Annotated in this window: 48 protein-coding genes (2 of these 48 cut by a window edge); 24 read left to right on the top strand and 24 right to left on the bottom strand. The window is 44.9% G+C overall.

The features are described 5' to 3' along the window. From VJL_RS00605 to VJL_RS00575, 7 genes are all read right to left on the bottom strand, one after another. On the bottom strand, positions 1-146 hold the 5' portion of the coding sequence (locus tag VJL_RS00605) for a RidA family protein (protein WP_038874716.1). Its footprint begins 235 nt before the window's first position; only the first 146 of its 381 coding nucleotides appear in the window; the start codon lies at positions 144-146; the stop codon falls past the left edge of the window. A gap of 306 nt (positions 147-452) precedes the next feature. Next, positions 453-713: a nucleoside triphosphate pyrophosphohydrolase family protein gene (locus VJL_RS00600; RefSeq protein ID WP_227741108.1), complete on the bottom strand. Its 261-nt coding sequence runs from the start codon at positions 711-713 to the stop codon at positions 453-455. Positions 714-1,054: 341 nt separating this feature from the next. Then, on the bottom strand, positions 1,055-1,408 hold the full coding sequence (rplT, locus tag VJL_RS00595) for a 50S ribosomal protein L20 (protein WP_004727974.1): 354 nt from the start codon (positions 1,406-1,408) through the stop codon (positions 1,055-1,057). Between the two features lie 40 nt (positions 1,409-1,448). Next, positions 1,449-1,643, bottom strand: coding sequence for a 50S ribosomal protein L35 (gene rpmI / locus VJL_RS00590; protein WP_009705876.1), 195 nt, complete (start codon positions 1,641-1,643; stop codon positions 1,449-1,451). 117 nt (positions 1,644-1,760) lie between these two features. After that, positions 1,761-2,312 (bottom strand): translation initiation factor IF-3, encoded by a 552-nt coding sequence (gene infC, locus VJL_RS00585; protein ID WP_080774336.1) that lies wholly within the window; start codon positions 2,310-2,312, stop codon positions 1,761-1,763. A gap of 3 nt (positions 2,313-2,315) precedes the next feature. Then, positions 2,316-4,244 (bottom strand): threonine--tRNA ligase, encoded by a 1,929-nt coding sequence (gene thrS, locus VJL_RS00580; protein ID WP_038868651.1) that lies wholly within the window; start codon positions 4,242-4,244, stop codon positions 2,316-2,318. A gap of 304 nt (positions 4,245-4,548) precedes the next feature. Next, positions 4,549-5,292 carry a sporulation protein gene (locus VJL_RS00575; protein WP_038874713.1) on the bottom strand — a complete coding sequence of 248 codons (744 nt, stop codon included), beginning with the start codon at positions 5,290-5,292 and terminating at the stop codon, positions 4,549-4,551. A 198-nt stretch (positions 5,293-5,490) separates the two neighbouring features. Between VJL_RS00575 and hutC the strand changes: the two genes are divergently transcribed. The 5 genes from hutC (at position 5,491) to hutH (ending at position 11,924) form a co-directional block, all read left to right on the top strand. Then, complete coding sequence (hutC, locus tag VJL_RS00570; RefSeq protein WP_038874710.1) at positions 5,491-6,198, top strand: histidine utilization transcriptional repressor HutC; 708 nt, start codon at positions 5,491-5,493, stop codon at positions 6,196-6,198. A 119-nt stretch (positions 6,199-6,317) separates the two neighbouring features. Then, positions 6,318-7,568: an imidazolonepropionase gene (hutI, locus tag VJL_RS00565; protein ID WP_038874707.1), complete on the top strand. Its 1,251-nt coding sequence runs from the start codon at positions 6,318-6,320 to the stop codon at positions 7,566-7,568. A 1-nt stretch (position 7,569) separates the two neighbouring features. Beyond that, positions 7,570-8,583: a formimidoylglutamase gene (gene hutG, locus VJL_RS00560; protein ID WP_038874704.1), complete on the top strand. Its 1,014-nt coding sequence runs from the start codon at positions 7,570-7,572 to the stop codon at positions 8,581-8,583. Between the two features lie 96 nt (positions 8,584-8,679). Then, positions 8,680-10,377 carry a urocanate hydratase gene (gene hutU / locus VJL_RS00555; protein WP_038874701.1) on the top strand — a complete coding sequence of 566 codons (1,698 nt, stop codon included), beginning with the start codon at positions 8,680-8,682 and terminating at the stop codon, positions 10,375-10,377. A gap of 11 nt (positions 10,378-10,388) precedes the next feature. Then, positions 10,389-11,924 carry a histidine ammonia-lyase gene (gene hutH / locus VJL_RS00550; protein WP_038874698.1) on the top strand — a complete coding sequence of 512 codons (1,536 nt, stop codon included), beginning with the start codon at positions 10,389-10,391 and terminating at the stop codon, positions 11,922-11,924. Positions 11,925-12,021: 97 nt separating this feature from the next. Here the strand turns inward: hutH and VJL_RS00545 are convergent, their stop codons facing one another. From VJL_RS00545 to VJL_RS00520, 6 genes are all read right to left on the bottom strand, one after another. After that, positions 12,022-13,638, bottom strand: a complete 1,617-nt coding sequence (locus VJL_RS00545) for a M91 family zinc metallopeptidase (protein ID WP_038874695.1) — start codon at positions 13,636-13,638, stop codon at positions 12,022-12,024. Between the two features lie 4 nt (positions 13,639-13,642). Further along, positions 13,643-15,931 carry a hypothetical protein gene (locus tag VJL_RS00540; RefSeq protein WP_038874692.1) on the bottom strand — a complete coding sequence of 763 codons (2,289 nt, stop codon included), beginning with the start codon at positions 15,929-15,931 and terminating at the stop codon, positions 13,643-13,645. 57 nt (positions 15,932-15,988) lie between these two features. Next, a complete protein-coding gene (locus VJL_RS00535) occupies positions 15,989-16,729 on the bottom strand; it encodes an ADP-ribosyltransferase (protein ID WP_038874690.1) in 741 nt (246 codons plus the stop codon). A gap of 110 nt (positions 16,730-16,839) precedes the next feature. Beyond that, a complete protein-coding gene (locus VJL_RS00530; protein WP_038874687.1) occupies positions 16,840-17,613 on the bottom strand; it encodes an ADP-ribosyltransferase in 774 nt (257 codons plus the stop codon). A 14-nt stretch (positions 17,614-17,627) separates the two neighbouring features. Continuing rightward, positions 17,628-18,377, bottom strand: a complete 750-nt coding sequence (locus tag VJL_RS00525) for an ADP-ribosyltransferase (RefSeq protein ID WP_038874684.1) — start codon at positions 18,375-18,377, stop codon at positions 17,628-17,630. A 15-nt stretch (positions 18,378-18,392) separates the two neighbouring features. Continuing rightward, complete coding sequence (locus VJL_RS00520; RefSeq protein ID WP_038874681.1) at positions 18,393-21,035, bottom strand: hypothetical protein; 2,643 nt, start codon at positions 21,033-21,035, stop codon at positions 18,393-18,395. Positions 21,036-21,960: 925 nt separating this feature from the next. Between VJL_RS00520 and VJL_RS00515 the strand changes: the two genes are divergently transcribed. Further along, positions 21,961-22,686, top strand: a complete 726-nt coding sequence (locus tag VJL_RS00515; RefSeq protein WP_038868665.1) for a DUF3581 domain-containing protein — start codon at positions 21,961-21,963, stop codon at positions 22,684-22,686. Between the two features lie 124 nt (positions 22,687-22,810). Here the strand turns inward: VJL_RS00515 and VJL_RS00510 are convergent, their stop codons facing one another. Both VJL_RS00510 and ydiJ read right to left on the bottom strand, forming a co-directional pair. Next, entirely contained in the window at positions 22,811-23,272 is a 462-nt protein-coding gene (locus tag VJL_RS00510) for a methyltransferase family protein (protein WP_038874678.1), read from the bottom strand. 92 nt (positions 23,273-23,364) lie between these two features. Continuing rightward, positions 23,365-26,400, bottom strand: coding sequence for a D-2-hydroxyglutarate dehydrogenase YdiJ (gene ydiJ / locus VJL_RS00505; RefSeq protein WP_038874675.1), 3,036 nt, complete (start codon positions 26,398-26,400; stop codon positions 23,365-23,367). A gap of 259 nt (positions 26,401-26,659) precedes the next feature. On the opposite strand from ydiJ, the gene VJL_RS00500 reads away from it, so the two are divergent. From VJL_RS00500 to VJL_RS00465, 8 genes are all read left to right on the top strand, one after another. Further along, positions 26,660-27,343: a DUF3334 family protein gene (locus VJL_RS00500; RefSeq protein ID WP_038868668.1), complete on the top strand. Its 684-nt coding sequence runs from the start codon at positions 26,660-26,662 to the stop codon at positions 27,341-27,343. 142 nt (positions 27,344-27,485) lie between these two features. After that, on the top strand, positions 27,486-28,181 hold the full coding sequence (locus VJL_RS00495; RefSeq protein ID WP_038868669.1) for a DUF2786 domain-containing protein: 696 nt from the start codon (positions 27,486-27,488) through the stop codon (positions 28,179-28,181). 156 nt (positions 28,182-28,337) lie between these two features. Continuing rightward, entirely contained in the window at positions 28,338-29,006 is a 669-nt protein-coding gene (locus tag VJL_RS00490; protein ID WP_038874672.1) for a YiaD family glycine zipper/OmpA-like lipoprotein, read from the top strand. Between the two features lie 76 nt (positions 29,007-29,082). Continuing rightward, positions 29,083-30,063 (top strand): J domain-containing protein, encoded by a 981-nt coding sequence (locus VJL_RS00485; protein ID WP_038874669.1) that lies wholly within the window; start codon positions 29,083-29,085, stop codon positions 30,061-30,063. A gap of 178 nt (positions 30,064-30,241) precedes the next feature. After that, positions 30,242-30,427: a hypothetical protein gene (locus tag VJL_RS00480; protein ID WP_038874667.1), complete on the top strand. Its 186-nt coding sequence runs from the start codon at positions 30,242-30,244 to the stop codon at positions 30,425-30,427. Between the two features lie 266 nt (positions 30,428-30,693). Beyond that, positions 30,694-30,981, top strand: a complete 288-nt coding sequence (locus VJL_RS00475) for a hypothetical protein (RefSeq protein WP_038868673.1) — start codon at positions 30,694-30,696, stop codon at positions 30,979-30,981. A gap of 458 nt (positions 30,982-31,439) precedes the next feature. Continuing rightward, positions 31,440-31,832, top strand: a complete 393-nt coding sequence (locus tag VJL_RS00470) for a SulA-like leucine-rich domain-containing protein (protein ID WP_038874664.1) — start codon at positions 31,440-31,442, stop codon at positions 31,830-31,832. A 204-nt stretch (positions 31,833-32,036) separates the two neighbouring features. Beyond that, on the top strand, positions 32,037-33,140 hold the full coding sequence (locus VJL_RS00465; RefSeq protein WP_038874662.1) for a phosphoribosylaminoimidazolesuccinocarboxamide synthase: 1,104 nt from the start codon (positions 32,037-32,039) through the stop codon (positions 33,138-33,140). Between the two features lie 148 nt (positions 33,141-33,288). Here the strand turns inward: VJL_RS00465 and VJL_RS00460 are convergent, their stop codons facing one another. From VJL_RS00460 to VJL_RS00450, 3 genes are all read right to left on the bottom strand, one after another. Continuing rightward, complete coding sequence (locus tag VJL_RS00460) at positions 33,289-33,666, bottom strand: hypothetical protein (RefSeq protein WP_038868678.1); 378 nt, start codon at positions 33,664-33,666, stop codon at positions 33,289-33,291. 235 nt (positions 33,667-33,901) lie between these two features. Then, complete coding sequence (locus VJL_RS00455; RefSeq protein ID WP_038874660.1) at positions 33,902-34,660, bottom strand: phospholipase A; 759 nt, start codon at positions 34,658-34,660, stop codon at positions 33,902-33,904. 111 nt (positions 34,661-34,771) lie between these two features. After that, positions 34,772-37,126 carry a helicase-related protein gene (locus tag VJL_RS00450; protein ID WP_038874657.1) on the bottom strand — a complete coding sequence of 785 codons (2,355 nt, stop codon included), beginning with the start codon at positions 37,124-37,126 and terminating at the stop codon, positions 34,772-34,774. 237 nt (positions 37,127-37,363) lie between these two features. On the opposite strand from VJL_RS00450, the gene VJL_RS00445 reads away from it, so the two are divergent. The 3 genes from VJL_RS00445 to VJL_RS00435 all read left to right on the top strand — a co-directional run bounded on the left by VJL_RS00445 (position 37,364) and on the right by VJL_RS00435 (position 41,581). Then, positions 37,364-39,052: an NAD-dependent malic enzyme gene (locus VJL_RS00445; protein ID WP_038868682.1), complete on the top strand. Its 1,689-nt coding sequence runs from the start codon at positions 37,364-37,366 to the stop codon at positions 39,050-39,052. 166 nt (positions 39,053-39,218) lie between these two features. Continuing rightward, the gene (locus VJL_RS00440) at positions 39,219-39,965 is read left to right on the top strand and encodes a SanA/YdcF family protein (protein WP_038874654.1); all 747 of its coding nucleotides are present in this window, start codon (positions 39,219-39,221) and stop codon (positions 39,963-39,965) included. Between the two features lie 245 nt (positions 39,966-40,210). Continuing rightward, positions 40,211-41,581 carry an SLC13 family permease gene (locus VJL_RS00435; protein WP_005443284.1) on the top strand — a complete coding sequence of 457 codons (1,371 nt, stop codon included), beginning with the start codon at positions 40,211-40,213 and terminating at the stop codon, positions 41,579-41,581. A 243-nt stretch (positions 41,582-41,824) separates the two neighbouring features. On the opposite strand, the gene VJL_RS00430 is transcribed toward VJL_RS00435, so the two are convergent. Further along, complete coding sequence (locus VJL_RS00430) at positions 41,825-43,162, bottom strand: GGDEF domain-containing protein (protein ID WP_038874651.1); 1,338 nt, start codon at positions 43,160-43,162, stop codon at positions 41,825-41,827. Positions 43,163-43,502: 340 nt separating this feature from the next. Between VJL_RS00430 and VJL_RS00425 the strand changes: the two genes are divergently transcribed. Then, positions 43,503-44,327, top strand: a complete 825-nt coding sequence (locus VJL_RS00425) for a DUF2797 domain-containing protein (RefSeq protein WP_009705854.1) — start codon at positions 43,503-43,505, stop codon at positions 44,325-44,327. Positions 44,328-44,409: 82 nt separating this feature from the next. Here VJL_RS00425 and VJL_RS00420 read toward each other — a convergent pair whose 3' ends face one another. Together VJL_RS00420 and VJL_RS00415 are read right to left on the bottom strand one after the other, a co-directional pair. After that, complete coding sequence (locus tag VJL_RS00420; protein WP_038874648.1) at positions 44,410-45,645, bottom strand: cysteine desulfurase-like protein; 1,236 nt, start codon at positions 45,643-45,645, stop codon at positions 44,410-44,412. After that, entirely contained in the window at positions 45,629-46,285 is a 657-nt protein-coding gene (locus VJL_RS00415) for a 2OG-Fe dioxygenase family protein (protein WP_009705852.1), read from the bottom strand. The genes VJL_RS00420 and VJL_RS00415 overlap by 17 nt, the downstream gene beginning before the upstream one ends. Before the next feature lie 371 nt (positions 46,286-46,656). Between VJL_RS00415 and trxB the strand changes: the two genes are divergently transcribed. The 3 genes from trxB (at position 46,657) to cydC (ending at position 51,224) form a co-directional block, all read left to right on the top strand. Beyond that, on the top strand, positions 46,657-47,616 hold the full coding sequence (trxB, locus tag VJL_RS00410; protein WP_009705851.1) for a thioredoxin-disulfide reductase: 960 nt from the start codon (positions 46,657-46,659) through the stop codon (positions 47,614-47,616). A 103-nt stretch (positions 47,617-47,719) separates the two neighbouring features. Beyond that, on the top strand, positions 47,720-49,507 hold the full coding sequence (gene cydD / locus VJL_RS00405) for a heme ABC transporter permease/ATP-binding protein CydD (protein ID WP_038874645.1): 1,788 nt from the start codon (positions 47,720-47,722) through the stop codon (positions 49,505-49,507). Beyond that, the gene (cydC, locus tag VJL_RS00400) at positions 49,500-51,224 is read left to right on the top strand and encodes a heme ABC transporter ATP-binding protein/permease CydC (protein ID WP_038874643.1); all 1,725 of its coding nucleotides are present in this window, start codon (positions 49,500-49,502) and stop codon (positions 51,222-51,224) included. The genes cydD and cydC overlap by 8 nt, the downstream gene beginning before the upstream one ends. 87 nt (positions 51,225-51,311) lie before the next feature. Here the strand turns inward: cydC and dsdA are convergent, their stop codons facing one another. Further along, positions 51,312-52,643: a D-serine ammonia-lyase gene (gene dsdA / locus VJL_RS00395; RefSeq protein WP_038874641.1), complete on the bottom strand. Its 1,332-nt coding sequence runs from the start codon at positions 52,641-52,643 to the stop codon at positions 51,312-51,314. A 15-nt stretch (positions 52,644-52,658) separates the two neighbouring features. Continuing rightward, entirely contained in the window at positions 52,659-53,996 is a 1,338-nt protein-coding gene (gene dsdX / locus VJL_RS00390) for a D-serine transporter DsdX (protein ID WP_038874639.1), read from the bottom strand. A 208-nt stretch (positions 53,997-54,204) separates the two neighbouring features. On the opposite strand from dsdX, the gene dsdC reads away from it, so the two are divergent. After that, positions 54,205-55,146 (top strand): DNA-binding transcriptional regulator DsdC, encoded by a 942-nt coding sequence (dsdC, locus tag VJL_RS00385; RefSeq protein WP_038875071.1) that lies wholly within the window; start codon positions 54,205-54,207, stop codon positions 55,144-55,146. 4 nt (positions 55,147-55,150) lie between these two features. On the opposite strand, the gene VJL_RS00380 is transcribed toward dsdC, so the two are convergent. Next, on the bottom strand, positions 55,151-55,954 hold the full coding sequence (locus tag VJL_RS00380; RefSeq protein WP_042604558.1) for an EAL domain-containing protein: 804 nt from the start codon (positions 55,952-55,954) through the stop codon (positions 55,151-55,153). Positions 55,955-56,117: 163 nt separating this feature from the next. Here VJL_RS00380 and VJL_RS00375 point away from each other — a divergent pair, with 163 nt between their 5' ends. Together VJL_RS00375 and VJL_RS00370 are read left to right on the top strand one after the other, a co-directional pair. Continuing rightward, positions 56,118-57,038 carry a helix-turn-helix domain-containing protein gene (locus tag VJL_RS00375; protein ID WP_038874637.1) on the top strand — a complete coding sequence of 307 codons (921 nt, stop codon included), beginning with the start codon at positions 56,118-56,120 and terminating at the stop codon, positions 57,036-57,038. A gap of 170 nt (positions 57,039-57,208) precedes the next feature. Further along, a protein-coding gene (locus VJL_RS00370; RefSeq protein ID WP_038874634.1) for a helix-turn-helix domain-containing protein crosses the window boundary here: on the top strand, positions 57,209-57,671 show its beginning. 470 nt of this gene lie beyond the right edge of the window; only the first 463 of its 933 coding nucleotides appear in the window; its start codon is at positions 57,209-57,211; the stop codon falls past the right edge of the window.

Below are 57,671 nucleotides of genomic sequence, written 5' to 3'. Positions count from 1 at the left end.
TTTGTTTGCTCGATTAGATTTTCACTTTGGCTCGGTGAACCCATGGCTGTCAATCCGGAAACATACAAGGTCTCACAATGTCTTGCCGCATGGACATAAGGACCAGCAATTTGCGGCAAAAATTCGTAACTGATGCGTTGAACCATTTTGACTCCCCTTCCCTAGCGGTTGTATTTCCGTTTACTCAATATCTCTTTCACTTCGTGCGTTTTTTCTAAATCTACTTCATAAACATTGGCTAATGCACAAACATATTATACCCAAACGTCTTCAATGAGCAGGATTCAGAGCGTTGTCACTGACTCTAGTTCAAAGTCAAACAACTTGAGGAATAGTCTTTCTATTTCCATTTTGTTTGGCAAAGAAATAGTGTTAGTGACACGCTCCCAAAGGGCGAGTTGCCTTGGCTTGTATACTTTGTTGTCGATTTTCGATTTAGAACCACTAGATCTTTAAATCGCCGCCGCGTCTACAAACCAATGCAATCTCGCTGAACCTAGCGCATTGAGGATATTTGGGTATACGCGTACGTCGTAGAGTTCTTCCGCGATTGTTCCTTTAATTGTGTCCTCTGTCGGTTGTCCTGTGGCGTCTTTCCTAATCGATTCAGACAACTCACCCACTTCTTCAATCAGTTTGAGGAAATAATGCTGTTTCTGTTCCGGGTCGTGATCAAACTCTTTTATATGCGCTTGTAGTTGTCGAATGTCCATTTCTAATCCTTTTTTGTTTGTAATCCTAATAAACCCTACCATAAGTAGATAACAGAATGATTTAACGCGATATTCCCAATAGCTCGGTAACACAGATGCTCCTTATCCATGACTTGATGAGTTGAGGCAAAATAACAAATCAGCCATTGGAGCAACTTATTTGGTAAGAGTTGGGATATAAACGGGAAACGGGAAACGGGAAACGGGAAACGGGAAACGGGAAACGGGAAACGGGAAACGGGAAACGGGAAACGGGAAACGGGAAAGTCTATGGTAGGGGAAACAGAAAGCAATAAAAAAGGAGAGCTAATGCTCTCCTTTTCTTAATCCTAAACTGCTAATTAAAGAGCAGCTTTCGCTTTTTCAACTAGAACAGCAAATGCTGCTTTATCGAATACTGCGATGTCCGCTAGGATCTTACGGTCGATCTCGATAGATGCTTTCTTAAGACCGTTGATGAAACGGCTGTAAGATAGACCATTTTGACGAGATGCTGCGTTGATACGTGCAATCCATAGTTGACGGAATTGACGTTTCTTAGCGCGACGGTCACGGTAAGCGTATTGACCAGCTTTAGTAACTGCTTGGAAAGCTACGCGGTAAACACGTGAACGTGCACCGTAGTAACCTTTAGCTTGTTTTAGAACTTTCTTATGACGTGCACGAGCTTGTACACCACGTTTTACGCGAGGCATTATGCTTCTCCTAAACTAAACGATTGATAACTATAAAGAATTAAGCGTATGGCAACATACGAACAACTGCAGCAACTTCACAACGTGGAAGAATTGCATTTGGACGTAGCTGACGCTTGTTCTTAGTAGTACGCTTAGTCAGGATGTGACGTTTTGTAGCGTGCTTGTACTTAATACCACCAGCAGTTTTCTTAAAACGCTTAGCAGCACCTTTGTTGGTTTTCATCTTAGGCATGATGAATAACTCCGCATTGAGTAGGTTTAATAAACAACGTAATTAGGGCGAACAAAACCCAACCGCTTACCTTTAAAAGGGAAACGGCTAGGTCTTAATTACTTGATGAGCCGTTAATTACTTCTTTTTAGGGGCTAGAACCATGATCATCTGACGACCTTCGATTCGACTTGGGAAAGATTCCACTACAGCAAAGTCTACAGTGTCTTCTTTTAAGCGATGAAGAACGTCAACACCGATGTCTTGGTGCGCCATTTCTCGGCCACGGAAGCGAATTGTTACCTTCACTTTGTTGCCTTCTTCAAGGAAACGCGTCAGGTTGCGTAGTTTTACCTGATAGTCTCCAATATCAGTTCCAGGACGGAATTTTACTTCCTTAATCTGAACCTGTTTTTGCTTTTTCTTCTGCTCTTTAGCAGATTTGCTCTTCTCAAAGAGGAATTTGCCGTAGTCCATAACACGACAGACTGGCGGCTCAGCGTTAGGACTGATCTCCACAAGATCCATGCCTGCTTCTTCAGCAGCTGCGATCGCTTCTTGAATCGATACAACACCAACTGATTCACCGTCAGCGCCAGTTAGTCGAACTTCACGAACGCCACGAATTTCACCGTTCATACGGTGTGGGTTTTGTTTTACCGGCTGTTGGCCGCGTCTTCCGCCTTTAATAGCTTATTCCTCCAGATTGAGCTTACGGCTTGAAATCTCGTCTTGGATGTATGCAATGAAATCATCCACTTTAAATTTGCCGAGATCTTTACCTTTACGAGTACGTACTGCGATTTCGCCAGCTTCCATTTCTTGGTCACCGACAACAAGCATATACGGTACACGCTTCAAAGTGTGTTCGCGGATTTTAAAGCCAATCTTCTCATTTCTCAAGTCCGCTTTAGCTCTAATTCCACTTTTTTGTAGTTTTTGTACTACTTCCTGAACATAATCTGACTGTTTATCAGTAATGTTCATAAGAATTGCCTGTTCTGGCGCCAACCAAGTTGGGAAGAAACCAGCATATTCTTCGATAAGAATACCAATGAAACGCTCTAGTGAACCTAGAATTGCACGGTGAATCATCACCGGAACAAGACGTTCATTGTTTTCACCTACGTAAGTTGCACCTAAGCGACCTGGTAGGTTGAAGTCTAACTGAACAGTACCACACTGCCATGCACGGTCTAGACAGTCGTATAGCGTGAATTCAATCTTAGGACCGTAGAATGCACCCTCGCCTTCTTGAATCTCGTATGGAATTTCCATTGATTCTAGAGACTGTTTCAATGCTTCTTCAGATTGATCCCAGATTTCATCTGAACCTACACGTTTCTCTGGACGAGTAGACAGTTTCACTACGATGTTGTCGAAACCAAATGTTTGGTACGTATCGTACACCATCTTGATACAATTTGTTACTTCTTCTTGAATTTGGCTCTCAGTACAGAAAATGTGAGCGTCATCCTGAGTAAAACCACGTACACGCATAATGCCGTGTAGTGCACCAGATGGTTCGTTACGGTGACATGAGCCGAACTCAGCCATACGTAACGGTAGATCACGGTACGATTTTAGACCTTGGTTAAAGATCTGCACGTGACCTGGACAGTTCATTGGTTTCAGTGCGTATTCACGGTTTTCAGAAGAAGTGGTGAACATCGCATCAGCGTACTTGTCCCAGTGACCAGAACGTTCCCAAAGAACACGGTCCATAATAAGTGGACCTTTTACTTCCTGGTAACCGTATTCGTCTAGCTTAGAGCGTACAAATACTTCAAGATCACGGAAGATAGACCAACCATTGTGATGCCAGAACACCATACCTGGTGCTTCTTGTTGCATGTGGAATAGGTCTAGTTGCTTACCAAGTTTACGGTGGTCACGCTTCGCTGCTTCTTCAAGGCGAGTAAGGTGCGCTTTCAATGCTTTCTTATCGTGGAAAGCCGTACCGTAGATACGTTGAAGCATTTTGTTGTCGCTGTTACCACGCCAGTAAGCACCCGCAACATTCAATAGAGTGAAATGTTGACAGAAACTCATGTTAGGAACGTGAGGACCGCGACACATGTCGATGTATTCTTCATGGTGGTAAAGACCTGGACGATCATCACGAGATACGTTTTCGTCTAGGATTTCCACTTTGTATGGTTCGCCACGTGATTCAAATGTATCACGTGCTTCCTGCCAGCTAACCTTTTTCTTAACAACTTCGTACTTGGTCTTCGCTAGTTCTTTCATACGCTTTTCAATCTTTTCAAGATCGTCTTGCGTTAGAGATTCTTCTAGGTCGATGTCGTAGTAGAAGCCATTGTCGATGGTTGGACCGATCGCCATTTTAGCTTGCGGGTAAAGTTGCTTTAGAGCGTGACCAAGAAGGTGAGCACATGAGTGGCGAACGATTTCTAAACCGTCGACTTCATCTTTAACTGTGATGATCTCAAGGCTTGCGTCTTCTTCAATTAAGTCACACGCATCAACGCGGTTACCATTTACACGACCAGCGATAGTTGCTTTTGCAAGACCAGGACCGATCGATTGCGCAACTTCCATAGTAGAAACTGGGTTGTCAAATTGACGCTGACTGCCGTCAGGAAGAGTAATAATAGGCATGCTATATCCTTTACAGTGGTGTTGCACACCAAGCAACACATGTTATTCAAATTAGAAGATTTTTCGAGAATCGGTAAAGGCCGCTCGGTAACACGAATACCGGACCAATATCGAGAAGGGGATTGTACCTAGCTCACATTTAGAATGCAAAGAGCGATTTCAATTTGTCACTGAAACTTCATTGTTCAACGAATGAGAGCCTCAATAATTTTGAAAAAAAATCGACGCGATCTAAAAATGAAAATAGCTCTGATAGTGAGCGTTCCTCTTCCATCAGAGCTTATGAGAACCGTAGAGTAAGCGATTACAGGTTAAGAGTCGGAGCGATTGCTGCTGCAACCTGTGAATCTGTCGCATCAACAGGTAAAGAGAATGAACGATACTGATCACCAGACATGCTAAATGAGCGGTCGATCTCCGCTAAGCAATGGAGCGTTGCCCCATCCAATATAAATGACAATTCGATTTCTTTAGTGGAAACGAAGCCGTTATTACGGAACTCTAGCTCTTGGTAAATACCCGAACGTGACGAGAATGTGTTACCACGTAAGAAGCCCTTCTCTACATCGGCTTTAACCATAGTAAAACCAGCTTGCTCAATGGCGCCAATTACTCGTGATGCTGAGGGTAATGGCTTTACTTCAATGTAGTCACGATCGCGTGGGTCAATCGCAAAACCGATGTCTAATGTGGTTTCTACCCAAACGTGGCACTGGTTTTTCATTGCGCTTACTGCCGTAATTGGCGTTTCATCGTGCAGTTTTAACTCGAACGGCACTTGTTTTTCTTCATTCGGTTGGATGATGAAAGGTTCAACCGCCTTCAATTGATCGATCGTGAATGTCTGGTAACTAACGCTGTCATCTGCTTCTACTTTCATTTCCGTGTTCAGTTTGATGGTGATGGCATCAATTTGTTGTTCAACATCACCACCTTTGATTTGGACGTGACCACGTAATATTGAACCTTGATAAACGCTCATCTCATCTAAAATCGTATCTACCTTTGCCGAGCCGATACCAAGCGATGCTTTTAGTTTTTTAAACATGGAATTCCTTTGTGACTGCCTGTTTTATTAATTTTGTTGTGGAGAACCTTTGTTTACACAACTGATGAAAGTACTGCAAGCAATAGACCTCAAGAATGCGGACTAATTCCTTTTATCTATTCACAGAATAGGTTTAGGTATTTGCAATTTGTACATAGATTACGCACTATTTGTATAGTCAATTAAAAGGAAGTCATTATGTCTGCGCCACTTTATAAGCAAATCAAACAGTTTATCCTCGATAAAATTGATTCGGGAGAGTGGATGGTTGGACACCGCATCGCGACAGAATTTGAGCTGACCGAACAATTCGGAGTCAGTCGAATGACGGTAAATAAAGCCATTAGAGACTTAGTTAACGAAGGCAAACTGCAACGCCGCCCTCGCCTCGGCACCTTTGTTTGTGATCCGGCTGAGAAGTCTGAATCTCCCCTATTAGACATTCGTAACATTGCTGATGAGATCAGCAATCGTGGTCGAGAGCATCATAGTGAAGTTCTCCGACAAATTGCAATCAAAGCGGACGATGATATCGCAACCAAACTGGGCGTCATGCTTGGCACTACCGTATTCTACAGCGAGATCATTCATTTTGAAGATAGCACACCAATACAGCTAGAACTTCGTTGGGTGAACAGTCAATATGCACCAAGTTACCTCAATCAAGACTTCACGTGCATGACACCAAACCAATACCTTTCTAATAACTGCCCTCTTAGCGCCATCGAACATACCGTAGAAGCCATTGTCCCAGATGGACGCGTGAAGCAAGATCTTAAAATGCAAGCTGATGAACCATGCTTACTGCTCAACCGACGCACATGGAGTCAAGACAAACTGGTCAGCACCGCGTTACTTTATCACCCAGGCAATAAGTACAAATTAAGCTCTAAGATCTTATTGTAAACTAGGCATTACTTCTTCGTTTTGATCACATTTCAGCAACATTAGCCTTGTCAGTGATGCTTTTTTCTCCTATTTATTTGTATATACATTTAATCAAGCAAGTATTGGGACGAATGGAAATGGATTTGTTGATTGAAAATGCACGACTGGTAACCATGCAAGAAAGAGAACAAGGATACTTGCCAACTCCAATTGCTCGTGTGGGAATTCGATCAGGAAAAATTGTCGCCATCAGCACGAAAGAACAAGGTAACGATAGCGAACATACCGAATCCATTTTGAATCCAGACCACTACGAACAAACCATTGATCTTCAAAGCAAGCTTTTGTTGCCAGGTTTGATTGATTGCCACACTCATCTTGTGTACGCCGGAAATCGAGCCAACGAGTTTGAAATGCGCCTCAATGGTGTGCCTTATGAAGAAATCGCCAAGCAAGGCGGCGGTATTCTCTCTACCGTCCATGCCACTCGTGCCGCCACTGTAGAACAACTTATCGAACTCGCTTTACCACGTTTAGATGGATTGCTCGCAAGCGGAGTTACCTCTATCGAAGTTAAGTCTGGTTACGGTCTCACGCTAGCTGATGAAATCAAGATGCTGCGAGCAGCGAAAGCCTTAGAGCAAGAGCGCAAAGTCAAAATCACCACAACCCTGCTCGCCGCTCATGCACTTCCACCAGAATTTAAAGACCGTGCTGACGATTATATCCAACATATTTGTGATGACATTATTCCGCTCGTGGCAGAAGAAAAGCTCGCCACCAGCGTCGATGTGTTTTGTGAATCGATTGGTTTTAACTTAGTCCAAACAGAGCGTGTCTTTGAAGCGGCAAAAAAACATGGCTTGCATGTGAAAGGTCATACTGAGCAGCTCTCTGATTTGGGTGGTACGGCTTTAACCGCCCAATACAATGGCCTTTCTGCCGATCATATTGAATATCTGGATGAAATTGGCGTACGTGCCCTTGCCAACTCTTCTACCGTCGCAACCTTGCTCCCTGGTGCATTTTACTTCTTACGTGAAACCCAATTGCCTCCTATCGAATTACTTAGAGCGCACAAGGTGCCAATGGCGATAGCGACAGACATCAACCCGGGGACATCGCCATTTTCTGATTTAACCTTGATGCTTAACATGGCTTGCACTCTGTTCCGTTTAACACCTCAAGAAGCACTGCGTGGCGTCACTCAAAACGCAGCAAAAGCGTTGGGTTATGGGGAATCTCGTGGCGTGATTGAAGTCGGTTATGATGCTGACTTCTCAATTTGGGATATCGAACACCCAGCAGACCTCAGTTATCAAGTCGGCGCAAAACGTTTGGTAGGTCGTATAGTCAATGGTGAATATGTCTCTCACGGAGGACTGTGACATGGCTCAATCAGATCTGAATACCGCTCCATTTCACTGGCAAGGTCGTCATGATGCTGAAGATGGAGAACTGGGTAAACGCGTTCACCACGTGATTAAAAATATTTCTGTCGAAGAGTTGCCGAGCAAAAGCGAAGGCGTCTCGATCCTTGGTTTTGCTACCGATGCGGGTGTTGCCAGAAATAAAGGCCGTATTGGCGCGAAAAAGTCACCAGATTTAATCCGTCGTGCCCTAGCCAATCTCGCTTGGCACCAAGATGCGCCGCTTTATGACCTCGGTACTGTCGTTTGCGAAGACGACTTACTAGAGAGCAGCCAATCGCAATGCGCGGCCACAGTTGCTCAGGCACTACCCCATTCACCTGTCGTCGTCCTAGGTGGCGGGCATGAGATCGCATGGGCGTCATTTTCTGGGTTGGCCGAATACTTCAAAACTCATCACCCAGAAAAGCGGCCAAAGATTGGCATAATCAACTTCGACGCACATTTTGACCTACGCGCTTTTGAAAGTTCGCTGGCAGATGTAAAACCAAGCTCAGGCACACCGTTTAATCAAATTCATCACTTCTGCCAACGCAATGATTGGAAGTTTCATTACGCTTGCATTGGCGTCAGTCGCAGCAGCAATACCAAAGCGCTATTCCAGAAAGCGGACGAGCTCAACGTTTGGTATGTGGAAGACAAACAGCTTTGCTACATGAACCACAGTTACCATTTAACGCAGCTACAGCACTTTATCGATGACTGCGATTACCTCTATCTAACGATTGATTTGGACGTATTCCCTGCGGCAACAGCACCGGGTGTTAGCGCCCCAGCAGCGAGAGGAGTCAGCTACGACATCATTTCGCCGTTTTTAGACCGAATCCTACATTACAAAAACAAACTCATGCTTGCGGACATTGCCGAGTACAACCCCACGTATGACGTCGATAGTCAAACCGCTCGATTGGCAGCCCGCCTATGTTGGGACATCGCCAATGCTATGGCAGAGAAAGACCACAAGCCTAAATAAGCAAACCCAATAACGATTAACTCGAACAGCACTTTACTCGAGTAGAAATAGCCAAGCACAGACTTGGTACACACGTGAAACTAAAGGAGTCTTAAAATGACACAGCGCCAAGGACAAGATCCACGACTTGATACCAGCAGAACAATTCGTGCTCCACGCGGTACCGACCTGCGCGCCAAATCTTGGCTGACGGAAGCCCCACTTCGTATGCTGATGAACAACCTTGACCCAGACGTAGCCGAGCACCCTCACTCGCTCGTTGTATACGGTGGTATCGGTCGAGCAGCACGAAATTGGGAATGCTTCGATAAGATTGTTGAAGTGTTAGAAAGACTCGACGATGACCAAACTCTTCTCGTTCAATCAGGCAAACCAGTTGGCGTTTTCCCGACTCACAAAAATGCGCCACGCGTTCTGATTGCGAACTCAAACCTAGTACCACATTGGGCCAACTGGGAGCACTTCAATGAGCTCGATAAAGAAGGCCTGATGATGTACGGACAAATGACTGCAGGTAGCTGGATTTACATCGGCTCACAAGGCATTGTTCAAGGCACTTACGAGACGTTTGTCTCGGTCGCTAAAAAGCACTTTAACGGCGAGGCAAAAGGTCGTTGGATTTTAACTGGCGGTCTAGGTGGTATGGGTGGCGCGCAAACCTTAGCAGGTACCATGGCAGGCTTCTCTATGATAGCCGTCGAGTGCGATGAATCACGTATCGATTACCGTCTACGCACAGGCTACGTCGACAAGAAAGCCACATCGTTGGATGAAGCGCTAGCGATGATCAAAGAATCCGACACGCCTATTTCTGTCGGTCTACTAGGCAACGCAGCAGACATCTTCCCAGAGCTTGTGGAACGTAACATCACACCAGATGTAGTAACAGACCAAACCTCTGCGCACGACCCATTGAACGGCTACTTACCTCAAGGTTGGAGCATGTCTCATGCAGCAGAAATGCGCTTGCAAAATGAAGCCGGCGTAGTGAAAGCGGCGAAACAATCAATGGCTGTACAAGTTCAAGCCATGCTAGAGCTGCAAAACCGCGGCGCTGCAACACTGGATTACGGAAACAATATCCGTCAAATGGCGTTGGAAGAAGGCGTAGAAAACGCATTTGATTTCCCTGGTTTCGTACCGGCTTACATTCGCCCTTTGTTCTGTGAAGGTATAGGGCCATTCCGTTGGGCAGCGTTGTCTGGCGATCCAGAGGACATCTACAAAACCGATCAGAAAGTAAAAGAGCTGATCCCTGATAACCCTCACCTGCACAACTGGCTAGACATGGCACGTGAACGCATTCAGTTCCAAGGTCTACCGGCACGTATCTGTTGGGTGGGTTTAAAAGACCGTGAACGTCTTGGCCAAGCCTTCAACGAAATGGTGAAAAACGGTGAACTTAAAGCACCGGTTGTTATTGGCCGTGACCACTTAGACTCTGGCTCGGTAGCCAGCCCGAACCGAGAAACCGAAGGGATGATGGATGGCTCTGATGCCGTATCGGATTGGCCGCTACTTAATGCGCTATTGAATACAGCAGGCGGCGCAACGTGGGTGTCTCTACACCACGGAGGCGGTGTTGGTATGGGCTTCTCTCAACACTCGGGTATGGTGATTTGTTGTGACGGCAGTGATGATGCGTCTGAGCGTATTGCTCGCGTACTTCACAATGACCCAGCGACGGGCGTTATGCGTCATGCCGATGCCGGCTACGACATCGCCAAACAATGCGCAGCCGAACAAAAATTAGATCTACCAATGCTCAACGAAGAACTGAAAAAGCTGAAGTAAGGATGAAAGACATGCTCAATTTAACGCTAAAGCCAGGCCATATTAGCTTAAACGAACTGCGTCAGGTGAGCCGCTCACCTGTCAACCTTACTCTCGACCCAGAAGCCATTCCGGCCATTGAGGAAAGCACTCAAGTTGTCGACCGAGTGATTGCAGAAGATCGCACCGTTTATGGCATCAATACGGGTTTCGGTCTACTCGCGAACACACGTATTGCGCCAGAAGATTTAGAAACGCTGCAACGCAGTATTGTGCTTTCACACGCTGCGGGCATCGGCAAATTTATGTCAGATGAAACCGTTCGCTTAATGATGGTTCTTAAGATCAATAGCCTTGCGCGTGGCTTCTCTGGCTTGCGCTTGAAAGTCATCAACATGCTGATTGACCTTGTGAATGCGCAGGTGTATCCATGCGTTCCACAAAAAGGCTCAGTAGGCGCATCGGGTGACTTAGCGCCGCTGGCTCACATGAGTACGGTGCTTCTTGGTGAAGGCCAAGCACGTCACAATGGCAAAGTCATTTCTGGCTTAGAAGCTCTGCAAATTGCCGGTCTAGAGCCAATCACGCTGGCCCCAAAAGAAGGTTTAGCACTGCTTAACGGTACTCAAGCGTCAACGGCATTTGCACTGGAAGGCCTATTCATCGCAGAGGATCTGTTCTCATCCGCGACGGTTTGCGGGGCGATGTCGGTAGAAGCTGCATTAGGTAGCCGTCGTCCGTTCGACCCTCGCATTCATCGTGTTCGTGGTCATCGTAGCCAAATGGATGCCGCATTAGCGTATCGACATATGCTAGAAGCAACCAGCGAGATTGGTGAATCACACACCGATTGCGAAAAAGTACAAGATCCATATTCACTTCGTTGCCAACCTCAAGTCATGGGCGCATGTTTACAGCAAATTCGTAATTCCGCGGAGATCCTGCAAGTAGAAGCGAACTCAGTATCAGATAACCCGTTGGTGTTTGCTGAAGATAACGACATCATCTCCGGCGGTAACTTCCATGCCGAGCCCGTGGCAATGGCCGCAGATAACCTTGCCCTTGCGATTGCAGAAATTGGTAGCTTGTCAGAGCGTCGTATGGCACTGCTTATTGATAGCGCGCTATCTAAGCTTCCTCCATTCTTGGTCGACAATGGCGGTGTGAACTCAGGCTTTATGATTGCGCAGGTGACGTCGGCTGCGTTAGCAAGTGAAAACAAAACACTGGCTCACCCTGCTTCTGTCGATAGCTTGCCAACATCCGCAAATCAAGAAGACCATGTTTCGATGGCAACTTTTGCGGCTCGCCGCCTGAAAGAGATGGGAGAAAACACGCGTGGTATTTTGGCGGTTGAATACTTATCAGCCGCGCAAGGGTTGGATTTCCGTGCACCAAACAAGTCCTCCGAACGCATCGAGATTGCTAAGCAAATGCTGCGCGAGAAAGTCTCGTTCTACGACAAAGACCGTTACTTCGCACCCGATATTGAGCAGGCAAACGCCCTTCTCAAACTGGCACTGCACAATGCATTAATGCCAGAGAGTTTGCTCCCTAGCGTGCACTAATACACTTCTTATTAAGAAAAAGCCGATTGAGCAGCACACTCAATCGGCTTTGTTTTTTGATTCTTCTTGTTACCTTTGTAGCAACATCATCAGCACATTACTGAATACTGCAAATGTTGAAACGGCTACGGCTGCCAGAGCCGAGCATTTTCACATTCTGTTTTTCTCGGATATTCAACCAAGCGGTACTCTCTTCTACACTCAAGTTTGAAGGTTGATAATCGAGATTAGAATGTCGTGAGACCAGAACTTGCTTATTGAGGTCATCTGATAAGCTATCGACGATGTTTGTTGTCATTTGACCATCGGAATACGCCATCACAAGTACAGTATCTTGACCTTCGAGTTCTTGTGAAAGTAAGGATTGATTGTCCAAACTAAACTGAACATCTTTGTATCCACCCGAACTTTCGGGTTGCCCGAGAATTGCGCGGTACATTCGGCTGCGTTTTTTCTTCTTCAAACTCGCCAGAGGCGTTTCATTTTCAGAACTATAAGCATTGACCACTTTAATGTTGTTCTTAGCAGCATAATTTAAGATCGCACTTTGGTTCCCTAAACCACGCCTTGTCAGCGCCGGAGAGTGTTGTAAGCTTTGCGATAATCGTTGCTCGGTCGCATCAATAAGCACAATCGCCGTCTCCTTGCCTTCACTCAAAGACTGGTTCAATGCTCGACGAACTTCGACATGGGCTTGCTTACCCTCCAATGTATTCCATTTGGGTGATAGAGATCCTGCAGCAGCAGGCCTTACCTCAACCGTATAAGGATGATATTGGTACTGCCCTGCAGGCCAATAAGTATTTCTCTTATATGCGCCAAGATCATCGGCCAAATGAAACTCACTCACTACCTTTTCATTTTTCAAATAAGCTTTCGGCTTGCTCTGCCCATTAGATTTCCAGCGGAAGTACATCTCTTCCCGCCTCATGATCGCATCACTACGAATTGCACTTATCGCAGTCTCAGCATCTCTGCCGCTTTCTGCATTGTTATAATGGAAAATTCCCGTCGTTTGATATTCGGCATTTTCAATCGAGTACTCCGTAACCTGTCCGGTTTCGGGATGACGATGCTTTAATAGCACACTACCTGGAGGCATCGCGCCTGAAGCGTAATCACGAGCATGAATTAACTCATGACCTAGCGCGACCGCTTGATCAAAAGGCTTGTCCGTTCCCGGAATATTAACCACCTCTTGGGTAGAAAAGAACACCGTGTTTGACACGCCTTTTCCATCAAATTGCCTTGAATAGACAAGCTCAGACTTTTGCCTATCAACGAAACTGGAAGGAACGGTCTCAAACAAACGACCAGCGCTTTCCGGCTCGCGAATCACGGTCACCACATTAACCTTGTTCGTATCAACGCCTTGAAGATGCTCAATAAGGGGGGCTACAGTATCTTCTGGAGCATTGACGGGAGTATAAGTCGCGATTTGGCGCAACACTTCTCGCCCAGTCGGTGATATTTTCAGTTTTTGAATCAGAAGTTTAATATCTGCAAGATAAGCGTCATCCTTTGTTTGTACATACAGGTTAGTTGATACTCGATAGAGATTACCGTACTGCGGGGTGTTGTACCCATAAATGACCTTCACACCATCAGGGGCAGCATAAAACTCCCCCATCTCTGCACCACCACCAGCAAAAGCACTTCCAATCAATATTGAGAATGTAAAAATGACTGACATCACTTTTGTTAAAGTTTTCATCCTATTAACCCTCAATCTTAATCTGTAGCTCGATAAGCTCTTCTAGCTCTTGGAGAAGCACTTCGTTAATCTGCGGAAGCATTGTCATTTCGTTGTTCCGAATAACATCACCCAACTGAGTAATCGCCAACTCCAGTTCACCTTCAGACAGTTTGTTACCGACATTAGACAGCGCTTGCCAAAGAGGATGCTGATCTGATGCTTTCACTTGCTGAAAAAGGACCCGCTGATGCGCTTCATTGAGATACTGTCTATGCACCACTGATAATGAACTATTAAAAAGCTGGGCAGAATTAACACCAGACGTCAGTACATGCACTTCAGATTGTTGGTGTTGAGCGATTTGTGCGTACAAGGCCAAATCACCAAGTAGATAATGTAAGTCGTTAGCGGTATTAACCTCATGTACTTTTTCGATGATTTCACCCACAGCCGAATCTAAGTTTCTCAGCAGCGTGTTCGCGTTGGAGCTCGCTACAACTTGGTCAAAAGTATTTGCCATAATTGGAGAATAAAATCGAAGGTTCTTCGCTGAATAGAGGCTTGGGTAAGGTATTGAGTAGTAAACATCACGAAGGTAAGCCGCAACAATCGTTTGTTCGAAGACTGGCTGTATGAAAGCGCGGAACACTTCATATTGCTTGATAGCACTTAATACCCCTCCGGATGGTTTTTCAGTTAAAAGCAGTTCATACCAACGGCTAAGCTGATACCAGTCTTTCCTTTGCTCAGGATTGTTAGCATTCAAGCCCTGGCTATTTAAGTACTCGGTTAAGGTAGTTTGATAAGGAAGCACTTTCATTGTTGATAGCTGTGTTATCAAGGTTTCAAATGCTTGATTTGAGAGTTGACCAAATACATACGCATAAGCCACATCATGTAATTTAGAGCGCAGTAATCCCGACTGCCAACCTTGGTTGACCTTCGCTCCCACATAAGTATCCACATCGAAGTTAAACGATTTTCTGATCACATCAACGAGCTCTTGATCTTTAGATACATGGTAGGTGTCATAGAGCGGTCCTGAGTCTTTACATGCGTCAAGCGATGCCTGAATACCACCGGGATAAACGGACGGTATACCCCAACACTCTCTTGCTGGCTTCACTTCAAATGTCGCGGTATGTAATTGCTCTTCTGACAAATAATCCACATTCCAATTCACTTTCGCATACTCACGCAACCCACTCATACGTGCCCTCTCCTCAAGTAAACGTCGGTTAAGTCTCGTGTATTGGTAGACTTCAGTAAGATGGCTCTTTGCACGAGCAATGACATTACTGAGCAGTATGTCTTTGTGCTCCTGCAAGTTATTTATGGAAGTTTGGACAAGCGAGCGCTTCGCTTCGTGTAATTTTAGGTGAAGTTGATTTAATTCTGACGAGGATAATTGTTGAGCGATCAGCTGAATCCGCTCCTGACCTTGTGATTTGACACAATCCAGCAAATTAAGCGGATTATCAGCAACGTCCGAGCATAACGGGCTATTGAGATTTGATTGCTCTGATATGTGACCATAAACCTTGAGGTATTCCAGATCCATCCTCGCCATTTGCCTCACAAGCTGACGGTCATAACCTGCTGTTATTCGGCGATATTCCGTATCCGCAGCAAGCAATAGTTGGTCGATGTACATTTCAATCGACGCGTTAACGTGCCTATCGTATTGATTAATCAGCTTAATTGCGTCTTCCTTTTTGTGATGAAATCGATTGAAATCAGGATGATGACCATTAAAAACATAGTGAGTTTGAGATTCAAACTCCTCAATCTTCTCTTTCGCTGCAAAGTATTTAATATCATTGGACAGCATGTTTAGCTCATCACCGACCAATGGCACAATCGAGAAGACAGACGCTGCTTTATCTAAACGCGTCGATGACTCTTTGGAAAATGTAGATGCCATACTCTCTGCCCAAACCCCCACAGCAAAGGCATCGCCAACAGGGCCAAGCACTTCAAGTGTAGAGCTTCCAGCTCGACCCAGACGATTTAATATTGCAGGGCCACTTAACGCACTTTCTGAGGCTACTGGTACAGCATTTAATGCCTCTTCTGTTGAAGGCCATGCCTCAGAAAACAGCTGTTGTTGTGAAGAGTGTTCTAGCTCACCGAATGTAGAGCCAAACTGAGGTTCTGAGAAAAATTCCTGATGGAGGTGCCCTTCTAGACGCTGACTATCGAAGCTATTTAAGCTTTGTGTATCAGACACACCATCGATAAAGCACAATGAATAGGTAGCAGGACTGAATGCAGCCAAAGCGATGAAACTAGGTATTAACTTTGAATTCATTAGTAATATGTTCTTTATATGGTTAAAGAGTAAAATGGACCGTTCATAAATATGACTTTAAAAAGCACACACTTCAGCGACTGTTATTTCTTCGCCGCTATGCATATCTTTTATTTTCTTATTACCTATTGAGTTAGGATTTATTTCTCGGTAAACAACGTGAGTTCCCATATAACTCGTTTTAATAGCTGTTACTTCAAAGTAAGAGTTTCTATTAATAAGAACCTCCAGCTCCCCATCAATAACATTTGGTATTACAATACCGCTTTTACCCTGTCGCAATTCAAATCTTGCAAGCTGGCCAGAATGAAAGTTATAGGCAGCATCTTTTGATATAGACGTTGAAACATAAGCGCTAGGACTAACAATATCTCCAACTTGTATGTCTGACATATAAGCCCCAAGTTCACGCTCTCCTCTAAAGGTAACGCCTTGATACTTTGCACCGCTTTCAAACGCTGAATCTATATGATCAATGATATTCAGGGTTTCATCATCAAAAACGCCTGAGATAAAACTTTCTCGAGTCGATGCAAAAGCATAGTCTTGATACTCGGCAAGTGCAGCGACCTCTTCTTCTGAAAGAACATCTTTTTGAACATCAGCTTGTTCGTATAATTCTGTTCTTAGTCTGTTAAATTCTCCATAATCATCAATGCCAGGCTCAGACATAACTTCCATGATCTGTTCTATATCTGCATTACTGTAGTATTTATCATTGTACTTCAAGCCCGCAATTGCATGAGAACACAAACTAGCGTGAACTAATAAGCCGAATATTACTTTTCTAGATTTCACTTTTATTTACCAATTGACGAAATAAATCTCCCAGAAAAATAACCAGGAGAATATTAATAACTTATTTTAAATAATACCTCTCATACAACAGGCATGAGAGGTAACTACCATCAAAGACAATACAATGCTGATCGAGTTCTAAGTGACACTTCTTCTCCACTAAAGCTATCGTAAATGTGTATATCTGGTTCAGCCTTTAGATATTTTGCTGGATTCTTGATCTCTCTTATTTTTATGTGGTTTTTTCTCGATGAAAGCCTCTCTACGGCTTCTACACGAAAATAAGTATTGGGCTTTGCTAAAATTTCTGCTTCATAAGGTTTAAAGGTATAAGCATTAATAGCCCGCCCAGACGACTTCAGTTCAATTTTAAACTGAGCCGCAGACACTCCCTCATATGCTCCAGAAGCGGAAAAGTTTCTGGCGACACTTGGAATAGTAGAAGTCGATAGAAAGGCTTTTTCATGTAAGATGTCGCCAACATTAAGCTTTTCCAGAAGGCTATTCTTAATGGATGAGCCCCGATAAACCGTGCCTTTATAGTTTGGCAGCTTGTTCATCACACTTCGCATATGAGAAACACGGCTTTTAAGCGCCTCTCCATATCCCTGCATCAAGAACTCTTTGGGTTCGCCAGCTCGCATGTACTCATTCACAACATCATGGTCTACACGACCGTAACGTTTAATTGCTGAGTACTCTTCCGGAATCATCTTCCGCTCTGCCTTTGCGTGATTCTCGACAGACCAGTCCATTAGGTCATCTGCCATCTGCTCTTGTTGAACTGGTGACAAATCCCGTCCTTTAAACTCTACAAAATCTTCTGCCTTCACCAAATGGTTAATCGAAAAAGTCAGTAACAAGACTAAAATCATTTTTTTCATATTAAGCTCCCTGTTCAACTGCAGACTAGAGTACGCCAGTAGGAATGGCTTATCTCTTCACCTGAATAGAGGTTATATGTTGTTCCCGTCGTCGCTTCATGTGACGAAACGGTCTCTAGCGCCACCATCGCAGAACCTCGATTCAATTCGATATTTGTCACTCTGTAGTAAGTGTTTGGTGGTAACAACACCTCGGCTTCTCCACCAAATTCAGACAAGCCACCAAGTGCGCGACCACTGTTTTTTACTTGAACTTCATACAGCACACGCTGTAAAGGTTGGGGCGAGTTAGGCCGAACCACGGCAAAACGCTTCGCGATTTCTGGGATGGTGCTACTGGATGTAAATGCAGGTTCCACGACCACATCCCCCACTTGGAGTTTGTTCAAAAGAGACTGTTTTGCCCACGCGCCGCGGTAAGTCACCCCCTTGTAACGAGGCAGCTTTTTCATGGCACCACGAACCTGCTTAATAAACTTCCTTGCACTTTTTCCCGCACTCCCCCAAGTGGAGGTATCCGCAGCTCTCAAGTAGTCATTCGCAAGCTGATAGCCAGAAACGGAAAAGTCTTCCAAGGCCTCAGCTTCATTAGCCGTCATCAATTTGTAGCGCCAACCACTGGAAGCTTTCGCCCAATCAGAAAATTGTGACGCTAATTCATCGACTTGTACTTGGCTACGTAAAGGGGCTTTCAATGCCTCAAAGGGCGCAGCCTGGGCGACGAAGCTAAAACAGAGAAAACAGAGTGAAATAATTCTCAACATAGTCTGTTCCTCCCTTTACCAATATCTAGGGTTATTTGGGCTTAAATCACAGGAGATATTTAGCTCATTCTGCTTGATGACTCCGAAACGAATCGCACTAAACAGCTCTAGCTGTTGGCGAGTCACACTGTCAAACCAATCAGAAAATGGGGTTAACCAATACATTGACTCATCACCGGAGATCTTAAACAAGGCGTCTCTCAGTTGCGGGTACATGATCATGCAAGTTCTGCCCGGTAGGTTGGTGAAGTTGTCATTAACTTGAACTAGCAGGTCGAGCTTTCTACCCAATTCAGAATTAGCGTTAAACAAGTCATCGATAGATGCATGTAGACGCGCGTCATAACTCATGTCTTCGCCATTATTCGCTGGGTAGTAATATGCAGATTCGCTATCGTCGATATTGTAATAAACGTCCAACGTCATGTAGCGCAGTAGATGAGCAGGTAATGGCTCAGATAGGAGTGCGGTCGTCCCCATTTCTCCTGATGCGTAGTGGCCTGTAGAAATATTCTGCGCATGGATAATACCAATGTATCTCTGGAAGTCGCCAAGCTGTGCAGCAAGCCATTCCTCACCATTGCTGTCGGCCACACTCATCGCTTCTAAAATACGATTTTTTACCACGCTTTTCGCTAGCGGTAATGCGGCCGCAAGATTGCTGGTATTCAAGTTGGACGCCTTTAGTGCTGACGCAATTAAAGGTGCATGTTTATCGAGATCAAAGCTTCCCGGATATAGGTAACTATAAAATCCGTTTACATGTGTTGCTTGCCATTCACTCTCTAGTGCCGAGCTAATAAAACCTTCCAGTTTTGCCAAGCGCTTTGAATGCACGTAATAACCTGAGTCTTTGTTCCTTTCATGCCAATCAGCAATGTGGTGCAATGACGATTCGCGAGATAGGTTTTCTTTTGCTAGGTAGCTAGGAGACCAAGCGGCACAAGCATTACCACCGCCACACTCGGCTTCCAGTGCCGCACTGGAATCAAACATCCAACGCATCACTCGTGCTTTGTCAGCTTCTGCCGTTCTGATGATGCGTTGCTTGTCGGAAAAGCTTAGGATCTGCTGCTCAAGCCAAGCCTCTTCATGTTGAGAGCTCCAACCTTCGTTGATCAGTTCATCCATAGATTGGGTAAAGACACGCTTGATCGCATCGCGATTTGGCATCACCATCTGCGAAATTACTTCATCTTTTGCGGAGTCATAATGCTCTTTCTCTGCAGGAATCCACGTGTACTCAGTACACCCTCTGAAGTTCGGGTCCCCCCCAAGTATCCCAATTCGAGTACACTTCTCGTACCCTTCTTGAATAACAAAGTACTTTTGACGACGTTCAGTAGCCGTGGCTGGACGCCCAAAAATACTGCGAGACATTTCATCTATCGCTAAATAATCCGCTTGGTCTTTAAAATAGCGATGGGCTTTGGCAACCGCTTCTGAATCAAACAAACGATCGATGGCATTCATGCCTTCTGCATACATTTCTTCTTTTAACTTGGCTCTAAGCATGTCAAGCTGGGCGTTTGCGGTCTCGACGATTTTGATCTTCGAATTGAGAACTTGTCGGTAAAGTTGATGCAGTGACTGACGATCTAAGCCTTCCACTTCCCCATTTCTAAGCTCATCAAGCACCACCACTGCCAAGTCCAGATGGTCTTGTTGGCAATGCTGCAAGCGCGCTAGTGCTCGATTAGCTTCTCGCTTCGATGGCACATACATTGGGCGGTTGTTGTTTTCTTCCTGCTCTGGGTACAAAGCCAGCAACGCATCAATCTCTGTGCGGCAAGTTGAAGCAAGATCAGAGGCAAACAGTTTGGCATTCGCGCCTTCTAACGCGAGCTTATTAAAAATGGCTTTCTGAACTTCGCTCTCGACTGAGTTAATCAACGTCTCTGCTAACACGGCTTGCGCTTTTAACGCTTCTTGATAATGCTGCTGATATTTAAGCGCTACATCAGAGGCATAACCCTTTGCCAGCGCTTCAAGCATGCGCTTTTGACCGGATGCAAGATCCGCCCAATGCTGCTTATCTTTTTTGTCTTGTTGAGTGACGATGTCGTCGTGAACGGTAAAGCTATAATGATCACCCGCGGCAACTCGATTCCAACGAGCCGTTAGGATCTTACGATCAATTTCTCGCTCAGGTAGCTTGAGAACGCCAAACCAATCAATCAGGCTCATCACCGTAGCAAAGCGGTCGTAGGACGTTTTCGTTTCATCTTCAAAGGTTTGAGCCACATCATTTGCCCACAATCCCACTGCAACGGTATCGCCTACTGGTCCTAACGCTTCTAGCGCACCCTTGGCAAAACCTGTCGTCGAATGCCCGATTGTCGCAAGCAAACTCGCCGCTTCTTCGGATTCAAGAACCGCAACATTGGCAGGACCGACCTCAAGTAGAGATGCAGTTTCTGGGAAAACTTCATCTACCTCAGCAAGCGAAGGTCGCGCGTCTGCGTGGTGTTCGGGCGCAGACAAAAATAAATCTTGTGGCGTTAGGTCTTCACTGAAGTTTCGGTAATTTGACTTACGTATATCGTGGAAGCTCTCACGATCCAGTACGTTGTATTCATCACCAATATTACAAACTTCAAAAGCACTAACACAGGGGGAAGCAATGGCACACGCCAATACCAATTTTCGTAACTTCATATAATTATCCTTGGTTTGAGAAGTTATTCGCTTCTTGCAGGAAGCAGCAAGCCTCCGAGTTACTTATTCGCAACCGGAAATTAAACGTTTTTAATTAAGGTGCTCTCGTGGGCAAACGTTGAGAGCAGAGAGACTTAGAGCTAAGCCTTTGGTTGATGCCGAGGGATCATTGATTTCATAGACAGCCAAACTTTTGTTGTTGTGTTTTATTACCTCCTGCGTACAAGACAGTCTGTTAGGAAAGAGGCTATCAAGGTTGCAAGGGCGCTATTTTTTATTGTTTTTATAAAATTTCGCAAAACATTAAACCAGCAGCCCAGTTGCGGCAATGCACCTTATCTCAACTTGTTGTAAGTGATTCGCCACTTAAGGTAATGATAAGTAAGACATTAAAATTAATAAGGACAAATTATGGGAACGCTCCCAATACGGATAATAATAACAATATAGATTACTGTTTCTGTTTGATTATCTTTAGGTCAGGTTAGGCAGAGATTGTTAGTTACAAAAGAACCAATAGTGTCTTTTTGGACAAAAGAGGATGTAGATAGTACGAAACGCCAAATAATAATACGCCAATATTATTCGGCATGACTATTATTAAGATGCTGTTTTATAACAATTTAATATTTCAATTACTCATTAATTACGATGATAAATAGTCAATATCTCACAAAATTAAGAGAAGTAAGCCATTGCACCAACTATATTTAGCCTCAAACGATACATTTGAACTATGATTTATTGATAAAAGCGCCTATTTTCCTAGGTATTTCCAAGCCAACGATGAACGAGTGGACTGTGGCTTTACTCACCCCCCTTGTCGTCTCATTGTTAAGATGCTGTGAACTTTCCACTGGATGGACCATTGGCAGGAAGATATTCGCCTATAATCCCTGACAGTTTCGGTTACTACGTAAAAATTATGTTTCTAACACCTTATTTTTCAAACAATAATCACCAATTCCAATTTACTCGCGAGCAAGCAAGTCACTTTGCCAAGCGCGTAGCTGGTGATTACAACCCTATTCATGATGAAGACAACAAACGCTTTTGTGTTCCAGGAGACCTGCTTTTTGCAGTGTTACTGAGCAAAGAAGGTGTGAGCCAAAAAATGCGTTTCGATTTCTCAGGAATGGTAAGCGATGGCGTTGCACTTCACATTGAAAATAAGTGTGAAAAAGAAAGTGCGGTCGTCAATGAAGCGGGCAAAGAGTACCTACACATGTCTCGCGAAGGTGAAACCAACCGCGATGCTGCATTTATTGAACACGTAGTAACAAACTACGTTCAGTTCTCTGGCATGAACTTCCCACACATTATGGTTCCTCTTATGGAAGAGAAACAAATGATGATCAACTGCCAGCGCCCTCTTGTTATCTACGAGAGCATGGAAGTGGAATTTAACCGTCTCGATCTGACTCACCCGGAAGTCGATTTTACTGGCGCGACTTTTGATGTCGAAGGTAAACGCGGTGTGGTAACGCTAAACTTTGCATTCAAACAAGACGGCGAAGTGGTAGGCAAAGGGATCAAGCGAATGGTGGCAAGTGGCCTTAAGCCATACGACCAAGATGCGGTAGACGATTTGGTTCAACGCTTCAACGAGCGTAAGGACGCCTTTCTAGCAAAGTTCGCTAAGGCAGCTTAGTTCTTAACAGACAAAGTCTCTGCCGACCAATTTCAAAACCAAATTCATAAGAAAGCCCAGCGACTTTGCTGGGCTTTCTTTTTATCTGTGTTTTTCTTTTTATCTGCGGTTTGTTTTACTGTCATCAAATCCAGCGACGTACTTGATTCTTATAATCTAAATAGTCTTCACCAAACAATCGCTCTAATGCTCGCTCCTCTGGCTTAATTTGAAAGCGATTCATGTAAGCAACAAACAATACGCCACATAAGATAACACTGAGGTGTTGCCACCATAATCCAATCGCAATGATGACAAGCAATAGCGCGACGTACATTGGATTACGTGTGTAACCGAACACACCAGTATCCACCACCAACGAAGCAGTTTCTGGTTTGACTGGGTTAACGGTCGTCTTAGCTTTTCGAAACTCGTAAACACCAGCAATACCAACAACCCCCGCGATCAAAATTAGCCCAGCGGTAACAAACTCAACAAACGGCACAGTAATTTTCATTTCTGGCATGGCTTCTTTCAGCCAGTACATCAGAAGCACCATCAGCAAAAACAAAGCGACAGGTGGCACTTTAAGCTCAAGCTTTTTCAATTTTCATATCCTTATGAAAGCGTCTGCGTGTCAAAAATGAACGCGAGTTATAAGTGATAAAAAGCCCAGTAAAACTGGGCTTACGAAGCTATTTATACCAAGGTTAGCAAAGCTTGAACCGGATGCTTAGGTTTTACCCCTTCAAAGCGTTTGACTTGGCTTCGGCATGAGTAGCCAGTGATGAGACATCTTTCATTGTCTAACTTATCTAGATTAGGCTTCCAACTCAGGTCAAAGATATCCCGCGACATGGTTAGCTTATCCACTTCATGACCAAATGTACCCGCCATACCACAACACCCGACGGGTACTGTATTTAGTATCGCCCCAAAGTGAGCGAAAATAGCCCCCCACTCCTTCTCAGCATTTGGCATTTTGGTTTTCTCGGTACAATGCGCGAATAAGTACCAAGGTGCTTGCTCTTTCAACTCTAATGTCTGGAACTCGCTTAATCTTGGGTGGAGCCATTCATGAGCGGTCAACACATCAAAATCACCACGTTTACTGCCCAATACCTCGGCATATTCGTCTCGATAACAAAGTACCAACGCAGGATCGACACCAACCATAGGGATATCCAAATCCGCAACCATTTCTAAGAACTTTGCAGTGTCTTGTGCGGTGCTCTTGAATTGGCGTAAGAAACCCTTAATGTGCTGTGCTTTGCCATTTGGTTTAAACGGTAACAACACAGGATTCATACCGAGCTTTCTGACGAGCTTGACGAAGTCTTCCACTACCTCAGCATCGTAATAGCTGGTAAAAGGGTCTTGTACAATCAGTACATGCTTTTGCTTGTCTTCAGAAGGTAAACCGCTCAACGCTTGCAGATCGTAAGCTGTAGTTAACGTCTCTATTCGCTCTTTCAAGGTCGGTACAGACAGCAGCGGTGCATCAACATATCCGACTGTCGACGCAGTCAAACTTTGCACCCAAGATTGCTTAAGCACACCATTTACTACACTCGGCGCTTTGGCCATCAATGGCAGCATGGATTCAATGTTCGATACCAAATAGTCTTTAACTGGACGTTGGTAACGTGAGTGATAAATATTAAGAAAGCGAGAACGGAAGCTCGGTACGTCAACTTTAATTGGACATTGGCTAGCACACGCTTTACACGCTAAACAGCCGTTCATGGCTTCATACACTTCATGAGAGAAGTCATACTCGTGACGACGATTAATCGAATGGCGGACTCGGTCGATCATGGTTTTGATGGACGTTTTGTTTTCCAGAGTTTGTTTTTCTAGATCGAGAATATCGATGCCTTGCTCTGTTAGTTGGCGTAGCCATTCACGAACTAAACCCGCACGCCCTTTTGGCGAATGACGACGGTCTGCAGTGACTTTCATTGAAGGACACATAGGCGAGCTGGTGTCGTAGTTAAAACACAAACCGTTACCGTTACACTCCATCGCTTGCTTGAAGCTATCACGTACCTGAACATCAATCTGGCGATCGAAGTAACCACGTTTGGTATCGGTGACTTTGACAAGCTCTGCATCGCTATTTAGCGGCGTACAGATTTTGCCTGGGTTCATTTTGTTATGAGGGTCAAACGCGGCTTTAACACGGCGCAATTCAGTAAAGAGTTCTTCACCAAAGAACTCAGGGCCATACTCAGAGCGGAAACCTTTACCGTGCTCGCCCCACATTAAACCTCCGAATTTTGCCACCAACTTAACGACTTCATCTGAGATTTCATGCATCAAAGCTTCTTGGTGAGGATCGCACAGATCCAATGCAGGTCGAACATGGAGAACACCAGCATCTACGTGGCCAAACATGCCGTAGTTAAGTGATTTTGCGTCTAGCAACTCGCGAAAATCAACGATAAAGTCCGCTAAGTTTTCTGGCGGAACACAAGTGTCCTCAGCAAACGCGACTGGTTTCGCACGCCCTTTCGCAGCACCCAATAGACCCACGGCTTTTTTACGCATGTTGTAGATACGACCGATACTCGCCACATCACTGCATACTTGGTAGCCAATGATGCCCGCTTCTTCCGTTTCTAGCATGCTATCGAGCTTGGCCGTTAGAAACGCGACTTGAGAAGCAACCTCTTCTTCATCCTGACCAGCGTACTCAACCATATTAATGCCAAGCATCTCTTTATCAGGTACGTCAGTAATCAAATCACTGACGGTGTGCCAAACAATGTCTTGCTTCGCCAAGTTCAGAACTTTTGAATCCACGGTCTCAACGGACAACGCTTTTGCTTCCACCATAAATGGCGCATTACGTAGAGCCGAATCAAAACTGTTGTATTTGACATTAACCAGAGTTCGCGCTTTAGGAATGCGGGTTAGGTTGAGCTTCGCTTCGGTGATGAACGCCAATGAGCCCTCAGCGCCACACAAAACACGAGTGATATCGAAGCTGTCTGCCTCTTCATCAAATGCGTTTTTAAGGTCATAGCCGGTTAAGAAGCGGTTTAGCGGAGGAAACTTGTCGTTAATTTGCTGGCGTTTGTCACGACACACAGATTCCGTTACACGCATTGCCGTGTCAGCAAATTCGCCTTCAGTCGGCAAACCGTGAGAAAGGTCAGACTCTAAGATTGAACCATCGGCAAAAACAGCTTGAAGAGAAAGAACGTGATCAGACGTTTTACCGTATTTTAGCGAGCCTTGACCGGAAGCATCGGTATTGATCATACCGCCAATCGTTGCCCGATTACTGGTCGATAAATCTGGGGAGAAGAAATAACCATAAGGACGAACTGCATCGTTCAATTGGTCTTTGACGACACCCGTTTGAACGCGAACCCATCCCTCTTGCTCATTCACTTCTAAGACTTTGTTCATGTGGCGAGACAAATCAACCACAATGCCTTTGGTTAACGACTGACCGTTAGTGCCAGTGCCGCCACCACGAGGAGAGAACGTAATACGCTCATGTTCCTCTTTGTTGCTCAATTTACCGATGAGCGAGACATCTTGGGTGGTTTTGGGGTGAACAACGGCCTGAGGAAGTTGCTGATAGACACTGTTATCAGTGGCTACTGCGAGACGACTAGAGTACTGGCTTTCAATATCGCCAGTAAACCCGGAGTGCTCGAGTTCTTTGAGAAAACTCAGAACGAGAGGATCGACATCCGTTTGCGAGTGTAATCTTGGTAACATTTGCTTCCTGCCCCTACTGCGCTGATCCAATCAGCTGCGGGTTATCTAATTTTTAGTCATCCACGCATTTTCGACCCGCAGCCATAAAACTGAGACCGAGACGAGGATGAAGTTGTTTTCTTTGAATTACGTCACTTTACAACATTTAAAAAGGCGTTCAAATCAGAATCTCTATACAAGATTTAAACTTATGCTTTATTTTTTAAGGCTTGATGCCTTACATTGAAGGGGAAATAGCCTTTCAATATGAGCTTTCAGGATGAAAAAAAATAAAGTTGTAACCACTGAAGATATCCTTCTAAAACTTTGCCAGTCGGTTTCTGGCGTTCTTACTTCGGCAACCTCTTCTCAAGTTAACTACTCTGCAATGGTACAAAAGATCAATAAAACCAGCCTCAAGCCGGATTTTGGTTGTTTTGTACTGTTTGATGGTGGCTTCACGGGCCTTGTAGTGATTAACTTTACCGCAAAAGCAGCACTTGAGATCTACACCAACTACATGCGCAATATGGGCATGCCAGAAGAGGAACTGGCGATCTCACACACATCAGATGAAGTCGGTGATGTACTGGGTGAACTGATGAATCAACTAGTGGGTGATTTCACGAACAAGATTCGTAAAGAGCTACAAACCAATATTACGCAGAACCAACCAAAAATGCTGTCGCTCAATAAGCAAGTGATTCTGCAAGTTGATACCAACCTCGATCGACCTCAAGCACGCCGCGTGACCTTCTCAACAGCGAATAACAACATCTTCTACCTTGAGCTTGCGATGGACAAAACTGAATTTATCCAACTCGAAGAGTTTGAAGTGGCAGAAGATGAAAGCCCAGATGATATTTTAGAAGCCACTCGCAAAAGTATGGAAGACAAGAAAGCATCGGAAGCAGCTAGTTCCAAAAGCGATGCCGATGACCTACTCGACCAACTCGGTTTGTAATTCAACTTCCCACCAAAGCCCCTGTCATTCAAGGGGCTTTGTTTTTCTCGCTGCCTTTCTCCTACTCCCGTTATTCCGTTTTTGACTGAAAAAAGGTAATATATCCGACTTCCTAAATTTCCGTTCTCGTTATTGGTCGTCGATGGATAAACAAAAAGCTCTGAAAAAAATCGCCAAGTGCTTAGAACTGGGCAACTCCGCCAACGTAAATGAGGCTGCAAATGCTATCAAGATGGCGCACCGCCTTATGCTTAAGTATGGCTTGGATAAAGATGATATTGAGTTTATCAAAATGGGTAAAACTCAATCTTCGCATCTGCTGCCAGCAAACATCAGTTCAACGCTGTTGCGCGTGATTCGTGGTATCAATACCAAATTTGGTGTTGAAGCCGTCTTGTTGAATCACAAAGGGCTTAAACGCGTCGAATTTATCGGAGAGGCTGACCGCGCTATTTTCGCGGCCTTTGCGTTCGATATTATCTACCGTGAAATGAACGAGAGCACCGGACAATTCCGCAATAGTTTTGCCGGTTCTGGGACCTCTTCAATGGAAGTAACGCGCCGCGTAAACTCATTTGTTTCTGGCTGGGTTGAAGGTGCGTTGGAAAAACTGCCTGTTATCTCTCCAGATGAAGAGTCAGCCAATAAAATCAATAATTACATTGATAAAGAATTTAAAAACATCGATCGCGAAACGTTCAAGCAACAGCTCAGAGAAGCGATGAAAAACCTAACTGCAGATTACGAAGTTGGGTTAAAAAAAGGTCGTAAGGTTTCCGTCAACCGTGGCGTTGGTGGTGAACAAGCGAGAAAGATGTTAGACAATCCGTCTAAATAATTGCACAAACGGTTATAACATCAGCAACTATAAGAAAAAGCTTACAAAGCTTCTATCAATCTGACGTTCGCATAACAAATATCAATACCTACTCATTCATAATTCGCATCCCATTATGAGGCGCAATTGCGCCTCAGCTTATACGGAGATTTTCCCTTGAAAAAGATGTCTATTGCACTTGCGCTAGTGCTAGCTCTTACTGGCTGTCAAGCAACTCAACGCCAAAACGCAACCACAGGTGAATACGAGACTAACTCGACCACACAAGGTGCACTGATCGGTGCTATCGCTGGTGCGGCTATCGGTTTGGCAACAGGTGATGACGCAAAAGAACGTCGTAAACACGCTCTAATTGGTGCGGCTGCTGGCGGTGCTACTGGCGCAGGTGTTGGCTACTACTTCGATCAACAAGAAGCAGAGCTACGTCGCGCACTATTGAATTCAGGTGTACAAGTAGAACGTGTTGGTGAAAACCAGCTGCTACTTCGCATGGAAAACGGTATTGGTTTCTCTTCAAGTTCTTACCAACTGGACGCAAGCATCCACAACACACTACGTGGCGTTGCTCGTATCCTCGTTGAATACCCGGATACAAGCCTCGTGATCGACGGTTACACAGACAGCACTGGTAGTGACTCTTACAACCAAACACTGTCTGAGCGTCGCGCAGAATCGGTACGTCAGTTCCTAGTATCACAAAACGTAGCATCAGGTCGTGCAATTGCACGTGGCTACGGCGAGCGAAACCCAATTTGCTCTAACCAAACTTCTGAAGGTCGTGCTTGCAACCGCCGTGTTGAAATCCAGATCTTGCCACTGAAGTAATTTGGTTGCACCATATCGGTAATAACAATGATTACCGGAGCAGGTCTAGCGTCGTTCGCTAGACCTGACATACCCAATGTCTTTCAGAACCACAGCCCTCACCTTTGCTTTAAGTGCCTGCCTTACGAGCACTGCATTTGCTTCTCAGAACCCGACACAACCTGAAGCCCAATTCGAGCTTGCGCAGCAACTGGCTTTGAAACCCAATCCAGAATCACCTACTGACGCACGTTATTGGCTAGAGCAAGCGGCACATCAAGATTACTTACCTGCTCAAAAACAATTAGCAGAAGATTACGCTCGTGGTTTAACTGGCAACACGGATTTCACCCAAGCGATTTATTGGTTCACTTCTGTTGCGTTAAACGATCCTACCGACCGTGGCTTTTTGTTGGCTGATTTTGTCCAGCACCATCAAGCGGAAGTATCGAATTCCGATCTCGTCGAAGCTTGGTATCAATTGTCTGCACTTAAAAATCCTCAGGCAGAAGAAGCCTATAACCAGTTTTTGGAAGATCGCTTCAATCAACTCAGAGCCAAACAAGTTTCTGAAATTGTAGAGTTGGATAAGCAAGCCACTGACGAAGAACAGAAAGAGACCATTGAAATTCAACAAGCAAAGAAAGCTGAAAACTTCAACGTTTGGTATGCCTCTGGCGCTCTGGGCTTTGCTCTACTTCTTGGTGGCGGTGCATTCGGTTACCGCAGGCACACACAAAAGGCCAAAGCCACTGCAGCAAATGAAGTGTCACGCTCTCTGCAATTAGAGACACAAGTGAAAGAACTTCAATTTGCCAATAAACAACTTAAGCGCCAACTCGAAAAAGTATTTAAAGAGTTTAAGAAGATAAAAGGTCAATCTGAGAACCAAAAACTTCTCGTCGCTTGTGCGATGTTTGGCTATACCCCGCAAACTATTCCAGACAGTAAAGCAGTGAAGTTGCGCTACAGACAATTATCTAAACTCTATCACCCTGATTCTAGAGGCTCGGAAGAAGAGATGAAGCGTTTAAATCAGGCGTTTAAAACCATTTCACAAAATGTTACAAAAGAGTAAAAATAAGCCACACACCTTTATCTTACGAGCCTTTCAACCTCACAAATCAAGGCTCGCAATCGATCTCCCTCTCAAACAAATTAACAGACATTTAACCTGACTATCTTTTGTATGCCATAATGTTGGGCGAAAAATAACACCTAGCGACTCAAAATTTATGTAGGTGGGGAGAAAATCAATGTTCACTGAAGAAGGCACCTGTGACTGGTGTAAAAAACCTAGCTTTGTAACTCGTCATGATTATGTCGACGGCAAGTACCATAGCTCATGCAAATCCTGTTACGACATCGCAAAAATAGATGTTCACCTGTTTAACCAAGGCGAAATGCAAATGCGCGAACGCATGACACAACGAGCAAGCTAACAAGAGCAAATCAACGGAACTGATTTTCAAGAGCGCCTTTTTGTAAGGCGCTTTTTTGATCCCACTTCAATACTTATTTCATCGCGGTTTTCTAGAAGGAATTCATATTCCCTATCCCTCTGGTGCTTCTCAGCCTATTAATTAACCAATTAAAAACGATGTCACTTATTTCATAGTGAACACGATTGTTTTCCTAGTTACCGGGTCAAACCCTCGATTTATCTGGAGTATAGTTTTGTCGCTCAAACAAAAAAACAGGTGACCATATGTACACAGATGAAGCGGAAGCAATTATTGCTAGCCAGCCTCCTGAAGCCGTTGCAACTGGCGAGTTGATGGTTTTGAAAAATACAATTAAAAGAAAAGTCTCTGGCCCTAACAGAAGCCGATTATTGCGATTAGCAAACTCCGAACTTGGCAGTTTATGCTCCCGCGCCAATTCAGGTAACATCGAACAAATTCGCACTATGTTTCAAACTATGGTTCAGCTTGTAAGGGCTGGCAGCATCGGCCTATTTGAAACAGAAATCGCACGTGCAAAAACCGAATTCTAACCATTATTAAACATCGATCCTTGTATTTTCAGGCTGCGTAATCGCAGCCTGCTTTTTATCATTGTCTGTAAAAGCAAAGCGCTTTCTTGAACGTTCTGCCTCTGCCTTTCTTGTTTTCTCTTCCTTTCTTCTCCCTCAAAAGCACTAACACTACTGTGTGCTATCACGAAAAAGCACTGTATAAACCGGTTAAAACCACTGTGTAGCTAAGCCGAAATTACTGTATATACAGTAGTAACCACCTGTATATACAGCTCCGGAATGCAGGTGACCTCACATTTCACCATGTTTATCAAACATATCAAAAATCGAACTTTACACTTTAATTTCAATATCTTAGATAAAAACCAACTCATAAGTAAGGGAAAGTTTTTCAACTCAATTCATAAAAATCGGTTGATCAGGCATCAAAAACAAACTACTGTATAGACATACAGCATGTATAAAGGAACAGTAAGATGCAGTTACAAACTCAATCTCATACATACTCTCGCTACAACGTATTGGCACAAGCAACACAACCTATGGATGTGTCGGACCAACTTCTTTCTAAGTTGGCAGTCTTGTCTCAACAACAGCAATGGATTCTGTTTACCGCCGAGTGCCCTCGGCCTGATTTTGAGCAACTTGCTGCTTCCCACATTCGCTGTCAAAACATCATTCAGATGAAGCCGTCTCAACAGCTTTCTGAAGTGGAAATCGTGATTAAAGCTATTCAGTCTGGTAACGCTAGCGCTGTCGTCGCATCAAACAAGATTGCCCTAATGAATCAATCAATGCTTCGCGATATTGCTCAACGTTATCAGTGTGAAGTCTTTTTCGTCGAAGGCAGAGTGAACAAGTACCACTAACAAGATCGACGTTATCCATCCTGCATCTCGCCTCCTTTTAAGGAGGCTTTTTTTGTGCTTTAACAAATTAAGGCAAACGTTTGCTTTTTCTCTGGCGAGTTAAAATAGTTCTGGTATGATGCCCTCATTCGATTTATTCAGCGTGCTCTTTTCGCTGGATATCTTCTCTTTATGACGTTTGATTAAGATGATAGGAATGTCGCAATGAGCCTTGCTAATCAAGTACTTGCCGTCAATGACGACCTGCCAATTCGCACCCACAAGCCTGTTCACAGCGGAAAAGTTCGCTCTGTTTACTGGTTAACTGAAGAAGACAGCGCACGACTGATCAAAGAAAAAGGATACGATGTCGCTCCTGATGCCCCGCTAGCCATCATGGTGATCAGTGACCGTATCTCTGCATTCGATTGTATCTGGCACGGCGAAGGTGGACTCAAAGGCGTTCCGGGTAAAGGTGCTGCACTCAACGCGATCTCTAACCACTGGTTCAAATTGTTCAAAGACAACGGCCTTGCTGATAGCCATATCTTGGACATCCCTCACCCATTCGTTTGGATTGTACAAAAAGCGAAGCCAGTTAAGATTGAAGCAATCTGCCGTAAGTACATCACAGGTTCTATGTGGCGTGCCTACGCAAATGGCGAGCGTGAATTCTGTGGTATTGAGCTTCCTGAAGGTCTTGAGAAAGATAAAGCCCTACCTGAATTACTAATGACACCTTCAACTAAAGGTATCTTGAAAGGTATTCCAGGCGTTCCTGAAGCGGATGACGTGAACATCACTCGCCAAAACATCGTGGAGAACTATGAAGCTTTCAACTTCTCAAGTGCAGAAGACATTGCACAATACGAAAAGCTATTGAAAGAAGGCTTTAATGTGATCAGCGATGCGCTTGAAGCCGTTGACCAAACGTTCGTAGATACTAAGTTTGAGTTTGGCTATGTGCACGACGCTGCCGGTAACGAAAAGCTAATTTACATGGATGAAGTCGGTACGCCTGATTCGTCACGTATTTGGGATACAAAAGAATATCAAGCCGGAAACATCGTTGAAAACTCGAAAGAAGGTTTCCGTCAGTTCTTATTAAACCACTTCCCTGATCCTGATATTCTGCTTAACAAAGAGCGCATGCCCGAGCGTGAAGCTCTTGCTCGTGATAACGACCTGCCAGTAGAGTCTTTGATGGACATCTCTCACACGTATATCGGCATCGCAGAAAAAATCACAGGGCAGCCAATCAAGTTGAGCAATAATCCGAAAGCAGAGATCATCGAAATCTTAAGCAAAGAATACGGTTTGATTGATTAAGCTTTACTCGCTCAACGCTGAGTAAAAACCGAATACAAAAGGGAGCTAAGCCAAAACACAGCATTGGTTCTCAGGTTTACAATAGGTAATAAAAAAGCGACCGAATACTCGATCGCTTTTTTGATTGGGGGAAGGTATAGCTTTAGTGTTAGAACTTCAAATTAAGGACATCTTGCTCTGTGGTATCTACTTTTAGTTTACTTCTAGATTCAATGTACTCGATTTGTTTTAAGTCTAACGAATAAGGCATAACTACACGTAATTCATGGATTCCTTCATGTTTTGCAAGCTTTGCCAACATCACTAAATTGGATTCATCGCTCTGACGTGAAGACATCGATTTTAATGCAGCGTCCCAAAGGCGATCCTCTGGTTGGCTCAATTCCGCGATGTTCTGTTTCCACATCATGCCAAAAATGGGCGCGATGGTGGCGAACGCTTCCAGAAAGGTCCACTTCTTACTTCCCGTTGCCCCTAGGAAGCTGGTGTAGTCGAATTCAATGCATGTCTTTCCTTGTTGCTCCATCCTATGCCTCGACACTCTGAAATGAGATATACAAAATATCGTTCAATTACTTTGATATAGCAATAGGATATAAAACAATGGTCTTTTATGCCCTTATTTGACCTCAAAAGGAAATATTAAAACCAGCTTTGTAACAAATGATGTACAGCTTCGCCATATATAAGCATCCAATTGATTAATATTTTCAACGCTTAACTAAAAACGTTGCTAAGCACACCAAGCAAATAAAAGACCTTTATAAATTCACCAATCGAATACCAAGCCCCACGCGAGTTTGAGAGTGATCATAGTCGATGAGCGTTTCGCCATAACCATGGTATCCCTGAACATACAGACCAAGGATGTCGTTAAAGTACAAGGTATAACCTAACTCGATGCCACCTTTATCATCAGCAAAGTTGTAAAAGCCTCGAGTATTGAACACACCAGCGCCAGTGTAGACCTTTGCCCAAAGTTCATAAGGCGCATAGTAGTCTTCCATTTCATCATTTTCAGTGGTGACTACCCACCAAGCGTGTGCACCGTATTCCACAGGGCCTGAAAAACGTTCGGCGGCGATATATAACCTATCCCAACTGCGAGAAAGCTTACTTGATTGACCATTTGATTCATGCTTATAGCCCGCTTCTAAGTGGTTGAATAAAAACATGTTGGATTGGTGCGCGAGAAATACTTGAGGTTTGTAATTGGTCTCTCTAAACGGAGAAGATATGTCAGAGTTAGCAAGTTGCCAGAGAGATTTTTGCGTGTATGCACCCATCAGCGCAGTACCAGAGTTAAATCGATAAAATGGAATCGAAGCGGAGATTTGAAACTTCACTTCAAAATGCTGTAATGAGTCCATTTCAGAACCGAGTTCATTGTAAGCATCTTGATTAATGTCTGAGGTGTATGTACCGAGGACATAGTTATCTTCGTAAGTGGAGATGTGATTAATACTTTTTCCGTGAGCCAATACGGGGCATAACAATAGTGGAATTGCTTTATACTTCATCGTTTTCCTTCACGCCGCTCAACAAGAGCGGCAAATTCATTCCTTATCGCCTAAAAACAGGCCATAAACTTCAAGGGAAACGAGGTCAAGCAAATACTGTTCCGGATTGTGTTACTTCACATCTAATACTCTGCTGGCTTTCTTGTATTGCACTTTCCAACCAGACCAACGTGGCAACTCCCAGCGTTTAGGATCCCCTTTTCGACCTCCTTCGGCGTAGATAACCTGCACGAGCTTGCGTGATACAAAATACTCAACATCCAGTTTTAGCTCTGCAAGTACAAGTTTAAGTGGATAGCGTTCAACAAAGTCATCGTATTCCCACTCAGGGATGCCCTCGAACGGGATGTCATCGGCTGCAAACAGCTCGATATCTTCCACACTTTCTACACCAAGCGTTTCCAGTTGCTCGACTAACCAAGTAACGAAAGACAAACCGTTGAGTTCCGTTTTTTCAATAGGCTCAGGATTTAACCCAAGCGCGTTATAGATCTTCCAGTGCTGAATTTGCTGTTTTCTCAATGGAGCAAAACCGGGCAATAGCGTTTCGTCTTCAATCATCTCAACGATAGATTGGACGGCAACTTCGCCTTCAAGTGATTGATATTCCGTACAAATGGTTCGTCCTGCATAGACCAAATGCATGGTCGCTCGTGGGGCTTCTTCCTCATAATTGGTTTCGCCTTGTTGCCACTCACCAAGCTCTAATTCGCGCAGCAGATTGAGGGACACAGGTAGCATTACGGAGGCAAGATTGAGCGTCTGTTTTACGCCTCTTCCGGGTACACTGTGGCTATCTAGCACCAAAGCTGCCTCACTTTTTTCGGGGAAACAGCTATTGCGCCCAACCATCATTTCCATCAAACCATTGCCTAGCGCGTCACGACGTCGTTCTCGGCGAACAAATACAAGTTCTGGATGTAACGTAGCAATGGCTTTGGTCAATTCATCGCGTTTGTATCGCGATGCGACTTCAAGATCCGGCAATTCAAACACTTCTCGCATCTGCTTTGCTAACCCTTGCGCTTCTTCAAGCACGCTTGCATCAAGATTAATACCGGGAAGCTGCTCCCCTCGCACCAAGCGAATCATCAACGAGGCATCGCAGCCAAATGGCTCTTCTTGCGCTAATGCTTCGGCAAACTCACCGCCTTGCAATTGATACAATTGAGCGGGCACAGAAAGCGCTGCCGCTAAATCGATCATCGCTTCTCGTTCTGATTTGGTTTGGATACGAGTCACTAAGTCTGCAAATAAGGCATCAATTGGTAGAGGGTACACTTTTTTACCGTGCTCGGTGATGTTACCTTGCTCGTCTATCGCTGCCATCCTCTGCAGGGTTTGGAGTGCTGAGTTAAGTGACTTTTCAGGTACAGAATCGAGGAAGGAAAGTTCGGAAAGTCTGTATCCACAACAAGCCGCAGCGAGCATTGGTTCTACGAGTTCTTCACGATGTAATTCAGGTGGCGTCACCCGTTCCAACGGAGCATGCTCACCAAACAAGCGAATACACGCTCCTTCAGCAACACGACCTGCTCGCCCCATTCGCTGCGCTGCGCTGGCTTTGGAGATGTTGGTTAACGTCAGGGCTGTCCGTCCATTTCGTTGCACGGTTCTGCGTTCCAAACCACTATCGATGACCACGCGGATGTTTGGAATGGTCAGAGAGGTTTCTGCAACGTTGGTTGCCAACACCACTTTACGTTGCTTTTGTACCGTCAACGCACGATGGCGCTCTTCATCACTCACCGATGCATGCAGCTTCACGACCATCACATCGTCATTACTTTGCAGCATTTGCGCGCATTGAGTGATCTCTTTTCGACCCGGTAAGAAAACGAGAATATCGCCCTCTTCGTCTTCGAGTGCTTCTTTTACTGTGCGCACAACATCATTCTCACAACCTTTCTTGTTCGGCAAGTAACGACTGTCCATTGAGCGATGAGTCACGGTGACAGGAAAACAACGACCTTCTGATCGTAGGCGCTTGGCATCCAAGTAGTTCGCTAGCTTTTCGCCTTCTAAAGTGGCTGACGTGACAATCAGACGGTGCTGTTTTTCTTGCTTTAAAATCGCGGTAAGGAGATCAATGTCCCAGCGGCGTTCATGAAATTCGTCCACCATCACGATATCGAAGCTAGCCAGTTTGTCTTCCGCGAACCAACGCAGCGCAACACCGGGCGTCACGAACACGACTTTAGTCATTTCATCATAGTGAGCGTGAAGCTTTATCGCGTAACCAATCTGTTTGCCCAAAGGTTGACCAGATTGCTCGGCAAGAAATTCAGCTAACGAGGTACAAGCGATTCGGCGTGGCTCAATCACCAATACTCGACCGTGATTGGCAGCCCAAAGTGGCAATCGCGTGGATTTACCTGAGCCAGTTTCGGCCTCAACCACCAAATGATGGTGATTCACGAGTTGGTCAAATTCCGCTTGTAAGCTATCGATAGGTAATTGAGACATAAAAGATAAGAACGTGATAATGGATTGCGAGGCATTATACCTGAGTGAGAAATTCCTGCTTTAGGAATCGTTTCTGGCCATTTAATGACAGTATTATTGTTTCAGTGACGATATTTTCGTCGGGAATTGGATTTTTTTGCGACATTACGTTGATGTGCATCAACGAATGTTTACAACTAAATAGTGAACCCGTTAGAATTTTGCACGCATCCTTCAACCCTACATTTAAGGCACCCAATGAACAACGACAAGCGCCCACTCTATATCCCATATGCGGGTCCGGCTCTTTTAGCGACCCCTCTTTTGAACAAGGGCAGTGCGTTCTCCGGAGAAGAACGTAGTTCATTCAACTTGGAAGGTCTTCTACCAGAGACGACTGAAACCATCCAAGAGCAAGTAGAGCGTGCGTACCAACAGTACAAAAGCTTTGAAAGTGACATGGACAAGCACATTTACCTGCGCAACATCCAAGACACGAACGAAACGTTATTCTACCGCCTAGTTCAAAACCACATTTCTGAGATGATGCCGATCATCTACACACCAACCGTTGGTGCAGCGTGTGAGAACTTCTCAAACATCTACCGTCGTGGCCGTGGTCTGTTCATCTCTTACCCGAACCGTGACCGTATCGATGACCTGCTAAACAACGCAGCAAACCACAACGTTAAAGTAATCGTAGTAACTGATGGCGAACGTATCTTGGGCTTGGGTGACCAAGGTATCGGCGGCATGGGTATTCCAATCGGTAAGCTTTCTCTGTACACAGCGTGTGGTGGTATCAGCCCGGCTTACACACTACCAATCGTACTTGATGTGGGTACTAACAACCCGCAACGTCTTGCAGACCCAATGTACATGGGTTGGCGTCATCCTCGTATCACTGGCCCTGATTACGATGCGTTTGTTGAAGAGTTTATCCAAGCAGTACAACGCCGTTGGCCAGATGCCCTGATCCAGTTCGAAGACTTTGCACAGAAAAACGCAATGCCACTTCTAGAGCGCTACAAAGATCGCATTTGTTGTTTCAACGATGACATTCAAGGTACGGCGGCAGTTACAGTAGGCTCTCTACTGGCGGCATGTAAAGCGGCAGGCACTAAACTGTCTGATCAGCGCATTACTTTCTTGGGTGCTGGTTCTGCTGGTTGTGGTATTGCTGAAGCGATCATCGCGCAAATGGTATCGGAAGGAATCTCTGATAAGAAAGCACGTTCGCAAGTTTACATGGTTGACCGTTGGGGTCTGTTACAAGAAGGCATGCCTAACCTTCTTGATTTCCAACAGCGCTTGGTTCAGAAGTTCGAAAACACGAAGAAGTGGGAAAATGAAGGAAATGGTTTCTCACTTCTTGATGTGATGCACAATGCGAAGCCAACCGTGCTAATTGGTGTGTCTGGTGCCCCTGGTCTCTTCAGTGAAGAAGTGATCAAAGAGATGCACAAGCACTGCGCGCGTCCGATTGTGTTCCCGCTTTCGAACCCAACAAGCCGCGTAGAAGCAACACCAAATGACATCATTCGTTGGACAAACGGTGAAGCGTTAGTTGCAACAGGTAGCCCATTTGAGCCAGTGGTGCATGAAGGCAACACTTACCCTATCGCGCAATGTAACAACAGCTACATCTTCCCTGGTATTGGTTTGGGTGTGCTTGCAGTAAATGCGAAGCGCGTAACGGACGAAATGTTGATGGAATCAAGCCGCGCATTGGCAACATGCTCACCATTAGCGATCAACGGCAACGGTGCTTTGCTTCCACCACTAGAAGAAATTCACTTGGTATCGAAGAAGATTGCATTCGCTGTTGCGAAGAAAGCGATTGAGCAAGGTGTCGCGCTAGAAATCACTGATGAAGCGCTAAATGACGCGATTGACCAAGCCTTCTGGCAACCGGTTTACCGTCGTTACAAACGCACAGCATTCTAAGCTTTAAGACGTTTTGTACAATTATTAGCCCTCGCAGTGCGGGGGCTTTTGTTTTTTATGCTTTTTTTTCTCATCCTAACCATATTTTGGCATAAATGGGCTTCTCTCTTTTCATTTCTATCAGATATGATGAGGGATACACATTGAAATAAGGACATCGAACGTTTTGCTGTTTTCTCGCATAAAGTCAAAGTGGAAGCTCAAGTTCTCATGGAAGCGTCTGGCTTTGGTTTTGTCGATCTCTTTACTCGGTCTTTTCGTCACCATCATTGCGATTGACCGATGGGTCGTGCTTCAAGCTCAAGAAGAAATCTTTACCGACTACGAACAAGTGCCTGAGCATGAAGTCGCCGTTGTTCTTGGTACCAGTAAATACATTGGTAAGGTGCTCAACACCTATTACACACACCGAATCAATGCGGCTATTGAGTTGTACAAACAAGGCAAAGTGAAGCAATTTTTGTTGAGTGGGGACAACGCACATCGCTCTTACAATGAACCGTGGACGATGAAACGTGATCTACTCAAAGCAGGCGTGCCAGAAGAAGTGATTCATCTGGACTATGCGGGATTCCGAACTCTGGATTCCATCGTTCGTGCTAAAAAGATCTTCGCCTCTGAGCGTTTTTTGATCGTCACTCAACGATTCCATTGTGAACGAGCTCTGTTTATTGCTGACGCTTACAATATTGATGCGCAGTGTTTGGCCGTAGCTGGGCCAACGGCAAGTAAGCAGAAGATCAACATGCGAACGCGTGAACTTATGGCACGTGTGAAAGCGTTTTTGGACTTGTACATCATGAATACGCAACCGCGCTTTCTTGGTCCTCAAGAGCCAATCGTTGCAGTGGAAGATACGATGGAAGAAAATCAAGAAATCATCGAAAACGAACGTAACATTCCGGTTCAATAAGTCGACCAAAGTGTTACTGCTTTCAACATTCTCGCTCTGCATTACACACCGATAACAATTCATTAAAAGTAAATGGGTAGCTTTCTACCCATTTCCAATTCCCAACCTCACACTTTCTTATTCTGCCGTCGATTCAGGCAAAACACCCTTTCGCATCCGAAGTAACATTTAATCAATAAATAACTACAAGTCAGTTACTTTGCCATAAAAAACCAACACTAAGGCAATGCAAAAGGAGCACAACCATGACCGCACTCGCTGTGACACTGAAGAACTGGTTCTTCACTCGCAACAGCATGATATTGACGTCTAATGTCCTGCTGTTCGCTATTTTGTTCAACACCCTACCCTTTGAGCCTCAAGTCGTAACCGGCTTATGTATTTTGATTTTTGTTGCCGTACTTTGGTTAACGGAAGCCATTCACGTAAGCATCACTGCCCTGCTAATCCCGCTACTCGCGGTATTCTTGGGCGTATTCAATACCCAAGCAGCGCTAAACAACTTCTCTAACTCGATCATTTTCTTGTTCTTGGGTGGTTTCGCATTGGCTGCCGCGCTTCACAAACAAAAGCTCGATCAAGCGATAGCCGACAAAGTATTGCTGATTGCGCGCGGTAAGATGTCTGTCGCTGTCTTCATGTTGTTTGGTGTGAGCGCGGGCCTATCAATGTGGATCTCAAACACCGCTACGACAGCGATGATGTTGCCATTGGTTCTTGGCGTAATGAGCAAACTAGACGCGAAGAAGAGCCACAGCACTTACCTGTTCGTGCTACTTGGTATCGCTTACAGTGCGTCGATTGGCGGCATCGCAACGCTAGTAGGTAGCCCACCGAATGCTATCGCAGCCGCAGAAGTCGGTTTGAACTTTACAGAGTGGATGGAGTTGGGTTTACCAATTTCTTTGATTCTGATGCCTATCGCGATCTTGGTGCTTTACACCATGACAAAGCCAGATTTAAGCCACACATTCGAACTTGACCACCAGCCTGTTGAGTGGACAAACGGCAAGAAGATCACCTTAGCGATTTTCCTATTAACAGTGACATTCTGGATTTTCAGCAAACCGATCAACGCTATGCTTGGCGGTTTTGCAAAATTCGATACCCTCGTTGCAATTGGTGCGATTCTATTACTTGGTGCATCTCGCGCAGTAGAGTGGAAAGACATTGAAAAGACAACTGACTGGGGTGTTTTGATCCTGTTTGGTGGCGGTATCTGTCTAAGTAACGTACTAAAAGCAACGGGCACAAGTGTCTTCTTGGCTAACGGTCTAGCAGGCTTCCTTGAGCAAGCTGGTGTCCTACTCACGATTTTATCTGTGGTTGCTTTCGTTGTTTTCCTAACAGAGTTCGCAAGTAACACCGCAAGTGCGGCGCTATTGGTGCCAGTCTTTGCCACCATTGCAGAAGCGCTTGGTCTATCGCCAGTCATTCTATCAGCACTGATTGCGGTAGCAGCATCTTGTGCCTTCATGCTGCCAGTAGCAACGCCACCTAACGCGATTGTATTTGCGACGGGTCATATCAAACAGAAAGAGATGATGCGAATCGGTATGGTGTTGAACGTTGCATGTATCGGCGCGCTAACTCTATTCGCTTGGTTGTTCTGGTAAACATTGCTCAAATAAAAAAGAGCTGCACCCAAACGCAGCTCTCTTATCAAAACTAGCACTACAACTGCTGTTCTCGGTAATCAAATTGAATACCTAACTACTACCCCCTAGTCATGTTCAGCAGTTTCCCTTTTGGTGGTCGGTCGGCCACCTTTTTTCTTTTCCACACCAATGGTGAGCGCGGCACTTAGGAAGCTTGAGTTATGAAGCTTAGGTTGTGAAACCTTAGTTATGAAGTCTTAGTTAAGAAACGATATCCGACTTCTTTTGCATACCGTAATTCACTTCTATTCGGTTTCGCCCATTGCGCTTAGCCAAATACAACACTTCATCTGCACGAGCCATGGTTTCTGAAACTCGTTCGTTTTGCATTTGGGCGACACCAATACTGCACGTTAGCGATTCACCATGAACCCAGAGGTGTTTTTCAACGTTCTGGCGCACGACTTCGGCTTTCTTCACTGCTTGCTCAATATCGGTATTTGGGCAGAACACAACGAACTCTTCCCCACCCCAACGAACCAAACGATCATCTGGTTGGATAGAGCTAGCGATCACCATGACAAACTCACGCAGAATATCGTCACCCATCTGATGACCATACTTGTCGTTTACACGTTTGAACTTATCCAGATCCATGTAAAGGATAGAGAAGGAATCGTGCCCCCAACGAACTTGTCGAGCCTGTTGCTCCAACCAGTTCTGTACCGCATGTCGGTTCATTGCTCCAGTTAGCGCATCGCGATGTGCCAGTTCTGCAAATTCATAATTTTGAGCACGCAGCGTACTGTTCACTTTTTCTAAATGGCGATGACGCTTGCGTGCTTTGTTATACGCGATTTTGTTTTTGCGCATTTCATGCAGCGAGAAAGCCAAGCCGAGTGCCATCCAAGAGAACAACAACGCGAACAAGAGTGTAGATTGCTGAACGTACGCACCTTCAAACTCTATCTTGTCGATCACGATCTTATGTTTACCGAGTGCCGCCCCCGCTCCGGTAGCCAAATCAATGCGAGTAATATTGGCAAATTCAGGCGCAGAGTGCTCAATCGCAACGTCGTTGTCATTCAGCCACCACGTCATTACTTGGAGGTTTTCTATTGGGATCTCGATAACTTCGCTAAAGTCTGAAGGAGAAAACTGCATGCCATTGTATTTGATGGTGTATTCGTCATTCGGATCTGAATAGGCCGAATTGAAGTTACGCAGGTACAAGCGCAAGTTTTTGCTCGGGCTTTGCCCCTCTCCCGCCGTTTCATAACGAATTTTTAGACGAACGGTATGGTAACTGGAAAGATCCAAACCTTTGGTCGCTTGCTTCACATCGGTGTAAACGGAGATGCCGCAGTAAGGCCACGCGTATTTGCTTTCCTTTAGGTCACAGTTCAGAACCAAACTGTGGTTTTGATAAGTAATATCAGATTCACTCAAACCACCAGCAATCGCATCACTTGTAACATGAATATTAAATTGATCCGGTGTAACTTCTAGCTTACGAGTATCACCAAGCAAACTGTATAACGCCACCAAACTGATGGTGCATATCGACAACGCAAAAATTAATTTATGTATCCATTTCATGGCGGCTGGCCTATTTACTGATAACTGTTCTGTTTATATCGTGCAATGTACTGAAAGATTTTTCGTTTTTCAAACAAAGTTATTTATCAAGTTAAAAAGTGATTTAAAACTCACATTCTTAATTTCAACACATAGTACACACAAAGTAATTGTGAACCCGCTTCAAGATTGTAGGAATATTCTCACCAAGCGAGATTTGCGAAAGACTTCACACACTGACTTTGTCTAGTGTTCAAAAAGCCATCAAACAGAAAGCGAAAACTAACACGTATTAGCTTTCTCCTGCCTCTGAACGTCGGTTCGGTATATACTGTGCAAAAACACAATAATGAGTAATGTCATGTCAATAATCGCTACAGGCACGCTAAACAAAATGCGTGCTTCTCTGGATGGTGCAGTAAGCTACCGTCTGCCTGTGGGTGATGAAGAAGTGGATTTGAGCCCATTTCTTGGTAAAACCCTCACCCTAACTCACACTGGCAACATCTACTGTTGTTCTTGCGGTAAGAAAACCAAGAAGAGCTACTCTCAAGGCCACTGCTTTGTATGTATGAAGAAGTTGGCGAGTTGCGACATGTGCATCATGAAGCCAGAAACTTGTCACTACGAACAAGGCACCTGTCGCGAGCCGCAATGGGGTGAAGAGAACTGCATGGTGGACCACTTCGTTTACCTATCTAACACGTCAAGTTTGAAAGTGGGCATCACGCGTCATACCCAAATTCCAACCCGTTGGATAGACCAAGGTGCGACACAAGGTCTTCCTATCTTCAAAGTGAAGACTCGTCATATCTCTGGCTTGATTGAAATCGAATTAGCAAAACACATTGCTGATAAGACAAACTGGCGAACGCTGCTGAAAGGCGATGGTGACCCAATTGAACTGCAAGATCGCTTTGCAGAACTGCTGCCATTAGTAGAAGACAAAATCGCTGAGATTAAACAGCAGTATGGCGATGACGCAATTGAAGTGTTAAGCGAAAACATCACTTCTCTAAGCTACCCAGTTCAGCAGCATCCGACTAAAATCACCTCACACAACTTCGATAAAAACCCAGTTGTAACGGGTACATTGCAAGGCATTAAAGGCCAATACCTGATCTTTGATACTGGCGTAATCAACGTGCGTAAGTTCACCTCTTATGAAGTTGAAGTGAGCGAATAAGTTCTCGGTTAATTGAACAAAAGAAACGAAAAAGCTCGAGCCAAGTGCTCGAGCTTTTAGTTTGTGGTGATGTCGTCGATTCTTAGGCGTCGAGGATGTTTTCTAACACATCAAACAACATATCGATTTCTGCTGTCGTGTTGTAGTGCATACAACCGATGCGAACCACGCCGCCCGACTCTTCTAGGCCTAACTGACGAACGAGTCCTAGCGCATAGAAGTGTCCATTCCAGACACAGATATTATGCTCACCCAACGTCTTCGCGATGAACTCTGGAGCGTATTTATCAAAAGTGAGCGCGAAAGTTGGCGTTCTCAGTTGATTGCTTTCATTGTTAATACCAAACAAGTTCACGCCGTCCAGCGCCCCTAAACGCTGCAAGAAATGCTCGCTCAATTGCTGCTCATGCTGGCTGTATAACGCATAGCTTTGCTCTAGACGCTGGCGAAGTGATGCATCGTCATCACCAAACTGAGCTAAGTATTCAACCGCAGCCGTGACGCCTGCCAAGCCTTCAAAGCTCTGCGTTCCGGTTTCAAAGCGCCCCGGTCCAATATTGGTTGCAGGTTCAACTTTGTAGGGCTTAACACTGTGTAACCACTGGTCTGCTACGTACGCAATTCCTACGTGAGGTCCGAAAAACTTGTACGCTGAACACGCCAAGAAATCACATCCTAATGCTTGCACATCGACTAAATGGTGCGGTGCATAATGCACGGCATCCACATAAACTTGAGCACCGATACTGTGTGCCATTTTGACCACTTGGTGCATATCGACGATCGAGCCTGTAGTGTTCGATGCGTAAGTCACCGCCACTAAACGCGTTTTCTCATTCAACACGCTCTGAAGATGCGCTAGATCCAGCGTGCAATCTTCTTCATTAATTCTGACTTGGTGAACCACCACGCCTTTATCTTCTGCTGCTTGTTGCCAACTCGACACGTTAGAGTAATGGTCTAGGGCTGAAACAATAATCTCATCGCCCTCTTTCCAATCTCGACTAATAGCGCGACTTAGCTGGAATGTCAGCGAGGTCATATTCGCGCCAAACACGATATTGCCAGAGGACGGCGCGTTTAGCAGAGCTTGTGCCGATTCGCGAGCCGATTGCATTACATCAACCGTCGCTTGGCTTGAGAAATAATGCCCACCAAGATTCGAATTGAATCGTCCAAGGTAGCTCACCATGCTATCGAGTACCGACTGCGGCACTTGTGAGCCACCTGGTCCATCAAAAAAGGTAACTGGGCGGTCATTGTGGTATTGCGCCAGTGCGGGAAATTGTTCTCGGATCTGATTAAGATTGAAGTTCATTTCGTTTGTCCGTCGCTGTCAGTACAAATACATCCATATGACCTTCTTGGTCATTAATCACTGAGCGAATTGGCACCGCGTTGTGCCACAGTTTGCTGTCTGCCAGCATTGCCACTTCGCCATTTTCCAATACTTTACGGAAAAAAGGCGCTTGGTTGTGGCTGCTGTAAAGCATGATGTCGCCACCCATGATGTTATGACGCCCTACGCCTACTAATGCGATGTGGTCAAAACCATCTTGGTGTACCCCTTCCGGTGCAACTTGGGTTTCATCGTAAATCGCAGTAATTCGAATTTGATGGATCTCGATTTCCTGACCGTCTGGTAGGTGGTTTGCGTTGACGAACAACTCACACATTTCACGGAAACCTTCACTGGAAAGAATCCCTTTTTCAATCGGCTCAAACTGGCGAATCACATCACCTTGGAAACGGTTGATATCAGAAGATTGTACAAAGCTGTTCTTGTTTAAATCGACCACCTGACCGTTTTCAAATCCAACTACAGAGTAACGACGAAGACGATATTGACCGTCGGCGTGTTCCGTACGAGGTAGGCCTTCGAAGGAAGGAGAAAGTTGCTCAATCGCTGCCATGCTGAGCTGAGTTAAGTGTAGGGTGTTCTCTCGTGAATGTAACATCATTGGCTCCTTTAATGAGGCACATTTAGCTTGTTTTAATTAACATTTAATTTACATCTTAGGATACGCAAATATTCTGCAATTACCAGAATTTGACGTTGATAGCTTCAACAAAAAAGAAAAAACAACACTTAGCACTATAATTAATATCAACAGCAGTTTAAACATTCAGAACGGAGCTTGCGCAGTATTTGAAACTAGAACTCTCTACTATAAACAGAATTTTATTCTAGTCTGGAACGCCTCTCCATAAACATCAGCAAGTTCTAACCTATAACCAATAATTCGATCCGCTCCTTTCGTTTATGCTTTTAAAGCACTAAGAATTTCCATACAATCGGGAGAAATGTTCAGCCCTCTATGGAGCCATAATGAGCGACGTAAAACACTGTAAATTATTAATTCTTGGTTCTGGCCCAGCAGGTTACACCGCAGCAGTATACGCAGCGCGTGCTAACTTAAACCCTGTGCTAGTGACGGGAATGCAGCAAGGTGGTCAGCTAACGACCACAACTGAAGTAGAAAACTGGCCTGGTGACGCAGAAGGTCTTACTGGCCCAGGTTTGATGGAACGCATGAAAGAACACGCAGAACGATTCGAAACAGAAATCGTGTTCGATCACATCAACGAAGTGGATCTGTCTCAACGTCCATTCCGTCTGAAAGGTGACTCTGGTGAGTACACTTGTGATGCGTTGATCATCTCTACTGGTGCATCAGCGAAATACCTAGGTCTTGAATCTGAAGAAGCATTTAAAGGTCGCGGCGTTTCAGCTTGTGCAACTTGTGATGGTTTCTTCTACCGTAATCAGAAAGTGGCGGTTGTGGGCGGTGGTAACACTGCTGTTGAAGAAGCGCTTTACCTATCAAACATTGCATCAGAAGTGCACCTGATCCACCGCCGCGATTCATTCCGCGCTGAAAAGATCCTTGTAAAACGCCTGATGGATAAAGTTGAAAGCGGTAATATCGTTCTTCACACTGACCGTACACTAGATGAAGTGCTAGGCGACGACATGGGTGTAACGGGTGTTCGCATTAAAGACGTGAACAGCGGTGCGACAGAAGATATCGATGTAATGGGTGCATTCATCGCAATCGGTCACCAACCAAACACGCAAATCTTCGAAGGCCAAGTCGATATGAAAGATGGTTACATCCTCGTTCAATCCGGCCTTGAAGGTAACGCAACGCAAACCAGCATCGAAGGTGTGTTTGCAGCAGGCGACGTGATGGATCATAACTACCGTCAAGCAATCACCTCTGCAGGTACTGGCTGTATGGCAGCTTTAGATGCAGAACGCTTCTTAGACGCACTTACTGACAAATAACTTTTCACATTTGTGTCATATCCTTAAAGCCCAGCGGTATTCCCGCTGGGTTTTCTTTTGTATACTACCGCCTCATTAAAACAATTATCATTAAGCCTTCACGATGGATAAGAAAAAGCAAAGCAGCTTGAATAAGTGGCTTAAGCAACAGAGTAAGTTGGCCAAGCGCTGGCTGATGGTTGCGATAGGCCTAGGCGTACTATCAAGCGTGTTTTTATTGGCTCAAGCAGCCCTGCTCGCCTCCATTCTCCACCAACTCATTATTGAACAAGTCGACAAATCCGAACTCGTTTGGTACTTCGTCGGACTTGGTGTCACTGTTATCGGTCGCGCAGCTTGTACTTGGGGACGCGAAATCGCTGGATATCGTTGCGGCGAACAGATCCGCGTTTACATCCGCCAACTGATTCTCGATAAAGTTCACCAACTTGGTCCTGCTTATATCAAAGGTAAGCCAGCAGGTAGTTGGGCAACGTTGATCCTAGAGCAAGTAGAAGACATGCAAGATTTCTTCTCTCGCTACCTTCCACAAATGTCGTTGTCTGTTTTGGTGCCTTTCATCATCCTAGTGGTGGTTTTCCCAATTAACTGGGCAGCTGGTTTAATTTTCCTGATTACTGCACCATTGGTTCCAATGTTTATGGCGTTGGTGGGTATGAAAGCCGCTGACGCAAACCGTAAGAACTTCAAAGCGCTGCAACGCTTATCTGGTCACTTTTATGACCGTTTGCAAGCAATGACAACCATCCGTTTGTTCGATCGTACTCAATCAGAAACCGAGACATTAAAAGGTGCATCTGAAGTTTTCCGTACTCGTACAATGGACGTATTGAAGATTGCATTCCTATCTTCAGCGGTTCTTGAGTTCTTCACCTCTATCTCAATTGCGATTACGGCGGTTTACTTTGGCTTTAGTTATATCGGAGAGCTCAACTTCGGTTACTACGGCACAGGTGTAACGCTGTTTGCTGGTCTATTTATTCTGATCCTTGCGCCTGAGTTCTATCAGCCACTGCGTGACCTTGGCACCTTCTACCATGCCAAGCAACAAGCAGTTGGCGCAGCAGAAAGCATTGTTGAATTTCTAGAGCTAGACGTAGACCAAGTAAAAGACGGTAACAAGGCCGTAGAACAAAACGCAGCGATTCATATCGAAGCTCAAGACCTTGTTATCTTCAGCCCTGAAGGTAAACAACTTGCTGGTCCCCTATCCTTCTCGCTAGAAGCGAACCAAAGCACCGCACTGGTTGGCCCAAGTGGTGCAGGTAAAACCAGCTTAGTAAATACCATCCTTGGTTTTATGCCATACAAAGGCAGCTTAAAGATTAACGGCTGTGAACTTTCCGAGTTGGATTTAGCGACATGGCGCGAAACCATCAGTTGGATTGGTCAAAACCCAATGCTTTTGCATGGCAGCATTCGTGACAACGTCACTCTAGGCAAGCAGGATATTCAAGACCAGCAAGTCCACTCTGTACTGAGTGACTCCCACGCTGCAGAATTTGTTGAAATGCACGGTCTGGATTACCAAATCTCAGATCGCTCTGGCGGTTTGTCTGTTGGTCAGGCACAGCGCCTTGCTCTTGCTCGTGCGATGTTACAAAACGGCCGTTTCTGGCTACTTGATGAACCAACTGCAAGTTTGGATGCTCGAAGCGAGAAATTAGTTATGGAAGGCATCGGTAAATACACCGAATCCACCACTAACTTGATGATCACTCACCAACTCGCGCCGCTGCAGAATGTCTCCCAGATTCTGGTTATGCAAGAGGGTCAAATCGTTCAACGTGGCGATTACGCAACGCTGGCATCGCAAGATGGTTTATTTAAAGAAATGTTGGCTGCCAACCTAGCTCAACGTGAATCAGACAAGGGGAACTTAGATGCGTGATTTACTCCCTTATCTAAAACTGTATAAAAAGCACTGGTTTGGTTTGTCACTCGGTATGCTTCTGGCGTTTCTAACGCTGGCTGCTTCTATTGGCCTACTCACCTTATCCGGTTGGTTTATCTCTGCGGCTGCCGTCGCGGGTTTGACTATTGCTCGTGAAACCTTCAACTACATGCTTCCGGGCGCTGGCGTTCGTGGCGCTGCGATGGCTCGAACTGCGGGCCGTTGGGGCGAGCGTGTAGTTAGCCACAATGCAACATTCAAACTACTGACGGATCTGCGTATCTTCTTCTTCAAGAAGCTTGCGCCGCTGATCCCTGGTCGCGTTTCAACTCTGCGTGATGCGGATCTGCTAAACCGCCTAGTGGCAGACGTAGACGCGATGGACCATGTGTACTTGCGTCTTGTCAACCCTGTGATTGTTGGCATCTTCGGTATCTTATCGCTAACCGCAGTGCTTGCCTTCTTTGACTGGCACCTTGCGCTACTGCTTGGCGGTATCCTAACGGTAATGCTGTTGGTGTGGCCGGTATTGTTCTACAAACTGGGCAAACATAACGGCGAACACCTGACTCAAAACAAAGCACAACTGCGCGTAGCAACACTGGACTGGCTACAAGGTTACAGCGAGCTGAGCCTGTTTGGTGCAGAAGAGCGTTACCGTAACGTGATTCTGGAAAAGCAAAAACAGCTGCTGTCCAACCAGTTTGTTAACGCAAACCTCACTGGTATGGCATCTGGCTTATTGATGCTCGCTAACGGCTTAACCCTTGTTGCAATGCTTTGGTTTGCTGCGGATGGCGTTGGCGGTCGTGCTCCAGATCCTTGGATTGCACTGTTCGCGTTTGCAACCATGGCAAGCTTTGAAATTCTGATGCCAATTGCTGGTGCTTTCCAATATCTAGGTCAAACACTGACTTCAGCACGTCGATTAAACGAAATCACGCTAGCTGAGCCGGACGTTGTCTTCCCAGAAACATCGAAGCGTGAAGGTGATAAGCCGTTAAATATTGAGTTCGACAAGGTTGATTTCACCTACCCTGATGGCCAGCAAAAAGTGCTGAAAGACCTGACACTGTCACTGCCACAGGGCTCAAAAACGGCGATTGTTGGCCAAACCGGTTCAGGTAAATCGACGCTTATTCAATTGCTTTGTCGCTACTGGGATGTAAACCAAGGTCAAGTGAGCATTGGTGGTGCGCCTCTGCAAGATTGGAGCGAATCCGATCTGCGCGCTGCGATCACAGTAGTTAGCCAACGTGTAGATGTACTTAATGGCACACTGCGTGACAACCTATTGCTTGCGGCTCCAGAAGCAACGGATGAACAGCTGGCTGATATCCTGACTAAAGTGGATTTGGCGAATCTATTAGATGAACCAGGACTGGATGCTTGGCTAGGTGACGGCGGTCGTCAACTTTCTGGTGGTGAGAAGCGTCGTATCGGTATTGCTCGCGCGCTATTGCGTGACGCTCCTATCCTACTGCTTGATGAGCCAACTGAAGGTCTAGACAAGCGTACTGAACAAACAGTGATGGAACTGTTCAAGCAACACTTCACCAATAAAACGGTGGTATTCATTACTCACCGTTTGATTGAGTTGGAAAGCATGGACAACATCTGTTTGATGGAACAAGGCGAAATCATCGAACAAGGTAGCCACCAAGCACTGCTTGCAGAAAAAGGTCGTTACCACCAGCTATTACAATCTCTGTAATACTGGGATTCAAATAGACAAAGGGCTCATCAATTGATGAGCCCTTTTCTTTTGCTCTCGCTGTTCCCATAACAAGTGCAAAATTTGTTAACGACCTGACTTGGCCAGATAAGCCGACATTTCCTCTTCCGGTACCATGCCGCCACCGGTCGCCCAAATTAAGTGAGTCGCGTTGTTTAATTTCTCTTCAGTAAACTGCATTCGCGTCTGGTAAGCTTTATCGTTAGAAACATGCACCGCGCCAACCAAGCCCGCTAGCGCCGATGGTTCTAAACGAATATCTTCCAGCTCACTTAGCTCACCTAAATGGTGATACATGCGCTCATCCGTCATGGTGTAGTAACCATCAAGCAGCCTTTCCATCGCTCGACCAACAAAACCTGACGCACGACCTACCGCTAAACCATCAGCAGCAGTAATGTTATCAATACCAAGATCTTGCACCGCGATGTCATCATGCAAACCGGTGTGCACACCAAGCAGCATACACGGAGAGTGTGTCGGCTCCGCGAAGATACAATGCACATCGTCACCAAAAGCCATCTTCAAGCCGAACGCTACACCACCAGGACCACCGCCCACCCCGCAAGGTAAGTAAACAAACAGAGGGTGATTCGAATCAACGACAATGCCTATCTCATCAAACTTTTGCTTCAAGCGCTCGCCTGCAACGGAATAACCTAAGAACAAGGTTTGAGAGTTTTCATCATCAATAAAGAAGCAAGTTGGATCTTTCTCCGCTTCTTTGCGTCCCTGCTCTACAGCAACACCGTAGTCTTGCTCGTATTCCACTACATTCACGCCGTGAGAGCGCAGTTTGTCCTTCTTCCACTCTCTCGCATCTGCCGACATATGAACCGATACCAAGAAGCCAAGTTTTGCACTCATGATGCCGATAGACATACCTAGATTCCCTGTCGAACCTACGGCAATGCTGTACTGCTGAAAGAACTGACGAAACTCTTCACTGAACAATTTGCTGTAATCATCACTTTCACTTAGAAGCCCAGCTTCAATCGCCAACTTCTCTGCATGTGTTAGCACTTCATAGATGCCACCACGCGCCTTTATTGATCCTGAAATAGGCAAATGACTGTCTTTTTTAAGCATCAAACGCCCAAGAATTTGAGTATCGTATTGCGTTTCCAAGCAGGACTTCATCTTGTCGATTTCAACAACGTTCGATTCAATAATTCCCTTAGAAGCCATCGTTTCTGGGAAGGCTTTCATTAAGTATGGAGCAAAGCGTTTTAGTCGTTCACTCGCGTCTTTGATGTTGGCAGCACCTAAGCCAACGTACGGTAGACCTTCTTCAAGTGTGGTGATATTTGGGTTGAACCAAACCACCTCTTCTAACCCAATGAGTCGCTCAACCAAAGGGAATTCTGCTACTAGTGCGTTTACGTTATGCGTAGTCATTATTGTTTACCTTTATTAGATCATGTACGACAGAAGGAATGTGCCTGCTAATGCAACAAAAGAGGCAATGAATGTCGCTGTCGTGTAGTACTTGAAGATTTCTGTCATCGTGGCTCCACAATATTGCTTCACCAACCAAAAGAGCGAATCGGTCACTATCGTACAACCAATTGCGCCAGAGCCTATAGCCAGAGTAATGATTTCTGGACTTACGTTCGGATAAAGTGGGAGTAGCGGAGCCACAATTGCTGTCGCGCCCATCATGGCAACGGTGGCAGAACCCACTGCCGCATGCAGAATAATCGCGACAAGCCATGCAAGAAGGATCGGATGCATATCGAGATTAGAAAGTAACTGAGCCAATACATCCGCCAAGCCACTGCCCTTTAGTACGCCGTTGAATGCACCACCAGCGCCAATAATCAGCAAGATGTTGGCAATCGAAGAAAATGCACCTTCCGTTTTCTCAAGCAGCACACTCATGCCCATGTTCTGCTTAATACCTAACATGTAATAAGCAACAAAAGCGGCGATAAACATTGCTGTGATTGGGTTGCCGATAAACTCCAAAGTGGTGTACAGCGCACTGCCATGTTCCATATTGAGTTCTGCCGCCGTTTTTAACAGCATCAGCGCAATAGGTAACATCACGGTGAATAGCGTCGCCCTCAAAGATGGTAATTGTGCTTCATCTTTCACTTCTAGTGAGGTGAACTCTTCAGGTACGGTTTTGAAAGGTAGACGTGCACCCATCACCTTCAAGAACAACGGACCGCCAACTAAAGATGCAACCAAACCTATGAGTAAGCCATAGAAAATTACAGAACCGATATCAGCACCAAGCTCATTGGTCACAAACAATGCGGCAGGGTGTGGAGGAACAATACAGTGCACTGCCATCAAGGCGGTACAGAGCGGAATGGCGAGATTTAAAAGTGAGGTATTGGTTTTTTTCGCAATCGAAAAAGCCAGTGGAATTAACAACACCACACCAACTTCTACGAATAGGGTAATTCCGCAAACAAGACCGATTAACACCATAATGACTTCAGGTGATAGCCAGTGAATCTTTTGTAGGGTAAGCCCAATTCGTTCTGCCGCTCCAGACACTTCCATCATCTTGCCAAGTATGGTGCCTAAACCAATCACGACAGCAAGAAAACCAAGCGTTCCGCCAATGCCACTTTCGATAGCACTGACCATCTCTAAAGGTTGCATGCCCATCATCCCGCCAACGTAAAAACTGGCGAGTAACAGCGCTAAAAAAGGATGGAGTTTAAACTTAACGATCGCAAAAACGATCATTAAGATACTCGTTATGAGGGTAGTAATGACCCAAAGGTTGGATTCCATGTTCAGACCTATGTTGTTGTTTTAATTGACTGCAATTAAACGAGGAATCCATAGCCCTGACAAACGATCAAAACTCACCTTTAGATGAAGTGAATTGAAACAAAAGCGTGATTTATACGACGTTTAGTGAATTTTTCAACCAATAGGTGAAGCTAACTATAACAACACCGTTATTATGTGTTTTATCAAGTTCTACTCGTTGACGCACATGTACACCAGAGACAATATTTTCGCCAAGAACCAACGCATCAATAGCTTTCAACTTTCCAAGCTTCATACTTTTGAAGTGGCAGCACGACACAGTTCATTTTCTCTTGTGGCAGAAGAACTCTCCATGACGCCTAGCGCCATCTCTCACCGTATCAACAAGCTTGAAGAAGAGCTTGGCATTGCCTTGTTTACCCGCTCTCACCGCAAAATCACGCTCACAGAAGAAGGTGAACGTATTTATCTCGCCTTGAACAGAACACTCAACGAGTTAAATCAAGAGGTAATGGAAGTCAGAAATGGCGAAGTCTCCGGAGAGCTGACGATTTACTCTCGCCCTTCTTTTGCCCAATGTTGGCTCGTACCTAGGTTGTACCTATTTAAGCAAAAACACCCTTCCATCGAGCTGAATATTCTTACTGGCAATGAGAACGTCAATTTCCAAGGCTATGGCATCGATGCTGCGATCTATTTCGATGAGCAAATGCCAGAAAAGTTGTGGTCGAAAGAATTGATGAGCGAAGAGATAATCCCGGTCTGCACTCAAACATATGCAGAACAATTTAATCTGTTTGAAAAACCGGCGAATTTGGTTAACGCCACCCTACTTCACGACAACCAAGCATGGGACTACAACTCTCATCACGATGAATGGGCGCTGTGGGCAAAGCAACAAGGCATAACAGGCATTGACGATATTCCAAGCATTTCATTCGACCGTTCCGATTTGGCCGTTAGTGCCGCAATGCACAATGCGGGCCTTGCTATCGGTCGACTGTCGCTGGTGGAAAAACGACTTAAAGCCGGCGAACTGATCACCCCTTTTAAAAACCAAACTCTGCAATGCAAACAGAAATATTATGTCGTTACGGCTAACGAGAAGCACTCACCTAAATTAGCGCTCTTCATTGGCTGGTTGAATCAACAAGTAAATGGGGAATAGCGAGCTACGCTCTTTTGAGTAACCGTTGGCTTTGTGCCAATGTGTCGAATGACAAATTGTCGTCAAGATCGCTGCGTAGTGTAGGTCGGTGTAAATAGTAACCTTGTGCATAATCTACACACAAACGTCGTACAAAATTCAAGTCGTCCGGAGTCTCTATTCCTTCTGCAACAAGGTCAAATTGGTACTTTTGCTTCCAAAGGCTTAAACACTGCCAAAATATCGCATACTGTTCTCCCCTCATGGTTAATAAACTGCGATCCATTTTCACAATATCGGGCTCAACATAACGAATGATGGCTTCATCTCTGTGATTCGCACTACCAAAATCATCCAAGGCAATTTTGATACCCAAACGCTGGCAAACCTTTCTGTTCATTTGAAACATATGTTGATCAGCAACTTCCGTCGGATATTGGTTTTTCTCGGTAATCTCTAACCAGAGAGTCATTTTACCTCGGTTGCAAGACTGTAATAGAGGTAAAACATCTGCCAAAAATGAAACGCTCGCTAGATATGAAGGCGGGATATTGACCGAAATAAATCGGACAGAGCTCGGCAACATTTTCAATTGCTTGGTAAGTTTTTGAAATAAACGCTTGGTAAATTGGTTTGCGTACCCCTCCTCTTCGATACAACGAAATGAAGACTCAATACAACGAGGCGTATTCCATCGCGTTAACACTTCTGCTCCTAGAAGGAGATCTTGCCGCATACCATAGATCGGTTGAAAGATTGGATAGAATGCTCCCTTACTAATATCAGCAAAGACCTGCTTACATTTATCCTCCTTGGTTAAATTACTCATACATAACACCATTCAAAAGTATTTGTCAGCCCGAAAGAGTAAATCAACGAAACGCACAACTGTAGGCATCGAAAAATGGGATTGCTTGAGCTTTGCTATGCGCCTTCTATAATGACATAGCAATCAATAACCTAATATAAAAACAGAATGAGAGAGGTATTTGATGTTTGGCGGCTATTTAAAGCAAGTGCGGGAAGAGATTGGATTAACACAAAAAGAGCTTGCCACTAAGCTTAACCTTGCAAGCGCCGAGTTTGCCTCCATCGATCCAGTAACTATCAGTCGATGGGAAAGAGGAACGACCGCCCCCACGGTTATTAAAGCGATAAAGATTTTAAGAGTGCTGACGACAAACTTGATGCCTTTTTTGCGTCAGTTGCCAGCGAAAGTAGATAAAAACCTGCTTGCTGAAATAGCAGAGTATCGTTTTAAATCGCCATGGGCGACCTTAATGGCGTCATCTTACAACGTACCAACTCCGGCAGGAGAAGTCTTAGAATGCCCATTACTAGAAAGCGTTCAAGACGTTTACTTAGTGAATCTCAAACACTTTTTTAGCAATATTGACCTCGACAATAAGGCACTTTTTGATGTTGATTTATATCAATACCAATTAGACAAAAAATTGTTTGCCCGAAAATTCATCGACAAAAATACGAAGGAAATATTAGGACACAGAATTGCTTTTTTACTCGATGCCAACGAGCTAAGGCAATACTTTTCGTCCCCTTATTTTCCACTACCAGTTCAACAATCTCGCAGTTATTCTTCAAATAGAGTCATGGCCATGTGCACAGTATCTCGTTACTCATCCAACGAAGCCGTGTTTTGGGAAAACAATGCATCAGGGGCGAGATTTGTCGCCACTCATGCCAATATACATGACATCTACTTTTACGCGATTGACCAATGGTCGGTGAATTATATGGAAAGTTTAAATGCGGAAAAGGTTGCATTCGATACACCAGATGAAGATGGCATCGTCAAAATTGGAAATCAGTCATTCAAACGTTGTTTATATCGAGTGGACAGTGCCAATTGGCTATCTCGTCCAGAAGTCATCTCTCTGTTACAAAACGCATAGCAAGACGCTGCGATATCCTTTTAAAAACAGGAGTATGAAAAGGATATAACCAAACTCAGACATATTGTTGACATGGTTAACGGTAACACTACCTAACATTAAAATAACAACTACAATTTATGTAGACTCCGGTAAGAATTTAATAATATTCAATTTATTATGAGGTTTATATGTTTGGGGATTACCTGAAGCAACTTAGGGTCGAGGCGGGCCTTACGCAAAAGGAGCTTGCGGTAAAACTAAATTTGATCGACTCAGAATTTGTATCTATTGACTCTGTCACAGTGAGTCGCTGGGAGCGTAATAGCACAGCACCTAACCCGATTAGAGCAGTCAAAGTCTTACGCTCACTGACCAATGATCTTCGTCCGTACTTACTTTCATTGGAGGTTGAAGAAAACAGGACCCAAATCAACAACTATTTGAAAGATCGATACCGTTCTCCTTGGGATGTGTTAATGGGTTCCTCTTATCAGTCATCAAAAGAAACCGCAGAAGATGACGTAAAAGAGCTCCCCTTATTTGAATCGCGTTCAGAGAAATATGAAGAGGGATTGAAGAACTTTCTCAACAGCATCGGTATTGAAAACGAAGCACTATTCGACTTAGACCTATACCAACATCAGATAGAAC

This window comes from Vibrio jasicida CAIM 1864 = LMG 25398, assembly GCF_000400365.1.
Taxonomy (GTDB): Bacteria; Pseudomonadota; Gammaproteobacteria; order Enterobacterales; family Vibrionaceae; genus Vibrio; species Vibrio jasicida.
This window is presented reverse-complemented; position numbering and strand designations above follow the sequence as displayed.

What these genes read in the sequence shown, in the direction of transcription:
- VJL_RS00600 (WP_227741108.1), bottom strand. Translation starts at nt 713, where the DNA reads ATGGACATTCGACAACTACAAGCGCATATAAAAGAGTTTGATCACGAC.
- rplT (WP_004727974.1), bottom strand. Translation starts at nt 1,408, where the DNA reads ATGCCTCGCGTAAAACGTGGTGTACAAGCTCGTGCACGTCATAAGAAA.
- rpmI (WP_009705876.1), bottom strand. Translation starts at nt 1,643, where the DNA reads ATGCCTAAGATGAAAACCAACAAAGGTGCTGCTAAGCGTTTTAAGAAA.
- thrS (WP_038868651.1), bottom strand. Translation starts at nt 4,244, where the DNA reads ATGCCTATTATTACTCTTCCTGACGGCAGTCAGCGTCAATTTGACAAC.
- VJL_RS00575 (WP_038874713.1), bottom strand. Translation starts at nt 5,292, where the DNA reads ATGTTTAAAAAACTAAAAGCATCGCTTGGTATCGGCTCGGCAAAGGTA.
- hutC (WP_038874710.1), top strand. Translation starts at nt 5,491, where the DNA reads ATGTCTGCGCCACTTTATAAGCAAATCAAACAGTTTATCCTCGATAAA.
- hutI (WP_038874707.1), top strand. Translation starts at nt 6,318, where the DNA reads ATGGATTTGTTGATTGAAAATGCACGACTGGTAACCATGCAAGAAAGA.
- hutG (WP_038874704.1), top strand. Translation starts at nt 7,570, where the DNA reads ATGGCTCAATCAGATCTGAATACCGCTCCATTTCACTGGCAAGGTCGT.
- hutU (WP_038874701.1), top strand. Translation starts at nt 8,680, where the DNA reads ATGACACAGCGCCAAGGACAAGATCCACGACTTGATACCAGCAGAACA.
- hutH (WP_038874698.1), top strand. Translation starts at nt 10,389, where the DNA reads ATGCTCAATTTAACGCTAAAGCCAGGCCATATTAGCTTAAACGAACTG.
- VJL_RS00545 (WP_038874695.1), bottom strand. Translation starts at nt 13,638, where the DNA reads ATGAAAACTTTAACAAAAGTGATGTCAGTCATTTTTACATTCTCAATA.
- VJL_RS00540 (WP_038874692.1), bottom strand. Translation starts at nt 15,931, where the DNA reads ATGAATTCAAAGTTAATACCTAGTTTCATCGCTTTGGCTGCATTCAGT.
- VJL_RS00530 (WP_038874687.1), bottom strand. Translation starts at nt 17,613, where the DNA reads ATGAAAAAAATGATTTTAGTCTTGTTACTGACTTTTTCGATTAACCAT.
- VJL_RS00525 (WP_038874684.1), bottom strand. Translation starts at nt 18,377, where the DNA reads ATGTTGAGAATTATTTCACTCTGTTTTCTCTGTTTTAGCTTCGTCGCC.
- VJL_RS00520 (WP_038874681.1), bottom strand. Translation starts at nt 21,035, where the DNA reads ATGAAGTTACGAAAATTGGTATTGGCGTGTGCCATTGCTTCCCCCTGT.
- VJL_RS00515 (WP_038868665.1), top strand. Translation starts at nt 21,961, where the DNA reads ATGTTTCTAACACCTTATTTTTCAAACAATAATCACCAATTCCAATTT.
- ydiJ (WP_038874675.1), bottom strand. Translation starts at nt 26,400, where the DNA reads ATGTTACCAAGATTACACTCGCAAACGGATGTCGATCCTCTCGTTCTG.
- VJL_RS00500 (WP_038868668.1), top strand. Translation starts at nt 26,660, where the DNA reads ATGAAAAAAAATAAAGTTGTAACCACTGAAGATATCCTTCTAAAACTT.
- VJL_RS00495 (WP_038868669.1), top strand. Translation starts at nt 27,486, where the DNA reads ATGGATAAACAAAAAGCTCTGAAAAAAATCGCCAAGTGCTTAGAACTG.
- VJL_RS00485 (WP_038874669.1), top strand. Translation starts at nt 29,083, where the DNA reads ATGTCTTTCAGAACCACAGCCCTCACCTTTGCTTTAAGTGCCTGCCTT.
- VJL_RS00480 (WP_038874667.1), top strand. Translation starts at nt 30,242, where the DNA reads ATGTTCACTGAAGAAGGCACCTGTGACTGGTGTAAAAAACCTAGCTTT.
- VJL_RS00475 (WP_038868673.1), top strand. Translation starts at nt 30,694, where the DNA reads ATGTACACAGATGAAGCGGAAGCAATTATTGCTAGCCAGCCTCCTGAA.
- VJL_RS00470 (WP_038874664.1), top strand. Translation starts at nt 31,440, where the DNA reads ATGCAGTTACAAACTCAATCTCATACATACTCTCGCTACAACGTATTG.
- VJL_RS00465 (WP_038874662.1), top strand. Translation starts at nt 32,037, where the DNA reads ATGAGCCTTGCTAATCAAGTACTTGCCGTCAATGACGACCTGCCAATT.
- VJL_RS00460 (WP_038868678.1), bottom strand. Translation starts at nt 33,666, where the DNA reads ATGGAGCAACAAGGAAAGACATGCATTGAATTCGACTACACCAGCTTC.
- VJL_RS00455 (WP_038874660.1), bottom strand. Translation starts at nt 34,660, where the DNA reads ATGAAGTATAAAGCAATTCCACTATTGTTATGCCCCGTATTGGCTCAC.
- VJL_RS00450 (WP_038874657.1), bottom strand. Translation starts at nt 37,126, where the DNA reads ATGTCTCAATTACCTATCGATAGCTTACAAGCGGAATTTGACCAACTC.
- VJL_RS00445 (WP_038868682.1), top strand. Translation starts at nt 37,364, where the DNA reads ATGAACAACGACAAGCGCCCACTCTATATCCCATATGCGGGTCCGGCT.
- VJL_RS00435 (WP_005443284.1), top strand. Translation starts at nt 40,211, where the DNA reads ATGACCGCACTCGCTGTGACACTGAAGAACTGGTTCTTCACTCGCAAC.
- VJL_RS00430 (WP_038874651.1), bottom strand. Translation starts at nt 43,162, where the DNA reads ATGAAATGGATACATAAATTAATTTTTGCGTTGTCGATATGCACCATC.
- VJL_RS00425 (WP_009705854.1), top strand. Translation starts at nt 43,503, where the DNA reads ATGTCAATAATCGCTACAGGCACGCTAAACAAAATGCGTGCTTCTCTG.
- VJL_RS00420 (WP_038874648.1), bottom strand. Translation starts at nt 45,645, where the DNA reads ATGAACTTCAATCTTAATCAGATCCGAGAACAATTTCCCGCACTGGCG.
- VJL_RS00415 (WP_009705852.1), bottom strand. Translation starts at nt 46,285, where the DNA reads ATGTTACATTCACGAGAGAACACCCTACACTTAACTCAGCTCAGCATG.
- trxB (WP_009705851.1), top strand. Translation starts at nt 46,657, where the DNA reads ATGAGCGACGTAAAACACTGTAAATTATTAATTCTTGGTTCTGGCCCA.
- cydD (WP_038874645.1), top strand. Translation starts at nt 47,720, where the DNA reads ATGGATAAGAAAAAGCAAAGCAGCTTGAATAAGTGGCTTAAGCAACAG.
- cydC (WP_038874643.1), top strand. Translation starts at nt 49,500, where the DNA reads ATGCGTGATTTACTCCCTTATCTAAAACTGTATAAAAAGCACTGGTTT.
- dsdA (WP_038874641.1), bottom strand. Translation starts at nt 52,643, where the DNA reads ATGACTACGCATAACGTAAACGCACTAGTAGCAGAATTCCCTTTGGTT.
- dsdX (WP_038874639.1), bottom strand. Translation starts at nt 53,996, where the DNA reads ATGGAATCCAACCTTTGGGTCATTACTACCCTCATAACGAGTATCTTA.
- dsdC (WP_038875071.1), top strand. Translation starts at nt 54,205, where the DNA reads ATGTACACCAGAGACAATATTTTCGCCAAGAACCAACGCATCAATAGC.
- VJL_RS00380 (WP_042604558.1), bottom strand. Translation starts at nt 55,954, where the DNA reads ATGAGTAATTTAACCAAGGAGGATAAATGTAAGCAGGTCTTTGCTGAT.
- VJL_RS00375 (WP_038874637.1), top strand. Translation starts at nt 56,118, where the DNA reads ATGTTTGGCGGCTATTTAAAGCAAGTGCGGGAAGAGATTGGATTAACA.